This window comes from Yoonia vestfoldensis DSM 16212, from assembly GCF_000382265.1.
GTDB classification, from domain to species: domain Bacteria; phylum Pseudomonadota; class Alphaproteobacteria; order Rhodobacterales; family Rhodobacteraceae; genus Yoonia; species Yoonia vestfoldensis.
Genome location: NZ_KB907987.1, coordinates 56,968 through 98,320 on the forward strand (window position 1 = coordinate 56,968; position 41,353 = coordinate 98,320).

40 protein-coding genes and 1 tRNA gene (1 of these 41 cut by a window edge) are annotated in these 41,353 nt (G+C 61.7%); 24 read left to right on the forward strand and 17 right to left on the reverse strand.

The window, feature by feature from the left end; all coding sequences use genetic code 11:
- The 5 genes from H147_RS0114695 to H147_RS0114715 form a co-directional block, all read left to right on the forward strand.
- Positions 1–759, forward strand: the 3' portion of a protein-coding gene (locus H147_RS0114695; RefSeq protein ID WP_019956146.1) for a CheR family methyltransferase. 144 nt of this gene lie to the left of the window's left edge; 759 of the gene's 903 nt are visible here — the last part of the coding sequence; its start codon lies beyond the left edge, outside the window; it ends in the stop codon at positions 757–759.
- Between the two features lie 3 nt (positions 760–762).
- Positions 763–1,149, forward strand: a complete 387-nt coding sequence (locus H147_RS0114700; protein WP_019956147.1) for a response regulator — start codon at positions 763–765, stop codon at positions 1,147–1,149.
- Positions 1,146–1,505 carry a hypothetical protein gene (locus H147_RS0114705; RefSeq protein WP_019956148.1) on the forward strand — a complete coding sequence of 120 codons (360 nt, stop codon included), beginning with the start codon at positions 1,146–1,148 and terminating at the stop codon, positions 1,503–1,505. The genes H147_RS0114700 and H147_RS0114705 overlap by 4 nt, the downstream gene beginning before the upstream one ends.
- Before the next feature lie 130 nt (positions 1,506–1,635).
- Positions 1,636–2,622: a chemotaxis protein CheB gene (locus H147_RS0114710; protein WP_019956149.1), complete on the forward strand. Its 987-nt coding sequence runs from the start codon at positions 1,636–1,638 to the stop codon at positions 2,620–2,622.
- A gap of 26 nt (positions 2,623–2,648) precedes the next feature.
- On the forward strand, positions 2,649–3,149 hold the full coding sequence (locus H147_RS0114715; RefSeq protein WP_019956150.1) for a chemotaxis protein CheD: 501 nt from the start codon (positions 2,649–2,651) through the stop codon (positions 3,147–3,149).
- 32 nt (positions 3,150–3,181) lie between these two features.
- Here the strand turns inward: H147_RS0114715 and H147_RS0114720 are convergent, their stop codons facing one another.
- The 4 genes from H147_RS0114720 to H147_RS0114735 all read right to left on the reverse strand — a co-directional run bounded on the left by H147_RS0114720 (position 3,182) and on the right by H147_RS0114735 (position 8,840).
- Positions 3,182–5,050, reverse strand: a complete 1,869-nt coding sequence (locus tag H147_RS0114720) for an acyl-CoA synthetase (RefSeq protein WP_019956151.1) — start codon at positions 5,048–5,050, stop codon at positions 3,182–3,184.
- A gap of 110 nt (positions 5,051–5,160) precedes the next feature.
- Entirely contained in the window at positions 5,161–6,951 is a 1,791-nt protein-coding gene (locus tag H147_RS0114725; protein ID WP_019956152.1) for an ABC transporter transmembrane domain-containing protein, read from the reverse strand.
- 92 nt (positions 6,952–7,043) lie between these two features.
- Positions 7,044–7,117, reverse strand: a tRNA-Gly gene (locus tag H147_RS0114730).
- A gap of 160 nt (positions 7,118–7,277) precedes the next feature.
- Positions 7,278–8,840: a bifunctional metallophosphatase/5'-nucleotidase gene (locus H147_RS0114735; RefSeq protein ID WP_026352571.1), complete on the reverse strand. Its 1,563-nt coding sequence runs from the start codon at positions 8,838–8,840 to the stop codon at positions 7,278–7,280.
- A gap of 152 nt (positions 8,841–8,992) precedes the next feature.
- Between H147_RS0114735 and H147_RS0114740 the strand changes: the two genes are divergently transcribed.
- Both H147_RS0114740 and H147_RS0114745 read left to right on the forward strand, forming a co-directional pair.
- A complete protein-coding gene (locus H147_RS0114740) occupies positions 8,993–9,325 on the forward strand; it encodes a DUF952 domain-containing protein (RefSeq protein WP_019956154.1) in 333 nt (110 codons plus the stop codon).
- Positions 9,322–10,374 (forward strand): quinone-dependent dihydroorotate dehydrogenase, encoded by a 1,053-nt coding sequence (locus H147_RS0114745; RefSeq protein ID WP_019956155.1) that lies wholly within the window; start codon positions 9,322–9,324, stop codon positions 10,372–10,374. The genes H147_RS0114740 and H147_RS0114745 overlap by 4 nt, the downstream gene beginning before the upstream one ends.
- Here H147_RS0114745 and H147_RS0114750 read toward each other — a convergent pair.
- From H147_RS0114750 to H147_RS0114760, 3 genes are read right to left on the reverse strand one after another with little or no spacing between them, the layout of a single operon-like run.
- Positions 10,351–11,676, reverse strand: a complete 1,326-nt coding sequence (locus H147_RS0114750; protein ID WP_019956156.1) for an MATE family efflux transporter — start codon at positions 11,674–11,676, stop codon at positions 10,351–10,353. The two genes, H147_RS0114745 and H147_RS0114750, sit on opposite strands and share 24 nt — an antisense overlap.
- Positions 11,669–12,163 carry a PaaI family thioesterase gene (locus H147_RS0114755; RefSeq protein ID WP_019956157.1) on the reverse strand — a complete coding sequence of 165 codons (495 nt, stop codon included), beginning with the start codon at positions 12,161–12,163 and terminating at the stop codon, positions 11,669–11,671. Before H147_RS0114755 ends, H147_RS0114750 begins: the two co-directional genes overlap by 8 nt.
- Positions 12,160–12,600 carry a PaaI family thioesterase gene (locus tag H147_RS0114760; protein WP_019956158.1) on the reverse strand — a complete coding sequence of 147 codons (441 nt, stop codon included), beginning with the start codon at positions 12,598–12,600 and terminating at the stop codon, positions 12,160–12,162. Before H147_RS0114760 ends, H147_RS0114755 begins: the two co-directional genes overlap by 4 nt.
- Before the next feature lie 126 nt (positions 12,601–12,726).
- Here H147_RS0114760 and H147_RS0114765 point away from each other — a divergent pair, with 126 nt between their 5' ends.
- From H147_RS0114765 to H147_RS0114795, 7 genes are all read left to right on the forward strand, one after another.
- A complete protein-coding gene (locus tag H147_RS0114765) occupies positions 12,727–13,095 on the forward strand; it encodes a MerR family transcriptional regulator (RefSeq protein WP_019956159.1) in 369 nt (122 codons plus the stop codon).
- A gap of 181 nt (positions 13,096–13,276) precedes the next feature.
- Positions 13,277–13,675, forward strand: coding sequence for a MerR family transcriptional regulator (locus H147_RS0114770; protein WP_019956160.1), 399 nt, complete (start codon positions 13,277–13,279; stop codon positions 13,673–13,675).
- A 41-nt stretch (positions 13,676–13,716) separates the two neighbouring features.
- Positions 13,717–15,495, forward strand: a complete 1,779-nt coding sequence (locus tag H147_RS0114775) for an acyl-CoA dehydrogenase C-terminal domain-containing protein (RefSeq protein WP_019956161.1) — start codon at positions 13,717–13,719, stop codon at positions 15,493–15,495.
- An 87-nt stretch (positions 15,496–15,582) separates the two neighbouring features.
- On the forward strand, positions 15,583–16,212 hold the full coding sequence (locus H147_RS0114780) for a glutathione S-transferase family protein (RefSeq protein ID WP_019956162.1): 630 nt from the start codon (positions 15,583–15,585) through the stop codon (positions 16,210–16,212).
- A 12-nt stretch (positions 16,213–16,224) separates the two neighbouring features.
- On the forward strand, positions 16,225–17,436 hold the full coding sequence (locus H147_RS0114785; protein ID WP_019956163.1) for an acetyl-CoA C-acetyltransferase: 1,212 nt from the start codon (positions 16,225–16,227) through the stop codon (positions 17,434–17,436).
- Positions 17,437–17,451: 15 nt separating this feature from the next.
- Positions 17,452–17,865, forward strand: a complete 414-nt coding sequence (locus tag H147_RS0114790) for a hypothetical protein (RefSeq protein ID WP_019956164.1) — start codon at positions 17,452–17,454, stop codon at positions 17,863–17,865.
- A gap of 58 nt (positions 17,866–17,923) precedes the next feature.
- Positions 17,924–20,116, forward strand: a complete 2,193-nt coding sequence (locus H147_RS0114795; protein ID WP_019956165.1) for a 3-hydroxyacyl-CoA dehydrogenase NAD-binding domain-containing protein — start codon at positions 17,924–17,926, stop codon at positions 20,114–20,116.
- 37 nt (positions 20,117–20,153) lie between these two features.
- Here H147_RS0114795 and H147_RS0114800 read toward each other — a convergent pair whose 3' ends face one another.
- The gene (locus tag H147_RS0114800) at positions 20,154–21,065 is read right to left on the reverse strand and encodes a DMT family transporter (RefSeq protein WP_019956166.1); all 912 of its coding nucleotides are present in this window, start codon (positions 21,063–21,065) and stop codon (positions 20,154–20,156) included.
- 90 nt (positions 21,066–21,155) lie between these two features.
- On the opposite strand from H147_RS0114800, the gene H147_RS0114805 reads away from it, so the two are divergent.
- The gene (locus H147_RS0114805; RefSeq protein ID WP_019956167.1) at positions 21,156–22,781 is read left to right on the forward strand and encodes an AMP-binding protein; all 1,626 of its coding nucleotides are present in this window, start codon (positions 21,156–21,158) and stop codon (positions 22,779–22,781) included.
- Positions 22,782–22,862: 81 nt separating this feature from the next.
- Positions 22,863–23,879, forward strand: coding sequence for a serine/threonine-protein kinase (locus tag H147_RS0114810; protein ID WP_019956168.1), 1,017 nt, complete (start codon positions 22,863–22,865; stop codon positions 23,877–23,879).
- A 3-nt stretch (positions 23,880–23,882) separates the two neighbouring features.
- On the opposite strand, the gene upp is transcribed toward H147_RS0114810, so the two are convergent.
- The 6 genes from upp to H147_RS0114840 are packed head-to-tail and all read right to left on the reverse strand — an operon-like array spanning position 23,883 to position 29,508.
- Positions 23,883–24,515, reverse strand: a complete 633-nt coding sequence (gene upp, locus H147_RS0114815; protein ID WP_019956169.1) for a uracil phosphoribosyltransferase — start codon at positions 24,513–24,515, stop codon at positions 23,883–23,885.
- Positions 24,512–25,501, reverse strand: coding sequence for an adenosine deaminase (locus tag H147_RS0114820; protein ID WP_019956170.1), 990 nt, complete (start codon positions 25,499–25,501; stop codon positions 24,512–24,514). Before H147_RS0114820 ends, upp begins: the two co-directional genes overlap by 4 nt.
- Positions 25,498–26,673 carry a phosphopentomutase gene (locus H147_RS0114825; RefSeq protein ID WP_019956171.1) on the reverse strand — a complete coding sequence of 392 codons (1,176 nt, stop codon included), beginning with the start codon at positions 26,671–26,673 and terminating at the stop codon, positions 25,498–25,500. Before H147_RS0114825 ends, H147_RS0114820 begins: the two co-directional genes overlap by 4 nt.
- A complete protein-coding gene (locus H147_RS0114830; RefSeq protein WP_019956172.1) occupies positions 26,673–27,974 on the reverse strand; it encodes a thymidine phosphorylase in 1,302 nt (433 codons plus the stop codon). Before H147_RS0114830 ends, H147_RS0114825 begins: the two co-directional genes overlap by 1 nt.
- Before the next feature lie 3 nt (positions 27,975–27,977).
- Positions 27,978–28,418, reverse strand: coding sequence for a cytidine deaminase (locus tag H147_RS0114835; protein ID WP_081625875.1), 441 nt, complete (start codon positions 28,416–28,418; stop codon positions 27,978–27,980).
- 22 nt (positions 28,419–28,440) lie between these two features.
- Positions 28,441–29,508 (reverse strand): cupin domain-containing protein, encoded by a 1,068-nt coding sequence (locus H147_RS0114840; RefSeq protein ID WP_019956174.1) that lies wholly within the window; start codon positions 29,506–29,508, stop codon positions 28,441–28,443.
- A 126-nt stretch (positions 29,509–29,634) separates the two neighbouring features.
- Between H147_RS0114840 and H147_RS0114845 the strand changes: the two genes are divergently transcribed.
- The 5 genes from H147_RS0114845 to H147_RS19865 all read left to right on the forward strand — a co-directional run bounded on the left by H147_RS0114845 (position 29,635) and on the right by H147_RS19865 (position 36,946).
- The gene (locus tag H147_RS0114845) at positions 29,635–31,914 is read left to right on the forward strand and encodes an NADP-dependent malic enzyme (RefSeq protein ID WP_019956175.1); all 2,280 of its coding nucleotides are present in this window, start codon (positions 29,635–29,637) and stop codon (positions 31,912–31,914) included.
- Positions 31,907–32,710: a hypothetical protein gene (locus H147_RS19860; RefSeq protein ID WP_043700068.1), complete on the forward strand. Its 804-nt coding sequence runs from the start codon at positions 31,907–31,909 to the stop codon at positions 32,708–32,710. The genes H147_RS0114845 and H147_RS19860 overlap by 8 nt, the downstream gene beginning before the upstream one ends.
- Positions 32,711–32,883: 173 nt before the next feature.
- Entirely contained in the window at positions 32,884–34,776 is a 1,893-nt protein-coding gene (locus tag H147_RS0114855; RefSeq protein ID WP_019956177.1) for a propionyl-CoA synthetase, read from the forward strand.
- Between the two features lie 91 nt (positions 34,777–34,867).
- Positions 34,868–36,175: an NAD(P)/FAD-dependent oxidoreductase gene (locus H147_RS0114860; protein ID WP_019956178.1), complete on the forward strand. Its 1,308-nt coding sequence runs from the start codon at positions 34,868–34,870 to the stop codon at positions 36,173–36,175.
- A gap of 96 nt (positions 36,176–36,271) precedes the next feature.
- Positions 36,272–36,946: a hypothetical protein gene (locus H147_RS19865; protein ID WP_019956179.1), complete on the forward strand. Its 675-nt coding sequence runs from the start codon at positions 36,272–36,274 to the stop codon at positions 36,944–36,946.
- Positions 36,947–37,027: 81 nt separating this feature from the next.
- On the opposite strand, the gene H147_RS0114870 is transcribed toward H147_RS19865, so the two are convergent.
- Complete coding sequence (locus H147_RS0114870) at positions 37,028–37,792, reverse strand: NAD kinase (protein WP_019956180.1); 765 nt, start codon at positions 37,790–37,792, stop codon at positions 37,028–37,030.
- A gap of 184 nt (positions 37,793–37,976) precedes the next feature.
- Between H147_RS0114870 and glyA the strand changes: the two genes are divergently transcribed.
- Entirely contained in the window at positions 37,977–39,272 is a 1,296-nt protein-coding gene (glyA, locus tag H147_RS0114875) for a serine hydroxymethyltransferase (protein WP_019956181.1), read from the forward strand.
- A gap of 41 nt (positions 39,273–39,313) precedes the next feature.
- Here the strand turns inward: glyA and H147_RS0114880 are convergent, their stop codons facing one another.
- On the reverse strand, positions 39,314–39,682 hold the full coding sequence (locus H147_RS0114880) for a hypothetical protein (RefSeq protein ID WP_019956182.1): 369 nt from the start codon (positions 39,680–39,682) through the stop codon (positions 39,314–39,316).
- Positions 39,683–39,760: 78 nt separating this feature from the next.
- Here H147_RS0114880 and H147_RS0114885 point away from each other — a divergent pair, with 78 nt between their 5' ends.
- Both H147_RS0114885 and H147_RS0114890 read left to right on the forward strand, forming a co-directional pair.
- Positions 39,761–40,498 carry an alpha/beta fold hydrolase gene (locus tag H147_RS0114885; protein WP_019956183.1) on the forward strand — a complete coding sequence of 246 codons (738 nt, stop codon included), beginning with the start codon at positions 39,761–39,763 and terminating at the stop codon, positions 40,496–40,498.
- 66 nt (positions 40,499–40,564) lie between these two features.
- Entirely contained in the window at positions 40,565–40,678 is a 114-nt protein-coding gene (locus H147_RS0114890; protein WP_019956184.1) for an entericidin A/B family lipoprotein, read from the forward strand.
- A gap of 146 nt (positions 40,679–40,824) precedes the next feature.
- On the opposite strand, the gene H147_RS0114900 is transcribed toward H147_RS0114890, so the two are convergent.
- Positions 40,825–41,013 (reverse strand): hypothetical protein, encoded by a 189-nt coding sequence (locus H147_RS0114900; RefSeq protein WP_019956186.1) that lies wholly within the window; start codon positions 41,011–41,013, stop codon positions 40,825–40,827.
- Between the last annotated feature and the right edge of the window lie 340 nt (positions 41,014–41,353).

The window sequence follows — 41,353 nt, forward strand, 5'->3', positions numbered from 1 at the left end:
TCGCGGCTGACGAAAAGATTGCGGGCGCTTGCCCTGCCAGACTTCGAAAGTTACTGCGCTTTGCTGTCGGATCCCCGCAGTCAAGACGAGCAGTCGCATCTCCTTTCTGCCCTCACGACGAATGTGACCCACTTTTTCCGCGAGCGGCACCATTTTACCTTTCTGCGGGAACATATCCTTCCGGAACTCTTCGAAAAAGCAAAAAAAGGCACACCTATCCGGATCTGGTCGTCGGCCTGCTCGGCAGGACAAGAAGCCTATTCCATCGCCGCGATGATCCGTGATGCTTGCCCCGATGCATCGCGGCTGGACATCAAGGTGCTGGCAACCGATGTCGACCCGCAAATGATCCGCAAAGCGCGGCAGGCGGAATATGATCGCGATCAGGCCGATGCAATTCCGACCGAATACAAACGTCTGATGATCGACGATGGCGGCGGTGCGGCGCAATTTCGGATTAGGCCAGATCTGATGTCGCTGGTGACATTTGGCGAATTGAACCTGATCGCAGAATGGCCGATGCGGCGGCGATTCGATGTCATCTTCTGCCGAAATGCGGCGATCTACTTCGACAAGGAAACACAGGTTCGTCTGTGGCAACGCTTTGCGGATGTGTTGCATGATGACGGCCATCTCATGATCGGCCATTCGGAACGCCTGACCGGGCACGCCCAGGTCGATTTCCGCAGCGTCGCCATTACCACCTATCGACGATTGCCCCGCGACGCAGGCCCGATAAGTCCCCAAAGGAAAGACTGAACCATGAGCTTGAAAGACACATTGCGCGTGATGATCGTCGACGACATGGGCGTCAGCCGTGGCCTGCTCGTCCAAGCCATCGAAGAGATGGGCATCTGGAAAAACCAGGCAGAAAACGATGGGCTGGCCGCTCTCAACAAACTGATCGCGGATCCGGTTCACCTGGTGCTTTCCGACTACAACATGCCCGGTATGGACGGGCTCGAACTCTTGCGCGCTCTGCGACAACACAAGGCGACAGCACGGATCGGATTCATTCTTGTTACCGGGAATCCGACCCACGACTTGGTCGCCAAAGGCAAAGCCCTTGGGCTGAACAACATCATCAAAAAACCTTTTTCGACGGCGAGCATGAAGCAATGCATCGAAAGCGTGGTGGGTCGGCTATGATCATGCATTCGGGGGCCTCATCGGCTCGACCTGACCGGACGTTCGACAACATCGGCACCGCCTTGCGCGAGGTTGCGACGATCGTCTCGCGCCTTGAAGAAGCGGCTTTGCAAATGTGTGTATGCGCGACCGATTTACCCCAAAAGACAAAGTCGTTGCAGGATTTCGACCTTGTTTTACAATCGCTTGCTGATCTCGCAACCTTGATGGAAGGACTGGGTGAACACGGCCCCGTCCAAACGGCGTCGCACCGAACGGCGATAATTGCACGAATGCGGCTGGCGTGGCTCCGGGACCTGATCGGTGACGACGCCCCACAAAGCGATCATGACCAGACAAGAATAGCAATCTTCTGATGCAGTGGGAGATCGCCAGCCGGACGATGACATTCGCACGGCCAAGCGGCAGTCTTGGCTGTCGATGGGTGGGGTGCAATGCGTTTCACAGCGTCCTATCTCTGACAGCAACCATGACTGGAGGCAGAACATGCGGATCCTGATCGCGCACAGGTCAGCAATCATGCTGGGCCAGTTGCAGCGACGCCTGGAGCGTCTCGAGATCGAGGTGGTTCGGGCCGCGACCGGACTGACGGAAGTCTACGATTTCGCGGAACATCATGAACCTGATTGTGTCGTGCTGACCACCGACATCGCGGATTGTCCCGAATTCGAACTCCTCGCGACGCTTTTCAGCATCATGGGCATTGGCTGCGTGGTGCTGGGTACGCCGCAGCAGGCGAACGTGACAGATGCCGCCCTGCGGGCCAATCCCGCTATCCGGGTGCTGCCGGGCACGGCTTCCGACAGCGACCTGATAGCTGCGCTTGGGCCCAGCAGGCGCAGGCGCCGCCCCGAAGTGATCGTCGCAGCGCCTGCATCAAACGGGCGGGTCGACCCGCGCAGCACCATCCTGATAGGTTCGTCGACTGGCGGCATTGATGCCCTGATGCAGATCCTGCGCCATTTTCACGCCGCGACCCCGCCGGCCGTGATCGTACAGCACACGGGCGGTAACTTTGCGGGCAGCCTGATCCGCCTGTTGGACGGCGTCACCTCAGCAAAAGTGCTGGCCGCAACGCATGACGCCAGCTTACAGCCCGGTCATATCTATCTGGCTGCGGGCGATACCCATCATGTACGCCTCAGGAATGCGGCACCGGCCCGCATCAAACTGGACGAGGCCCCGCGTCAATCCGGCCACCGACCGTCCGTCGATGCCCTTTTTCATTCGGCGGTCCCATTTGCCCCGCATGTCACCGCGGCCATTCTGACCGGGATGGGCCGGGACGGCGCAGAAGGCATCACCGCGCTTCGCGCAGCTGGGGCCCGCACCTTTGGCCAGGATGAAGCAACATCCGTCGTCTACGGAATGCCCCGCGTTGCGAACGCATTGGGGGGGATCGAAACCGAACTTCCTATTCAGCAGATCGGCCCGAGCTTGCTGCGCGCCGCCCTGCACAGGCAACGCGCATGACGGACGTTAACACCACGCCGTCGAAGATGGTCACGATCGTGCAGGGGGATTTTGCCGTATCGAACGATGTCCATGTCGTGATGTCCACCATTCTGGGTTCCTGCGTTGCAGTCTGCCTGTTTGACCGGCAGGCGAAGGTCGGCGGAATGAACCATTTTCTGCTGGCGACCGGAGGCGATGCCAATACCGCAGATTTAAAATATGGCGTGAACGCGATGGAGTTGCTGATCAACAAGATATTGCGGGCCGGCGGTGACCGGCGCAGGTTACAGGCCAAAATATTCGGCGGTGCCCGCATGACGGTTCACGCCCGCGACATCGGCCAGTCCAACGGCGACTTTGCCCAGTCTTTTCTGGAGAGAGAGGGCATCCCCTGCTTGTCGCAGAGTCTTGGCGGCACGCTGGCCCGCCGTGTCCAATTCACCCCGACGACAGGCGCCGCGCGGCAGATGCAGATCACCGGTTCGCCCCCGCCCGAGACTCAGGTTACGCGCCCGAGACAGGCCGCAGATATCACGCTGTTCTGATGCAGTTTACATGTCATGGCCATCACCGCGGGTTACTTTTTCACGATCTCCCAGGGAATCGTGTAAACGCCAAGCGCTGTGCCGATCTGGTCGGCAAGATGTGGATCGGCGGTGATCTGCGCCACAAGACCACGCCTTTTGTCCTCCATGACGCTATCGACATGGGCCGGAACATCGGCAAGCGCGGCATTGTAGATTCGCGTGATCGCGCGTTTTCTCAGATCAGGCTTGAATATCTTGCCGACGGCGGTTTTTGGAAGCTCGGCCAGCACCTCAAGATGTTTCGGATGCGCCGCGCGTTCGTGAATATGTTCTTTCGCGTAATCAAGCAGCGCCGCGTCGGTCACATCGGCACCGGCAACCAGTTCCACGTAAACGCAAGGGACCTCACCGGCATGCGCATCGGGCTGGCCGATGGCCCCGGCAAAAGCGACCGCAGGGTGACCCGCCATCGCTTCTTCGATCTCGGCGGGGTCGATGTTGTGCCCACCGCGGATGATCAGATCCTTGGCCCGCCCGGTGATCCAAAGATACCCATCCGCATCGATCCGGCCCAGATCGCCGGTACGCAAATGGTCGTTGTAAAACATGTCGCGGTTCTTGTCGGCCTCGGTATAGGTTTGCCCGCTGAACACACCCGGACTGGCGACGCAGATTTCGCCTATTTCATCGACACCGCATTCCATGCCGGTCGCCGCCGAAACGATCTTGACGTCGGTATACGGGAACGGCATGCCGATCGACCCGACGCGTTTTTCCCCGTCTGGCGGGTTGATCGACACAAGACATGTCGCCTCAGTCAGGCCGTAGCCTTCGCAAATGGTAACACCCGCCGCCGCCTCGAATTTCTTGTAAAGTTCGAGCGGCAAGGGCGCGGACCCGCAAAACGCCAGGCGCAGCGACGAGATATCGGCATCGACCTTGCGCTGCATCAGCGCCGACATCGCTGTCGGCACGGTGATCATGAAGGTGACCTTGTGCTTGGCGACCAGTTTCCAGAAATTGTCGAACACACCTTCACCCCGATACCCCTGCGGTGTGGGAAACACGACCTGCGCCCCCGACCCCAGCGATGCGCCCAGCGACACGATCGTCGCAAAAACGTGGAACAGCGGCAGCGGGCAGATCTGCACGTCTTGTTCGGTGAACAACAACCGCGCGCCCAGCCAGGCGTTATAGACGATCCCGGAATAGCGGTGCTGCACGACCTTGGGCATGCCCGTGGTGCCACCGGTGTGGAAATAGGCCGCAACCCGGTCCCTGTCGGAATCCGCAAAGGCCAGCGTTGTGGGCCGCTTGGCCAGTTCTGCGTTGAAATCCAGCACCTTGGCGTTGTGCGCGACAGGGTTCTTGGGCCGGATCAGCGGCACGATCAGCCGTTTGAGCCCGGTCAGGTACCGGTGCAGATCCACTTCGAGCACGGTGGTGACATTGGGCGCAAGGCGCACGGCCTCGGCGGTTTTCTGGGCGACGTCGGTCTTGGGAAAGGCGCGCAGGGTCACGACGACCTTGGCCTTGGTTTCACGCAGGATCGCGCCGATCTGTTCGGCGTCCAGCAGCGGGTTGATAGGGTTGACGATCCCCGCGACCTGCCCGCCCAAGTAGGTCAAGATCGTTTCTGTCGCATTGGGCAGCACGAAGGCCACGACATCTTTTTCCCCGATTCCAAGGTCACGGAACAGGTTGGCCGCCTGGGCGGTCTTGGCCTGCAATTCCGACCAGGTGAGCGTTTCGCAGAATGCGTCGGGGTCGGACAACAGGCTGAAACTGACGGCCTTGCGCGCGCCATGCGCGGCAGCGGTTTGCGACAGAAGCGCAAAGGTCGTCACCGGCAAGCGGCGGTCGGCCCACGGCATTTCGTTATGAATCGCGTCGCGATCCGCCATCGTTGCAAATGCCATGCCGCATTCCTCCCCTTTTGGTTCTTTCCGCAGCCTTGCGGCGCGTCCCTCAGGGCGGCACGTTGGTCAAAGTCGGCCATGGGTGCAAGACTGACGCTACGAAAGTCGTGCTATTCGGCGGCGACGCCTTCGGTAAACTGCAACCGCGCCAGACGGGCATAAAGACCGCCCTGCGCGACCAGCGCGTCATGTGTGCCCTGCGCGACGATCCGGCCCGCGTCGAAAACGACGATCCGGTCGGCCTTTTTCACTGTGGCCAGACGATGCGCGACGATCAGCGTCGTGCGTGTCTTGGCCAGATCCTCGACCGCACGCTGGACCGCATATTCGCTTTCGGCGTCAAGCGCGCTTGTCGCTTCGTCCAGCAACAGGACCGGGGCATCGCGCAAGATGGCGCGGGCGATGGCGATGCGCTGCTTTTGCCCGCCCGACAGCATGACGCCGCGTTCGCCGACATAGCTTTCGTAGCCGTCAGGCAATGCGGTCAGGAAATCATGCGCAGCCGCGGCCTTGGCGGCCGCTTCGACCTCTGCGTCGGTGGCATCGGGGCGACCGAAACGGATATTTTCGCGCGCGGTATCGGCAAAGATCACCGGGTCTTGCGGCACAAGCGCGATATGCTTGCGGAATTCGGCACGGTTCAGGTCGCGCAGGTCGATCCCGTCGAGCTTCACGGCCCCTTCCTGCGGATCATAGAACCGCTGGACCAGCTGGATGATCGTGCTTTTGCCCGCGCCGGACGGGCCGACAAGGGCGACAGTCTCACCCGGTGCGATGTGCAGGTCGATCCCGTCAAGCGCGGAAATCGACATGCGCGACGGATAGCTGAAGCGCAGGTTTTCAAAGTGCAACTCGCCCCGGACAGGTGCCGGAAGCTGGCGAGGCTGCGCGGGGTCGGTCACGCTGTCCTCGATGGTCAGCAATTCGATCAGCCGTTCGGTGGCGCCTGCCGCGCGCTGCAATTCGCCCCAGACCTCGGACAGGGCGGCGACGGCACCGCCGACCATGATCGTGTAGATCATGAACTGCACCAGCCCGCCTTCGGTAATCTCGCCCGCGACGACATCTTCCGACCCCATCTGCAGGAACAGCACGATGGCGGCAAAGACCATGAAGATCACGATGGCCGTCAGAAAGGCGCGCGTCAGGATGCGCCGCCGGGCCGACCGGTAACTTTGCTCGGTCACTTCGTCGAACTTGGCGCGGCTCAGATCCTCGTGGGTAAAGGCCTGCACAGTCTGCGCCGAGGTCAAAAGCTCGGACGCGTCACCGCTTGATTCCGCGATCAGGTCCTGGTTTTCGCGCGACAGGCTGCGCACGCGGCGGCCCAGAAACATGATCGGAAACAGCACGACGGGGATCGGCCAAAGCACCATGATGCTCATCTTGACCGAGGTCAGCAGCATGAGGACAACGCCGCCGATAAAGATCAGGATATTGCGCAGTGCGATCGATGCGGAACTGCCGATCACCGACAGGATCAGCGTGGTATCGGTGGTGATCCGGCTCAAGACCTCGCCCGTCATGATCTTTTCATAGAACGCGGGGCTCATGCTGATCATGCGGTTGAACACGGCTTTGCGGATATCGGCCACGACCCGTTCACCCAGACGCGTGACCAGATAATACCGCAGCGCCGTCCCGAAGGCGAGAAGCACAGCCACGGCCAGAAGCGCCACGAAATAGCGGCTGATCTCGACGCTGTCCAAACCAAAGTTGTCAACGACCAGACGCGCGACCAGCGGCAGGCTCAGCGCGGCCATCGCGGTGAAAACCAGCGCAAATCCTGCGCCGATCAGGTTCCACTTGTAAGGTCTGATAAAAGGCCAGAGCGCCTGCAAGGCACCGATCTTTTTGCCGACGGGCCGGTCTTCTGCTTTGGTCTGCACAGGTTCGGCCATCGGGCGTCCTTTGTCTGTCAGGGCCTGATGTAAAGCTGGGCCATCGTTTGCACAAGGCGGGACCGGTTCATGGTCCGCAATTGTCGCAGGAGTGGAGCGGGCGGCGGGAATCGAACCCGCGTCTCTTGCTTGGAAGGCAAGGGTCTTACCATTACACAACGCCCGCGCAGAAGTTGGATTAAGTCACGCGGCCCGCCCCGTCAAGGAACAGCCCGCATCTTCCGAGCATAAATATCCCCCGCGCGGAGCGCATCTGACATCACATCGCGCGCCGCCGTTTGCAGCGGCGCGCGCCGCCGTTTGCAGCGGCGCGCAACGTGTTCGCATCAGTTCACAGTGATGCGCCCATCGGTATAGGGCGTTACGGGACCATTGGCCGCCATGTATTCGGCCAGCACATCGGCCAGATCGGGGCCGAAGTCATAGGCGTTTGCCGCATCCTCGAACATGGAATAGCCGTCACCGCCGTTGCGGACATAGTTGTTGGACACGACGCCATAAACCGCATCAGGATCAAGCGGCGCATCGCCAACCATCACGTCAGAGATACGTTCGCCTGCCGGGGCCGTGCTGTTGACGACAAAGCTCATGCCAGCGACCTGCGGGAAACGGCCTGCGCCTTCCTCGATCTGGCCTACACCGTTTTCAAGGGCGGCAACGATGTCAGCCCCTGTCACCTCGAAGGTGGACAGCGTGTTCTGGAACGGCAGCACGCTGAGGACTTCGCCCATCGTCACTTCGCCTGCATCGATCGAGGCGCGGATACCGCCCCCGTTCTGGATCGCGATCTGGATGCCCTGATCACGCACGCGGTCCAGCATCGCATCGGCGATCAGCGACCCCATCGGACATTCCACCGCCCGGCAGACCGTGCGGTCGCCTTCGATTGCGTCGGTTGTTTCGGCGACAAGGCGGGTTTTCATCTCTTCGATCGGCCCGGCCAGTTCGGCGATCCGCGCAAGGGCGGCTTCATCCTCGGCGACGCTGGCATCCAGAAGGATCGTGTCACCGGTGGCCGAGGTCACGTTGCCTTCGTCATCGAACACGATCGTCAGGTGGCCGACATATTTGGAATAGGCGTAGGCCTGCACGACCGGCACGTCACCGACCATCTGCGGATAGGCCAGCGCACCTTCTTCGGTATTGGACATCAGCGTGTGCGAATGGCCGCCCACAATCGCGTCGATCCCGTCAACGGCGGCGGCAATGTCCATATCCTTGGGCAGGCCGACATGGGTCAGCGCGATGATCTTGGTGACACCTTCATCCTGCAAGGTCGCGACATCCGCGCTCAGGCTTTCAATCTCGGGGGTGAAGATCACGGCATCCGACGGGCTGGAGGTTTCGACCGTGTCACTCGCCAAGGCCGAGATGATGCCGATCCGTTCGCCGCCGATTTCAAGGACGATGTGGTTTTCGACCTGTCCGGCCAGCACGTTGGAGCTGGACACGTCAATGTTGCCGGAAATGACCGGGAAAGACACCAGATCAGTCAGCTTGCGCAGACCGTCGTCGCCATCGTCGAATTCATGATTGCCCACGGCCATGACGTCATAGCCGATGATATTCATGAATTCGGCTTCGACCTCGCCCTTGTAGGTCGTGTACATCAGGCTGCCCTGATATTGGTCGCCCGCATCGACGACGATCACGTTCTCGCCTGCCAGTTCCTCGCGCAGGGCGTTGATCTGGGTGATGACGCGCGCCACGCCGCCAAAGCACTCACCAGCGGCATTCGCCTCTGCGCCGCAGGTCGAATCGGACCCGCTGATCGATTCGATACGGCTGTGCAGATCGTTGGTGTGGATGATGTGCAGGGTGTAATCGGCATAGGCCGATCCCGCGATCAGCGCCAGCGCGCAGCTTGTCGTCAATAGTCGCATTGTCATGGCAATGTCCTTTCTGGTTTCGCTGCGCAAACTTGGCCGCGACACGGCCCCGGAGTCAAACATAACGACCAGACATTGACAGGTTGCCGCAACGTTAACCAACGCACCCAACAGACTTGACCATTTTTTGCGCAGGCCTCATGACGCGGTGCATGTTGATCTACAAGATTTTCCGCGCGGACGAATGGGCCACCTTGCAACGCGACGGGGCAACTTCGGGTGCGCCCGTCGATCTGGCCGATGGCTATATCCATTTTTCAACGGCCGTGACGGTGGCCGAGACTGTGGCAAAGTATTTCGCCGGCGAAACCGGCCTTGTCGTTGTCGGCGTCGAGGCGGACCATCTCGACCCGCTGAAATGGGAACCGGCGCGCGGTGGCGTGCTGTTTCCACATCTTTACCGTGACTTGACCATCGCTGATGTCGTCTGGGTCCGTGACCTGCCGCTGTCGGATGGCGCGCATGTCATGCCGGACCTCACATGAAGACGCTGGAACAGATCGGTTTGAAGGCGCTCCGCCGGATCGATCCGGAAACCGCGCATGGGCTGGCCATCACGGCCTTGCGCGCAGGCCTTGGCCCAAAGATCGCGCCTTTCACATCGCCCCGTCTGCGCTGCGATCTGGCGGGGCTGGACCTGCCTAACCCGATCGGCCTTGCCGCCGGTTTCGACAAGAACGCGACTGCGCTTGCGCCACTGGCGCGCAGCGGTTTCGGCTTTGTCGAGGTCGGCGCCGCCACACCACGCCCCCAGCCCGGCAACCCCAAGCCGCGCCTCTTCCGGCTGGCACAGGATCGTGCCGCGATCAACCGGTTCGGGTTCAACAATGACGGGATGCAGGTGATCGCGGGCAGGCTCGCGCAGCGCCCTGCGGGTTCGGTGATCGGCCTGAACCTTGGCGCGAACAAGGACAGCACCGACAAGGCCGCAGATTTTGCGACCGTGCTGGCCCATTGCGGCCCGCATGTGGATTTCGCGACGGTCAATGTGTCCTCGCCCAACACCGAAAAACTGCGCGACCTGCAAGGCAAGGCGGCACTCGCGGCCTTGCTCGCCGGTGTGATGGAGACCCGCGCAGGCATGGCGCTTCCCATTCCCATATTCCTCAAGATCGCACCCGATCTGACGGTGGAGGAAATCGCCGAGATTGCCGAGGTCGCGCAGGCGGCGGGGATTGCGGGCATCATCGCCACCAACACCACTCTGGACCGCACCGGATTGCATGGCCCCCATGCGCAGGAAAAAGGCGGGCTGTCCGGCCAGCCTCTGTTCGAGAAATCGACACGCGTGCTGGCGCAGTTGTCGGCCTTGACCGATCTGCCGCTGATCGGGGTCGGCGGTGTCAGCACGGCAGAACAGGCCTATCAAAAGATCCGCGCAGGGGCGTCTGCCGTCCAGCTTTACACCGCGCTGGTCTATGGTGGTTTGTCTCTGGTTGATGAGCTAGCGCGCGGTTTGGATGCGCTGTTGCTGCGTGACGGGTTTGCCACCCTTGCCGCTGCCGTCGGATCAGGCCGCGCGGACTGGACCTGAGGCCGCGGCCTCGAGTGCCGGGTATTTCAGCCCCAACGTCACACCGCGCGCCACAAAGCTGATCAGCATCCCCATCCACAGCCCGTGATTCCCGAATGTCGCCATCAGGGGAATGACGCTCGCGAAATAGACCGCTGCCGACACGATCATCATGTTGCGCATATCCGCCGTGCGGGTCGCGCCGATGAAAATGCCGTCCAGCATCCATGCGGCGACGCCCACCAAGGGGGCCGCGACCATATAGGGCAGATAGATGCGGGCGGCATCGCGCACCTCGGGCGCGGTGGTCATGATGTCGATCACGACCCCGCCGAACAGCGCGAAACAGACCGCCATCAGCGCGCAGGCGCCAAAGCCCCACAGGCTGGTGAGGATCGCCGCACGGCGCAAGGCGGCGCGGGCGCGGGCGCCCATCGCCTTGCCGACCAACGCCTCGGCGGCAAAGGCGAATCCGTCCAGCGCATAGGCGGTCAGGCTCAGGAACTGGATCAGGATCTGGTTGGCGGCCAAAGGCACATCGCCAAAGCCCGCGCCGTAGAACAGGAAACTGACAAAGATCGCTTGCAACAGCACCGACCGGATCATGATGTCGCTGTTCACGATCGCCATGTGTTTCAGACGGATCAGGTCGAACACCCGCGCCGCCGTCCGCCATGCCGCCCCCGCAAAAGCATCGCGGCAATACCACAGCCCCAACGCGAGCCCCGCCCATTCCGCGATGAACGTGGCCCAGGCCACGCCTGCGACGCCCCAGCCGAACGAGAGCACGAACAAAAGGTCCAGCCCGATGTTGAGCCCGTTCATCAACAGCTGGATCGCAAAAACCCCGCCCGTGCGTTCCTGTGCGATCAGCCAGCCGGTGATTCCATAAAGGGCGATGGTTGCAGGGGCCGACCAGATGCGGATCGCCATATAGTCGCGGGCCAGGCTTTCGACCTCGTCACTGGCAGGGGCGATGCGGAACGCGCCGGTGAAAATCAGCCATTGCGCCGCGATCATCACCGCCCCCGCGCCGAAACCGATCAGCAGCGCGCGCGACAACAGGGCCGCAACCTCGTCACTATCGCCAGCACCGCTCGCCTGTGCGGCAAGACCCGTGGTGCCCATCCGCAGAAAGCCGAAAACCCAATAGACCGCGGACAGGATCACAGCGCCAAGGCCGACCGCGCCGATCGGTGCCGCCTCGCCCAGTTGCCCGACGACGCCGGTGTCGACCAAGCCCAGGAGCGGCACCGTCGCATTGGCCAGCACGATCGGCAGCGCGATCCGCAGCACGCGCCGGTGCGACAGTGCGTCAGCCATTGCGCGGGGGCATCAGGAAGTGCCCCGTCGCCTGCGCGAACAGCCGTGCGCGGTTATCCTGCCAAGTCTCCACATGCACCGAGGCATAGCGTCGGCCCGACCGATTGACCCGCGCGCGCGCATATGCGTCGCGCGGCAGGCCGCTGCGCAGGTAATCGACGGTAAAGTCGATGGTCTTGGGCAAGGCGATGGCGGGGGCATCATCGGTGATGCGTCCTGCCTCCATGTCCTCCCAGATCATGGCCCATGTCAGTTCCATGATCGCCGTCACCTCAAGAAACGCCGCCGTCGCACCGCCATGCAGCGCGGGCAGTGCAGGGTTTCCGATCAGCCTGTCGGCATAGGGCAGCACGGCGGTCAGCTCGTCCCCGCGCCGGTCGATCTGAATTCCGAGGAATTGCATGTACGGGACCCGCGCCACCAGTTTCTGCAACATCGCATCGCGGCGTTGCTTGATCACCTGCACGGGTTCGGGACGGCTGTTCATGCCTTTGCCCTTTCGATGGTAAAGGCCCCGGTGGCCGATGCGACGGGCCGGTCAGGGTCGCTGTCCACCGCCGTCGCCCGCACAAAGGCCACTGACCGCGTGACGTGATAACATTCCGCCACAGCCGTGATCCGGTCGCCGGGCGTCGCGGGGCGCATATAATCGATCCGCAGATCAAGCGTCGCCGTGGCGATCGCCGCCGCCGGATGCGACATGACCGCAGCCCCGGCGCAGGTGTCCATCAGCGCGGATACGGCACCACCGTGGATGACACCTGTCTCGGGGTCGCCGATAAAGCGTGCGTCATATTCCATCGCGATGGTCGCCCGCCCGTCGCCCACTTCGGTCAGCATCATGCCCAGCGCCTGCGCATGCGGGATCGACGCAATGAACTTTGCTGCGATCTTTTCGCGGCGGGTGGCCTGATCGTCAGACATGGCGACTCCTTGGCGGATGGAACTCCCCAACCGGAGTAGCGTTACCGGATAGTCATTGCAAACGCGATTGATCCATCTGTTGCCCCGCCATAGCGTTGGCGATAGGTTGGTAACGAGGAGAGACTGATGACCGAAAAGCGCCTGTCGTTCAAAGAGATGTGTGCGAAATTCGACGTCACTCCGCGGACGTTGCGCTATTACGAATATATCGAACTGCTGACACCCGAAAAAGAAGGACGATCGCGGTTCTATGGCCCGCGCGAACTTGCGCGGATGACACTGATCCTGCGCGGGCGGCGGTTTGGGTTTGCGCTGGAAGACATCCGGCAATGGCTGTTGATCTATGAAAAGGAAGGCACCCATGCGCAGATGCGCGAATGGGTGGCGCTGGCCGACCGGCAAATGGAAGAGCTGCGCCAGCAGCGTGCGCAGCTGGATGAAACGATGGCCGAACTGCAACGGCTACGCGACGATACGGCTAAAACGCTGGCCTGACGCCGGCGCGCGGCGCGTCCCGACGCGTTAGAAAATTACACCAAATTCACCGAAAATTTGCTGACCTTTCGTCACCCAGATTGTGACGCCACGTTCCGTTTACGTTAACGTCACCTTTGCTTGTAAGCTGGCATCGTGATCCGCAATTGCGTGGCAACCGCCATCCGCATGAGGAAAAGCCATGACGACCGACACAATGAACATCCGCGATATGTGCGAGGCTTTCGATGTCACGCCGCGCACGTTGCGTTTCTATGAGGCCAAGGAACTGCTGTTCCCGATCCGGCAGGGCCAAAAGCGCCTGTTCACCAAGCGCGACCGCGCCCGGCTCAAGTTGATCCTGCGCGGCAAGCGCTTTGGCTTCTCGCTCGAGGAAATCCGGCAGTTGCTGGACCTGTATCACATGGACGACGGGCAAGAGACCCAGCTGTCCAAGACCTATGAACTGGCCGAACGCCATCTGGCCGACATGGAAGCCCAGAAGGCCGAGCTTGATGAAGCGATCGGCGAATTGAAGGCCCAGATGGCCTGGGGTGCCGAAAAGCTCGCCACCCTCGCCAAAAAGAAATCCGCCGCCTGAGGCGGCACCATCCACGACACGACCCCAGGGAGAGAGACCACATGCCGATTTACAACGCACCCGTCAAAGACATCCAGTTCGTGCTGCACGGCCTGCTGCACGTCAGCGAACAGGACATTCCGGGGTTCGAGGACCTTGACCGCGATTTCACCGGCGCCGTGGTCGAAGAGGCTGGCAAGGTCGCGACCGCCGTGCTGCACCCGCTGAACGCTGTGGGCGACCGTGAAGGCTGTGTGCTGGAAAACGGTGTCGTGCGCACGCCCACCGGGTTCAAGGACGCGTTCGAGCAGATGAAAGACGGCGGCTGGACCGCGATGGATTGTGACCCTGCATACGGCGGTCAGGGCCTTCCTTACGTCATGCACACCGCCGCACAGGAACCTTTCGTGTCCGCCAACATGGCGTTCAATATGTATCAGGGCCTGACCCATGGCGCCTATTCCGCGATCTATGCGCACGGGTCCGAAGAGCAAAAGCAGAAATACTTGCCAAAGTTGACGACCTGCGAATGGACCGGCACGATGAACCTGACGGAACCGCATTGCGGCACCGATCTGGGCCTGATGCGCACCAAGGCCGTCCCGCAGGATGATGGCAGCTACAAGATCAGCGGCCAGAAAATCTTTATCTCGGCAGGCGATCACGATCTGGCCGACAATATCATTCATCTGGTCCTGGCGAAAATCCAGGGCGGGCCCGAAGGCATCAAGGGCGTGTCTTTGTTCATCGTCCCCAAATTCATGGTTAATGACGACGGCAGCCTTGGCGCGCGCAACGGCGTCAGCGTCGGCAAGATCGAAGAAAAGATGGGCATCCACGGCAATTCGACCTGCGTGATGAACTATGACGACGCGACAGGTTTCCTTGTGGGCGAAGCCCACAAAGGCATGCGCGCCATGTTCACCATGATGAACGAGGCCCGTCTGGGTGTCGGCTTGCAAGGTTACGCCCAAGCCGAAAGCGCCTATCAGAACGCTGTCGCCTATGCCAACGACCGCCTGCAAGGGCGCGCTGTCACTGGTGCGGAAAACCCGAACGGCCCCGCCGACCCGCTGATCGTGCATCCCGATATCCGCCGCAACCTGATGGATCAGAAGTCGTTCGTCGAAGGGGCGCGCGCCTTTACCTATTGGGGCGCCTACCTGATCGACCGCGCACATCGCAACAACGACAAGGACGCCGACGGTCTGATCTCGCTGATGACCCCGGTCATCAAGGGGTTCCTGACCGACAAGGGCTTTGAATATGCCACTGCCGCGCAGCAGGTTTACGGCGGGCATGGCTATATCGAAGAATGGGGCATGTCCCAATATGCCCGCGACGCCCGCATCGCGATGATCTACGAAGGGGCCAACGGTATTCAGGCGCTGGACCTCGTGGGTCGCAAGCTCGCGCTCGACGGCGGCAAGCATGTCATGGCGTTTTTCGAGATGATCAAGACCTTCATCAACGAAAACGAAGGGAACGAGGCGCTGAACAAGGATTTCCTTGTGCCGCTGAAAGCCGCCAGCAAGGACCTGCAGGCGGCGGGGATGTATTTCATGCAGAACGGCATGAAGAACCCCAACAATGCTTTGTCCGGTTCGTACGATTTCATGCACATGATGGGCCATGTCTGTCTGGGTCTGATGTGGGCGCGCATGGCCAAAGCCGCGATGGAAGCCCTGGAAAGCGGTGCATCCGACACCGAATTCTACGAAACCAAGATCGCGACTGGTCGCTATTACATGGCGCGCCAACTGCCCGCGACCGCGATGCATCTGGCGCGGATCAACACCGGGGCAGATACGGTCATGGCGCTGAAGGCCGCGAACTTCTAGGGTGCCGGTGGGCACGGCAACCCCGCCGTGCCCCCAGTCGATTCCCTCAAGAATGCGACCCTAGGTTGGGAGGCCTGCACCATGCCCATGAAACTGCACTGCTTCGGCGAAAGCGGAAACGCCTACAAGGCGGCATTGACCTTGACTCTGACCGATCAGGACTGGGACCCCGTCTATGTCGATTTCTTCAACGGCGCGACACGCAGCGCGGAATTCCGCGCGCTCAACGTCATGGGCGAAGTGCCGGTGCTGGAAGACGGCGACCTGATCCTGACCCAATCGGCCGTCATTCAGGACTATATCAGTTCCAAATCAGGCAAGCTGGGCGGCCGGTCCGCCGCCGAGCGCCGCGATGTTTTGCGTTGGATGTTCTTTGACAACCACAAGGTCAGCGGCATTGCCGGGCCTTTGCGGTTCAACATGAATTTCCTGCCCGCCGACAAGCGCAACGCCGATGTGAACGCCTTTCTGGCGATGCGGTTGGCCTCTGCGCTGAAGATCATGGAAACCCACCTGACGGGCCGCAACTGGCTGGCGGGCGAGGATATGACCATCGCCGATATCGCCTGTGCCGGTTACCTGTTCTACACCGAACCCTTTACCTTTGCGCGGGCCGATTACCCGCAGATCGACCGCTGGCTGGACAGGATCGCCGCCCGCCCCGGTTGGAAACACCCTTATGACTTGATGCCGCGCGGCCTGTCCGACGCGGCCTGAACGGAGGAAACGATGACCGAAGCCTATATCTATGACGCGATCCGCACACCGCGCGGCAAGGGCCGCGCCGACGGCAGCCTGCACGAAGTGACATCCGCCCGCCTGTCCGCCGGTGTGCTGAACGCGCTGAAAGAGCGCAACAACCTTGAAGGTCACGCGGTCGAGGATGTGATCTGGGGCAACGTCACCCAGGTCGGCGAACAGGGCGGTTGTCTTGCACGCACGGCGGTGCTGGCGTCCGATCTGGATCAATCCATTCCGGGTCTTGCGATCAACCGTTTCTGCGCATCCGGCATGGAAGCTGTGAACCTTGCCGCCAATCAGGTGCGCGGCGGGGCCGGTCAGGCCTATATCGCGGGCGGTGTGGAAATGATGGGCCGTGTCACGATGGGCTCGGACGGTGCGGCGATTGCCGTTGATCCGTCAATCGCGATGGACAGCTATTTCGTCCCGCAGGGCATTTCCGCAGATATCATCGCCACCGAATACGGGTTCACCCGTGATGATGCCGACCAGTTGGCCGTAGAAAGCCAGAAACGCGCCAAGACCGCATGGGACGAAGGCCGTTTTGCCAAATCCGTCGTCACCGTGCGTGACGTCAACGGCCTGCCGATCCTTGCGCATGACGAATACATGCGGCCAGAGACGAACATGCAGACGCTGGGGTCGCTGAACCCCGCGTTTCAAGCCATGGGCGAGGTGATGCCCGGCTTCGACAAGATCGCGCTGATGAAATATCCCCATCTGGAGCGGATCAACCACATCCACCATGCGGGCAATTCGTCGGGTATCGTCGATGGTGCCGCTGGCGTTCTGGTCGCGTCGAAAGAATGGGGCGAGGCGATGGGCCTGAAACCCCGCGCCGTGATCCGCGCGACCGCGAAAATCGGCACCGATCCAACGATCATGCTGACCGGCCCCGTGCCTGTGACCGAGAAAATCCTGCGCGACAGCGGCATGGCGATCAGCGATATCGACCTGTTTGAGGTGAACGAGGCTTTTGCATCCGTCGTGCTGCGTTTCATGCAAGCGTTCAACGTCGACCATGACAAGGTCAACGTGAACGGCGGGTCTATCGCGATGGGTCATCCGCTGGGTGCCACGGGGGCCATCATCATCGGTACCTTGCTGGACGAGCTGGAACGCACCGGCAAATCCACCGGACTTGCGACGCTGTGCATCGCATCGGGCATGGGTGCCGCGACGATCATCGAACGCGTCTGATACGGGGCTGCGCTGGTGGCGGGTTTCATCTTTCAAAGCTGGCTGGACAAGGTGGGCGATGCGTTCTTTGACGGACGTTTCGACATCTACCAGTCGGCGGTGGCTCTCCCGCTCGAGATTTTCAGCAAAGAAGGGATCAAGCGGATCGAGACCACCGAAGACCTGCGCGCCAAGTTCGATGGCTGGGTCCACTTGCTGCAATCGCAACAGGCGACCCACATGATCCGCACCGCCAGCAATGTCGAATGGATCGACAAGGCGACGATCTGGGGCGACTACTACACCGATATCCTGTCGAACGGGCATCGGGTCATGCCGCGGTTTTCGTCCTCGATGGTCCTGTCGGTCGATGGCGACCATGCGCAGGCCACCCGCGTGATGACCGGCCTGACCCGCGATCAATGGCCCCATATCCTGCCATCCAGTTAACCAAGGGCCCCGCCGCGACTGACCGGCCCTGCACCATATCTGTCAAGGAGACTGACACATGACCGATTTCACGATGACCACGGACAAAGACGGCGTTGCGACCATCGTCTGGGACACGGTCGGCAAATCCATGAACGTGATGAACCAGCAAGGGTTCACCGATCTGGATGCGCTGATCGATCAGGCGCTGGCCGATGAGGCCGTCAAGGGCGTCATCATCACATCCGGCAAGGACGGGTCCTTTGCCGGGGGCATGGACCTGAACATCATCGCCAAGATGAAGGACAGCGCCGGCGACGATCCCGCGCGCGGGTTGTTCGAAGGCGTGATGGCGATGCACGGTGTGCTGCGCAAGATCGAACGCGCGGGCATGGACCCCAAGACCAACAAAGGCGGCAAACCCATCGCCGCCGCCCTGCCCGGCACGGCGCTGGGGATCGGGCTGGAAATCCCGCTCGCCTGTCACCGCATCTTTGCCGCCGATAACCCCAAGGCGAAAATCGGCCTGCCCGAAATCATGGTCGGCATTTTCCCCGGTGCCGGTGGCACCACGCGTCTGGTGCGCAAGCTGGGTGCCATGGCCGCATCGCCGCTGCTGCTGGAAGGCAAGTTGAACGATCCGCAGGCCGCCAAGCGCGCGGGCGTGATCGACGAGGTTGTGGCCGACCCTGTCGCCGCCGCCAAGGACTGGATTCTGTCGAACCCTGCCATCGTCAAACCATGGGACGAAAAAGGCTATAAAATGCCCGGTGGCGCGCCGTATCACCCTGCCGGATTCATGACTTTCGTCGGCGCATCCGCCATGGTCAACGGCAAGACGATGGGCGTCTATCCTGCCGCCAAAGCCTTGCTGTCGGCGGTCTATGAAGGGGCGCTGGTGCCTTTTGATACCGCGCTCAAGATTGAGGCGCGCTGGTTCACCAATGTGCTGATGAACCCCAGCTCCTCGGCCATGATCCGCAGCCTGTTCATCAACAAGGAAGCCTTGGAAAAAGGCGCCAACCGCCCCGACGCGCCTGACCAGAAGGTTAAACAGGTCGGCGTCATCGGCGCGGGCATGATGGGGGCTGGCATCGCGCTGGTGTCCGCGCTTGCAGGCATCAAGGTCGTGCTGATCGACGCGAAACAGGAGGCCGCCGACAAAGGCAAATCCTATACCGCCGATTACATGGACAAAGGCATCGCCCGCAAAAAAGCGACCGAGGACGAGAAAACCGCCGTGCTGGGGCTGATCAACGCCACGACTGATTACGCCGCGTTGAAAGACTGCGACCTGATCGTCGAGGCGGTGTTCGAAGATGTAGGCGTGAAGGCCGAGGTCACCAAGAAGGTGCAGGCCGTGACGGGCCCCGACTGCATCTTTGCCACCAACACATCGACCCTGCCGATCACGGAACTGGCCAAAGCCAGCAACGATCCGGCGAAATTCATCGGCATCCACTTCTTTTCCCCCGTGGACAAGATGATGCTGGTGGAAATCATCAAGGGCGAAAAGACAGGTGATGTCGCCGTGGCCAAAGCGCTCGATTTCGTGCGCCAGATCCGCAAGACGCCGATTGTCGTCAATGACGCTCGGTTCTTCTACGCCAACCGCTGCATCATCCCCTACATCAACGAAGGCATCCGTATGGTGAAGGAAGGGGTCGAACCCGCCCTGATCGAAAATGCCGCCAAGCTGGTCGGCATGCCGCTGGGTCCGCTGCAACTGGTCGATGAGACCAGTATCGATCTGGGCGTGAAAATCGCCAAGGCCACCCGCGCCGCGATGGGCGAGGCCTATCCCGATGGTGCCGTGGACGAGGTGCTGTTCTGGATGGCCGACCAGAACCGTCTGGGCCGCAAATCCAATTCCGGTTTCTATGCCTACGATGACAAGGGCAAGCGCCTTGGTCTCTGGGACGGTCTGGCCGCGCAATACCCTGCTGCGAACGAACAGCCCGATCTGGTCACCGTCCAGCACCGCCTGCTGTTCGCCCAAGTACTCGAAGCCGTGCGCGCGCTGGAAGACGGCGTGCTGACCGACATCCGCGAAGGCGACGTGGGCGCCATCCTTGGCTGGGGCTTTGCGCCATGGTCGGGCGGGCCGTTCAGCTGGCTCGACATCATCGGGGCGCCCTATGCCGCCGAACGCTGTGACCAGTTGACCGCACAGTTCGGGGACCGGTTCAAAACGCCTGACCTTTTGCGCGACATGGCCGATAAGGGGCAGGAGTTCTACAAACGCTTCGGCACAGGCGCGAAAGCCGCCTGAACCATCCGGCGCATCCCTGCACAGGGGTGCGCCACCCCTACACCCTGCGGCGTGATACGATGATGATGCCCGCAAGCGCGATCAGCGCCATGCCCGCCATCGCCACGGGGCTGACAAGGTCCCCCCACAGATACCACGCCCAGCCGCTGGCGAAGATCAGCAGCGAATATTCATAGACCGCGACCTGACTGGCCTCTCCAATCTGATAGCCGCGAAACAGGCAGAAGATGCCGACGAGCGCCAAGGCGGTCTGCACCGATATCCAGAACATCAGATCAGCGGTCAGCGGCATCCAGCCGCGCTGCGCAAAGCCTTCTGCCCCTGTCGCGGCGGCGGGCAGCAGCAGGCAACCCACGGCGCCACAGACTGCCAGCATCGCAAAGAACCCCGCGCTCAGCGTCAGGGTGGTTTCGCCTTCGCACCACGCGCGGGTGGCGATGGCCCCAATGGCATAAAGCAACCCCGCAAGGATCGGCAGGAACACGACCCAATCCAGCGCCGCCGGATCAGGCCGGATCACCAGCAGCGCACCTGCAAAGCCTGTGACGATGGCAAGACTGCGAAGCCAACCGACACGCTTGCCCTGGAAAATCACGGCGATCAGCAGCACGAAGATCGGCGATGTGAACAACCCTGCCACGACGATCCCGATAGGCAGGATGGCCAAACAGCCGAAATAGATCAGCATCGACGCTGCCTGAAAAAAGCTGCGCCCGAACACTGCCCAGGGGCGTTTCGGCCGCAACGTCCCCCAGCACAGCAGCGCGATCAGGCCCAAAGCACCCAGCGCCAGCGTGCCGCGCAGCAGATGGAACTGCCACAGCGATCCGTCCGGCGCGATATGGGGGATGAAATTGTCGTTCAGCCCCAACGTCGCCATCCCCGCGACGATATAAAGCGCGGCGCGCGGCGACGCGATCTGGCCGGGCAAGGCGATCTGGGATGTCATCGGGCGGCTTTCGTCAGGATTCCGCTTTCAAAGTCACTGATGCACCGCAATACTCTGTCCAGATAGCGACCCAGAAAGCGGGAGGGCGACATGGGCTGGATGCGCGACGAGACGGGCCTTGGCAAACGGGCGGCCAATCATGTGCCGCTGACGCCTTTGTCCCACCTGCAACGCGCGGCGCTGGTCTTTGCCAACCGCGACGCGCTGGTCTATGGCAGCCACCGGCTGACCTATGCCCAATACTACCGCCGTGTCACGCGGCTGGCCTCGGCGCTGGTCAAGGCAGGCGTGCAGCCCGGCGATGTGGTCGCCACGATCCTGCCTAATATCCCCGCCCAATCCGAGGCGGCCTTCGGCGTTCCCGCCTGTGGCGCGGTGCTGAACACGATCAACATCCGGCTCGATGTCGACACCATCGCCTATATCCTCGACCACGGCGAGGCCAGGGTCTTGCTGGTGGACAGCCAGTTCCTGCCGCAGGCGATGGCCGCCATCGACCAGATGCAGGGCGCCGCTCCGCTGGTCATCGAAGTGCCCGACGATCAGGCGGGCGTGCATGCCATCGGCACCCAGCAGAATTACGAGGATTTTCTGGCCACGGGCGATCCCGATTTCGCGTGGATCCTGCCGCTGGATGAATGGGAAAGCCTTGCGCTGAATTATACCTCCGGCACGACCGGGCGGCCCAAAGGCGTGGTCTATCACCATCGTGGATCGTATCTGATCACGTTGGGAAACGCGATCAAGTGGAACATGCCGCTCTTCGCGCGCTATCTGCAGATCGTCCCGCTGTTTCACTGCAACGGCTGGAACCATACATGGATGCTGCCCGCTCTTGGCGGCACCGCGATCTGCTGCCGCGATATCACGGCACGCGCGATCTATGCCGCCATCGCCGATCACGGGGCCACGCATTTCGGCGGTGCGCCCATCGTGTTGAACCTGCTGATCAATGCCAAATCCGAGGACAGGCGCAGCTTTGACCACATCGTGCATGTCTTCACCGCAGGCGCACCCCCTGCCCCTGCCACGCTGTCGGCAATCGGCAAACTGGGCTTTGATGTCAAACAGGTCTATGGCCTGACGGAAACTTATGGCCATGTCACCGAATGCATCTGGGATACGGCATGGGACGACCTGCCCGAAGACCAGCAAGCCGCGATCAAAGCCCGGCAAGGTGTGGGATCGCCGATCATGGAGGACGTGACCGTCGTCAACGAACACATGACCCCCGTACCTTGGGACGGCAAAACGCAGGGCGAGATTGTCATGCGCGGCAATGCGGTGATGAAAGGCTATCTGAAAAACCCCGAGGCCACCGAAAAGGCCTTTGCAGGCGGCTATTTCCATTCCGAGGACCTTGCGATCCAGCATCCGGACGGGGCGATCCAGATTTCGGACCGCGCCAAGGACATCATCATTTCGGGCGGTGAAAACATCAGTTCGGTCGAGGTGGAGGCAGCGCTGATGAACCATCCCGCCGTCAACCTCTGCGCAGTTGTGGCGCAACCGGATGAAAAATGGGGCGAGACGCCTTGCGCCTTTGTGGAATTGAAGGATGGTGCCACCGCAACCGAGGCCGAAATCATCGCCTTTGCGCGCGAACGACTTGCAGGCTTCAAATGCCCCAAGCGCGTGGTGTTTCAGGACCTCCCCAAGACATCGACCGGCAAGATCCAGAAATTCGAATTGCGCCTGATCGCCAGGTCCGTGTGATCGCGGCACCCGCTGTCCTTTCGGGCATGACAACTTCGTCCTGCCAGCGTAGGATATCCGCAAAAAAGGCAGTGGAGGCAGATGACAGCGCTTGACCGATATGTGCGACTGGAAAGTGAGGGGCTCTGGCGGCCCGGACCGGACCAGCAACGTCGGCAGGTCACGATCTCTTTCGGCGATGCGACGCTTGTGATCGCCGATGCGGCTGCCCGGCCGCTTGCGCATTGGTCACTGCCTGCCGTGATGCGGCTGAACCCCGGCGAACGTCCCGCACTTTACAGCCCCGACATGGAGGCCAGCGAAGACCTGGAAATCGCCGACGAGACGATGATCGATGCGATCGAAGAAGTCCGCAAGGCGCTGGCCAAGGCGGGCCCACAGCCCGGCAAGCTGCGCCACTGGATTACGGCGGGGATCGTGGCCGCGACACTGGCGCTGGCCGTATTCTGGTTACCGGGCGCGCTGATGCGCCAGACGCTGGCGGTCGTGCCTTTGGCCAAGCGGGTGGAAATCGGCGCGATCATTCTGGCGCAAGTGCAGACCCGGACCGGGCCGGTTTGCCGCGATGCGACCGCACAAGCCGCGGCCGGCAAGCTCGCCACACGGGTATTCGGGGCCGGAACACCGCTGAATATCGTCGTCGTGCCAGCGCTTGAGCAGGGCGCACTGGCGATGCCCGGCGGTCTGATCGTTCTGGACGCCAGACTGCTGCAGGCGGCGGATGATCCCGTTGCCGTTGCGGGTTTTGTGCTGGCCAGCCGTGTCGCGGTCGCCGGTCACGACACCCTTGAACCCGTACTGCGAGAGGCAGGGCTTGCCGCGACCTTTGGCCTGCTCACCACAGGCGACATCCCGCGCGAGGTTTTGCAGCGCCATGCCGACGACCGGCTGGCCCAACCGGCCCCACAGGCAAACGCAAACGATCTGCGCCGCGCGTTCGAGACCGCAAACCTGCCGCACCGCCCCTATCAGGTGCTGGCGGATGCCCGCACCGGCACGATGCCGGACTTGGGCCGCGATCTGCTGGACGGGCAACCCACGGCGCCTGTGATGACCGACAGCGAGTGGATCGGTCTACAGAACATCTGTAACCGCTAGGGGTTACTTTGTGCCGAACATCCGGTCGCCAGCATCGCCCAGACCGGGCACGATATAGCCGTGATCGTTCAGGTGGCTGTCGATCGCCGCAGTCACGATCGGCACATCTGGATGGGCTTCCTTCATTCGCGCGATGCCTTCGGGGGCCGCCAGCAGGCAGAGAAAGCGAATGTTCGTTGCACCAGCCTTTTTCAGCAGATCAATCGCCGCCACCGATGAATTGCCGGTCGCCAGCATCGGATCGACGGCGATGACCAGCCGGTCCTCAAGCTCAGTCGGGACCTTGAAATAGTATTGCACGGGTTGCAGCGTTTTCTCATCCCGGTAAAGCCCGACAAAGCCCACCCGCGCGGACGGGATCAGTTCCAGCACGCCATCGAGCAACCCGTTGCCTGCGCGCAGGATCGACACCAGCGCCAGTTTCTTGCCGTCGATCACCGGCGCATCCATCGGTTCCAGCGGCGTGTCGATCCGACGGGTCGTCATCGGCAGACCGCGCGTCACCTCATAGGCAAGCAGTTGGCTGATCTCGCGGAGCAACTGGCGGAAGAGGGCTGTGGAGGTCTCCTTTTGCCGCATCAGCGTCAGTTTGTGCTGCACCAGCGGATGGGTGACATGTGTGACGTGGTCATTCATCGGGCAGGCTCCAGTCGTTTGGCCACGCGGGCGCGGGTCGCATCATCGCAGAAAGCGGCGGCAAGGGCGGTCTGGTTCAGCGCCGCGAAATCGGCCTCGTCCCAGCCAAAGGTCTTGTGCAGCATGTCGCATTCGGCGGTCATCGTGGTGTGAAAGAACGGCGGATCATCGGTGGATACCGTGACCTTGACGCCCGCGTCGCGCAGGCGGGCGATGGGGTGGCTGGCCCAGTCGGTCACCGCCTTGAGCACGACGTTGGACCCGGGGCAGACCTCCAGCACGATGTCTTTTTCCACGATCTCGCGCAGCAAGGCGGGATCATCGATGGCCCCGATCCCGTGGCCGATGCGGGACACCTTCAGATCGCGGATGGTTTCGGCCACCATCGCGGCCCCGCCCCATTCACCGGCATGACAGGTCAGCGGAATGCCCGCCTCGCGCGCGATGTCGAAGGAATAGGCATAATCCGCAGGCCGCCCTGCCATCTCGCCCCCTGCCATGCCGTAGCCCACGACAAAGCCGCCAAATGTTTCCGCCGCACAGCGCGCGACGGGTTTACTGGCCTCGGGGCCGAAATGGCGGATGCCGGTCACGATCCCGCGCATGGTGATGCCGAACCGCGCCTCGCCTTCGTCGGCGGCGTCGGACATGGCGGCAAGGTAATCCTTCCACGCCGCCAGATCACCGCCCCCGCAGAAATCGGGCGAGACGAAAGTTTCCATATAGACCACGCCATGCGCGGCGGTTTCTTCCAGCACCGCCAGCGTCAGACGGCGGAAATCATCGGGCGTTTGCAGGGTCGTGCAGGCGGCCTCGTAGACCTTCAGGAAATGGTCGAAATCGCGGAAATCATAGCCGCCTTCGGGCGTGAAGATGCCGCTGATGTCGATCTTTTTCTCGGACGCCAGCATGCGGATGAAATCGGGCGGCGCGCAGCCTTCCAAATGGGTGTGCAGTTCGACCTTGGGAAGTGACCCGAAATTCATAGAAAGCTCTTTCCTGCGCCGCGATAGGGCACTGACAAATGATCCGCGATGCTGGCCGCGACATCCGAAAACGCCAGATGCCCCAAGGGTCCATCCCCGATCCCGTGCACCAGCACCGGCACCCGTTCGCGGGTATGGTCGGTGCCGGGCCATGTCGGGTCATTGCCATGGTCGGCGGTGACGATCAACAGGTCATCGGCGTCCAGACGCGGCAAAAGCGCGCCAAGTGCTGCATCGAACCACGCCAGATGCGCGGCATAGCCAGCGGCATCGCGCCGGTGGCCGTAGTCGCTGTCAAATTCGACAAGGTTCGCAAAGATGAAATCGCCATCCTTGGCCTCGGCCAGCAGGGCGCCGACATGCTCCACCAGCACGGCATCCTTGCCTTTGCGCAGGGTGTCGATGCCTTGCATCGAAAAGATATCCCCGATCTTGCCCACGGCATGCACCCTGCCGCCCGCCGCCTGCACATCGTCGCAGATCGACGGGCCGGGCAGCGGGATCGCGTAATCCTTGCGATTGGCGGTGCGGGTAAAGGCCCCCACCCCGCCCACGAATGGCCGCGCGATGACACGCCCGACCTTCATCGCATGCAGCATGGGCGCAAGATCAGCGCAAAGCTTGTAAAGTCGGTCCAGCCCGAAATGATCCTCATGGGCCGCGATCTGCAAGACGCTGTCGGCAGAGGTATAGCAGATGGGCCAGCCAGAGCGGATATGCGCCGCGCCCTCGCGGTCGATGATTGCGGTGCCCGAGGCGTGGCAATTGCCCAAGATGCCGTCCGTGCCTGCCGCCTTGCAGATGGCAGCGGTCAGATCGGCAGGAAAGGCAGGGGTCGTGTCGGGAAAATGGTGCCAGTCCCACGGCACCGGCACGCCCGCCAGTTCCCAATGGCCGGACGGCGTGTCCTTGCCGCGCGACACTTCGGTCGCGGCCCCCCATGCGCCGGTCGGCACGGCACCCAACCCCGGCGCCTCCAGCCCCGAGGCCAGTTGCACCGCCGCCCCCAGCCCCAGCGCATCCAGATATGGCAGATGTAGCGGCACGGCCTGTGCGATATGGCCCACGGTATTTGCGCCGGTATCGGGCAGATCACCGTTGAAATATTGCGCGGCATCCGGCGCGCCGCCGATACCGACGCTGTCGATCACGATGAGGATTGCGCGCGGCATCAGCCGATCCTTTCCAGAACAAGCGGGCCGGGCACGGCCGCATCGCCAATGGTGATCGCCGCCCGTACGGCGCGCGCGGCCTCGCCCGCGGCTTCTTCGGTTGTGGCATGAAGCGTGCACAGTGGCTGGCCGCGCGTCACGGGCGCACCCAGCCCGATCATGTCGGTCAGCCCGACGGATGGGTCGATCCGGTCGGTTTCAACCCGCCGCCCGCCGCCCAAGCCCACGACGACCAGCCCCAGCGCTTCGCCATCAATGGCGGCGATATGGCCGCTGTCAGCGGCCATGACCTCGCCCACCACGGGGGCTGCGGGCAGATGCGTGCGCCAGTCCTCGGCCATGTCGGGCGGTCCGCCCATCGCGGCGATCATGCTGGCGAAGCGTTCCATCGCTTCGCCCGAGGACAGGGCAAGGGCGACCTGCGCGCTGGCCTCGGGCGCGCTGCGGCCTTGCAAGGTCAGCAGATGCACGCACAGCGCCTTGGACAAATCCGCAAGGCGGGGGGCGGCGGCGCTGTTGCCTTCCAGCACTTCCATGCAGACCGCGACCTCGACCGCGTTGCCCAGCGCGGGGGCAAGAGGCGCGTTCATGTCGGTGATCAGCGCCGCCGTTCGGCACCCTGCCCCATTGGCCGCACTGACCAGCGCCTGTGCCAATGCCCGCGCGTCGTCCTGCGTTTTCATAAATGCGCCCGACCCGCATTTAACGTCGAGCATCAGACCATCCAGCCCCGCCGCCAGTTTCTTGGACAGGATCGACGCGGTAATCAGGTCGATGGATTCGACCGTCGCCGTCACATCGCGGATCGCGTAAAGCCTACAGTCGGCGGGTGCGATCTGGCCTGTCGCGCTGACGATGGCGCAGCCCACCTCGCGCGTGATCTGGCGCAGGCGCGATTCCGTGACTTGCGTGGACAGGCCGGGGATCGCCTCGAGCTTGTCGAGCGTGCCGCCCGTATGCCCCAAGCCCCGCCCCGAGATCATCGGCACATAGGCCCCGCAAGCCGCGAGCACGGGTGCCGCGATCAGCGACACGCAATCGCCCACGCCGCCTGTGGAATGTTTGTCCAAGACCGGCCCCGGCAGGTCCCATGCCAAAACGTCGCCGCTGTCGCGCATCGCCTCGGTCAGCGCGACGCGGCCCTGATCGGACAGACCATTCAGACAGACCGCCATCGCAAAGGCCCCCGCCTGCGCGTCGCTGACGGCACCGCTGGCCAAGCCTTGCGCGAACCATGCAAGCGCCGCCGGATCAGGCGTCTGGCGGTTGCGGATCGCGGCTATGATCGCGCGGGCGTCCAAGGGTCAGACGCGGCTCATGTAATCGGCGTCGAAACTGCCGGGCAGCAGGTCCGCGACCGTGGTGTGCTGCACGATCCCGTCCATCGTGGCGAGCGTCACGGCCACATCGCCATCCGCGAATTCCGCGATCTTCTGGCGGCAGCCGCCGCAGGGGCTGACAGGCTTGGGGCTGTCGGCGATCACAGCGACCTCGGCGATGCGGGTATCCCCGCCCGCGATCATCGCGGCGATGGCCCCTGCCTCGGCGCAGGTGCCTTCGGGATAGGCCACATTTTCGACGTTGCAGCCGGTATAGATCGTGCCGGAGGCGGACCGGATTGCCGCGCCCACCTTGAACTTGGAATAAGGGGCATAGGCGTTTTCGCGCACGGCGCGGGCATCGTCGATCAGCGACATGGAAACCTCCGTTTGGGTCCGGTCAGATTGGTGCGGCCAGCGGCGCAATGCAAGACCCGCAGGCCGGGCGTCAGCCCGGCAGCCGCACCTCGAGCAATTCAAGATCGTCGCTTGGCTTGGTGTAACGTGTCCGCATGCCGGGCGGGATCACAAAGGCATCGCCTGCGGTCAGGATGAACGGCTCTTTGCCCTCGCCTTCAAGCAGCATTTCGCCCGCCATGACAAAGGTGAAGTGGATATCCGCGTCATGCGTGGCCCATTCCGGATCACCCGTCCCGCGCCGGATCACCTGCACACCGGCGACGCCTTTGGTATTGGCGGCAATCGTGGTGTCGCGCGCGATATAGCCGGGCAGACGCGAGGGCTGCCAGTCTGCATCCGCCGCCTTGTTGTAGACGAACCGTTGGCCCTGCCATTCGCGGTCAGGGCGCAGATGCGGTGTGGGCAAGGTCATGTCATGGTCGATCTCGGTCACATGTTCGGCGGGCACGCCAATCTCGATCACCTCGATCCCGTCAGAGGCTTCCAGCACGCGGTGCCGGATTTCAGGCGGCTGGATGAAACAATCGCCTGCTGTCAGGCGGATCGGGCCGCCCTGATCCTCGTACACCACATCGACCCAGCCCTTGATGCAAAAGATCAGCTGGAACCCGACCTTGTGGAAATGCACCATGTCGGGGACCGGCCCGCCGTCGGGGATACGGATGTGGCTGGCGATGATCGACCCGCCCAGCCGTGTCGGGATCAGGTCGCGATACTGCATCCCCGCCCGCCCGATCACCCACGGGGCCTGATCCGCCAGACGGCGCACGACGAAGGCGTGATCGGTCTGCGGCAGCACCAAGGGCGGGTTCAGCGGATGGACGCTGACGGGCGTGCCACCGGGGGATGTCATCGCGGTCTGCCCATCCGCAAAGGCGGGATCATCGGTCAGTATCCGCAGGCCGGGGTTCACCCCGGCACCCTGCTCCAACCGCACCCGCAGCCCGTGGCCGGAATAAACCGCGACACTTGGGTCATCCGCCGGATAGATCATGTCCAGCCGCATCCCCAGCACCTTGCCGAAGAACGCCAGATCGGCGCGCAGGTCCGTTGTCGGCAGGCAGATTTCGGCGCGGATTTCATGTGTCTGTGTCATGGATCGCACATTGTGCCCGGCGCGAAAGATTTGCAAGATTGCGCAAAGCGTGATTAACCGCGCGACAGGCTTTCCCTTGCGGCAGGAAAATGGTTTAACATTAAACCATATTGAGTGGAGACTTCGATGGTCGATGAAACAGCGAATAGCCAGCGTCAGGCTGCCCTTGATTACCACAAGTTTCCCAAGCCCGGAAAACTCGAAATCCGCGCGACCAAGCCGCTGGCCAACGGCCGCGATCTGGCCCTCGCCTATTCGCCGGGCGTGGCCGAAGCCTGTCTCGAGATCAAAGCAGACCCCGACACCGCGCGCGACTACACAGCAAGGGGCAATCTGGTGGCTGTGGTCACCAACGGCACGGCGGTGCTGGGTCTTGGAAATATCGGCGCGCTGGCGTCAAAGCCGGTTATGGAAGGCAAGGCCGTCCTGTTCAAGAAATTCGCCAATATCGACTGTTTCGACATCGAGTTGAACGAGGCCGACCCCTACAAGCTCGCCGATATCGTTTGTGCGCTGGAACCAACATTTGGCGCGATCAACCTCGAAGACATCAAGGCCCCCGATTGTTTTATCGTCGAAAAGCTCTGCCGCGAGCGGATGAATATCCCCGTCTTCCACGACGACCAGCACGGCACGGCGATCGTCGTGGGTGCAGCGGCGGTGAATGCGCTGCACGTCGCGGGCAAACGCTTCGAGGACATCAAGATCATCAGCACCGGCGGCGGTGCTGCAGGCATCGCCTGTCTCAATATGTTGCTGAAGCTGGGCGTAAAGCGCGAAAATGTGTGGCTATGTGATATCGAAGGGCTGGTCCATCACGGCCGCGAAAAGGACATGAGCCCGCAAAAGGCGGAATATGCCCAAGGCAGCACACCCGCGACACTGGCCGATGTGATCGAAGGGGCGGACCTGTTTCTGGGTCTGTCCGGTCCGGGCGTGCTGAAACCCGACATGGTCGCGCGCATGGCGCCGCGCCCGATCATCTTTGCGCTGGCCAATCCCAACCCAGAGATCGACCCCGACGCCGCCCGTGCCGTGACGCCTGATGCGATCATCGCGACAGGGCGCAGCGATTACCCCAATCAGGTCAACAACGTTTTGTGCTTTCCGTTCATCTTTCGCGGTGCGCTGGATGCGGGCGCGACCGAGATCAACGACGAGATGAAGATCGCCTGTATCGAAGGCATCGCCGCCCTTGCCCGCGCGACCACCAGCGCCGAAGCGGCGGCCGCCTATAGCGGGGAGAAACTGACCTTCGGGGCGGATTACCTGATCCCCAAACCATTCGATCCGCGCCTGATGGGTGTCGTGGCCTGCGCCGTGGCCAAGGCCGCGATGGAAACGGGCGTCGCCAAGCGCCCGATTGCGGACCTCAAAGCCTATAAGGAAAAACTCGACGGATCGGTGTTCAAATCCGCGATGATCATGCGCCCGGTGTTCGAGGCGGCGCGGACGGCCTCGCGTCGCGTCGTCTTTGCCGAGGGCGAGGATGAACGCGTGCTGCGCGCGGCACAGGCGATCATGGAGGAAACGACCGAAACCCCGATCCTGATCGGGCGACCCGATGTGATCGAAAGCCGCTGCGAACGCGCGGGCCTGAAAATCCGCCCCGGTGTGGACTTCAACATCGTGAACCCCGAGAACGACCCCCGCTATCGCGATTATTGGGAAACCTATCACGGCCTTATGGCGCGGCGCGGTGTGACCCCCGACCTTGCCAAGGCGATCATGCGCACCAACACGACCGCCATCGGCGCGGTGATGGTCCAGCGCGACGAGGCCGACAGCCTGATCTGCGGTACGTTCGGGCAGTTCCTGTGGCACCTGAAATACGTGACCGAGATTTTGGGGACGCCCGCCTTGCATCCGGTGGGTGCGCTATCACTGATGATCCTCGAGGATGGGCCCTTGTTCATCGCCGACACGCAGGTGCATCCCGAACCCACACCGGAACAGATTGCCGAAACGGTGATCGGGGCCGCGCGCCATGTGCGCCGTTTCGGGCTGGAGCCAAAGATTGCGCTGTGTTCGCACAGCCAGTTCGGCAATCTGGATTGCGACACAGGCCGCCGGATGCGCGGCGCGATGGCGATCCTTGACAGCGCGCCGCGCGATTTCGCCTATGAAGGCGAGATGCATGTCGATGCCGCGCTGGATGTGGACTTGCGCAGCCGGATTTTCCCCGCAGCCCATCTGCCAGGACCGGCCAATACGCTGATCTTTGCCAATACCGATGCGGCATCAGGGGTGCGAAATATCCTCAAGATGAAGGGCGGCGGGCTCGAAGTCGGGCCGGTCCTGATGGGGATGGGCAACCGCTGCCATATCGTCACCCCTTCGATCACCGCGCGCGGATTGCTGAACATGTCGGCCATCGCAGGCACGCCGGTGGCTCATTATGGCTGATGTGACGCCGGTTATCGCATGTCTCAAATGGGGGAAAGGATATCCAACGATCTATACGAATACGCTCTACCGCGCGATTACGGACACAACCTCGGTGGCCGTCAGATTTGTGTGCATTACCGACGATGCATCGGGGCTAGCAGACGGCATCGAAACGCGCGACTTGCCTTTCTTTGCACTAGATCGACCACTATGGACCAGGGGCATGTGGCCGAAATTTGCGATCTGCGCCAAGGACATGTTCCCTGCGGGTACGACCGTGCTTTATATGGACGTTGATGTGCAGGTAACTGGCGATCTGGCGCCGATGCTCCAACACATCACCGATCACGGCGGACTGCACGTACCACAAGACTGGCACGATACCCATGAACGCTGGTTTCCGAAGCTGTTTGCGAACGAGCGCATTACGCATGGCGCTGTTATCGGCTTGATCGCGGGAGAGCAGGATCACCTTTACGACATGGTCAAGAATCGAGGTGCAGACATGATAAAGGAATTCGGCAATGATCAGGTCGTCTTTCACAATCATGGCTACAAGCGTCAGTATCTGCCCAAAGGCTGGGTCCTCAGCTTCAAAAAATCACTCGCATGGCATTTTCCGACGAGTCTGTTCTTGCAACCGTCCCGGCCTCCTAGTGACTGCATGATTGTTTCCTTCCACGGCCAGCCAAATCCGCAGGACCTGATCCAAGCCCCGTTCAAAAAATGGGGATCACCCGAAAAGTTCGGCTATTTTCCTGTGCGCTGGATCAAGGATTACTGGGCACGTTATTCCTGTGATACTGATCGCTGAGGACGGTGCAAAAGACTTTATGCCTCCGGCGGGGATATTTGGGCTCGGAAGATGGATATTTGATGGCCTGTCAATTGATTGACTCGTTGCCGCGCGGGATTGCCTGCCGTGTTGCCTGACAGGTAGCCCACGCGTAACAAGACCGTGTCATCGGTTTTGGGAGGAACACGCGGATGGGCTACGCAGAGGTTTACGCAAGCTGGCAAAACGACCCCGAGGGGTTCTGGCTGGAACAGGCGAAGGCGATCGACTGGGTGGCTCCGCCGCAAAGGGCGCTCGATGGCAGCCGCGCACCGCTTTATAAGTGGTTTGCCGACACACAGGTCAACACCTGCTACAATGCGGTCGACCGCCATGTCGCCGCTGGCCGTGGCGATCAGGCGGCGATCATCTACGACAGCCCCGTCACCGACACCAAGCGCACAATCACCTATGCCGAACTGCTGGACAACGTGGCGCGGCTGGCGGGTGCCTTGCGTGCCAAGGGGATCGCAAAGGGCGACCGTGTCATCATCTATATGCCAATGATCCCCGAAGCCCTGATGGCGATGCTGGCCTGCGCCCGTCTGGGGGCGGTTCATTCTGTCGTCTTCGGCGGGTTCGCCGCGCATGAACTGGCTGTGCGGATCAATGACGCGACACCCAAGGCGATCATCGCTGGGTCTTGCGGGATCGAACCGGGTCGGGTGGTGAAATACAAACCCCTGCTGGATACCGCCATCGCGGAAGCTACGCACAAACCGGATTTCTGTGTCATCCTGCAACGCGACCAAGGCCGCGCCGACATGACGCCGGGCCGTGATTATGATTGGCACGATGTGCAGAAAGACGCGGTTCCCACGGAATGCGTCCCCGTTGCTGGCGATCATCCGGCCTATATCCTTTATACCTCGGGCACCACGGGCGCGCCCAAGGGCGTCGTGCGCGCGACGGCAGGCCATCTGGTGGCGCTGAACTGGACGATGAAGGCAATCTACAATGTCGATCCGGGCGATGTGTTCTGGGCCGCGTCCGATGTCGGCTGGGTCGTGGGCCATTCCTATATCTGCTATGCGCCGCTGATCCACGGCAACACCACCGTCGTGTTCGAAGGCAAGCCCATCGGCACACCCGATGCGGGCACGTTCTGGCGGGTGATCCAGGAACATAACGTCCGGTCGTTCTTTACCGCGCCCACCGCGTTCCGCGCGATCAAACGCGAAGACCCCAAGGGCGAGATGATCAAGACCTATGATATCTCTTGCCTGCGCGCGCTGTATCTCGCGGGCGAACGCGCGGACCCGGATACGATCCTCTGGGCGCAGAACGTGATGAAGGTGCCGGTCTACGACCATTGGTGGCAAACCGAAACCGGCTGGACAATCGCGGGCAATCCCGCCGGGATCGAGGCGCTGCCGGTCAAGATCGGATCGCCCACTGTGCCAATGCCCGGCTATGACGTGCGGGTGCTGGACGAGGCGGGGCATCCTGTCGCCCCAGGCACTCTCGGGGCCATCGCGGTGAAATTGCCCTTGCCGCCCGGCACGTTGCCGACGCTCTGGAACGCCGAGGGCCGGTTCGTGAAGGCCTATCTGACCACCTTCCCCGGTTACTACGAAACGGGTGACGCGGGCATGATCGACGACGACGGCTATCTTTACATCATGGCGCGCACGGATGACGTCATCAACGTGGCGGGGCATCGGTTGTCCACGGGTGCTATGGAGGAAATCCTCGCCAACCATCCCGATGTGGGCGAATGCGCCGTGATCGGCGTGGCGGATGAACTCAAAGGGCAATTGCCGCTGGGGTTCGTTTGCCTGAACAAGGGCTGCGACAAACCCCATGCCGAAATCGTCAGGGAAGTCATTGCTGCAGTGCGCGAAACGATCGGTCCGGTCGCCGCGTTCAAGCTGGTCGCCGTGGTGGACCGCCTGCCGAAAACGCGGTCGGGAAAGATTCTGCGCGCGACGATGTGCAAGATCGCGGACGGGCAGGAGTTCAAGATGCCCGCCACCATCGACGACCCCGCGATCCTCGACGAGATCAGGGCGGCACTGCAACCTTTGGGGTACGCCAAAGCCTGACGCGGCTGCGACGGAACGGACCCTTGCCAATCCGGCGCGGCGCGGCCCATAACGGGGCGCGCCGCCAAACGGTGTGAAACCGGAGCCTGTGATGCCTATCGAAACATTCGCCAACTCGGGCGAGACCAAACACACGACCAGCTATTACGCCGCCAGCGCCAATCCGTCACCGGAACGGCCTAGGCTGAAAGGCGACCACTTGATCGACATCTGCGTGGTCGGCGCGGGCTACAGCGGGCTGTCGGCGGCGCTGCATCTGGCGGAAAAAGGCTTCAAGGTCGCGATCATCGAAGGCGCGCGCGTCGGCTGGGGGGCATCGGGGCGCAATGGCGGCCAGATCGTCAACGGGCTGAACGCCAGCCTGCAGACGATCAAACGCCGCTACGGGCAGGACACGGCGAATTTCGTGGCCGGTCTGGTGCAGGAAGGCGGCGAGATCATCCGCGAACGTGTCGCCACCTATGACATCAAATGCGATCTCAAACATGGCAACATCTTCACCGGCCTGACGGCGGCGCATATGCGCGAGCTGGACGAGCGCCGCGCGCTCTGGGCCAGCTACGGGCTGCACAATCAGGACATGCTGAGCAAATCCGAACTGCGCGACCATATCGGGTCGGACGTCTATGCTGGCGGCATGATCGACCACACCGGCGGGCATATGCACCCGCTGAACCTGTGTCTGGGCGAGGCTGCGGCGTTCGAGAAACTGGGCGGCGTGATCTACGAACAATCCCCCGTCATCAGCGCCGATACCGAAGCTGACAAGCCCGTGGTCCGCACCCGCGAAGGCACGATGACCTGCAACACGCTGCTGCTGTGCGGCAATGCCTATCTGGGCCATGTGGTCCCCGCCCTGACCGCGCGGGTGATGCCGGTGTCGACACAGATGATGGCGACCGTCCCCTTGGGCGACAAGGCGGATGAACTGCTGCCGACCGACAAATGTGTGGAGGATGTCCGCTATATCCTCGACTATTTCCGGCTGTCCGCCGACAAACGGCTGATCTTTGGCGGCGGCACCGTCTATGGCGGCACTGATCCCGCGGATGTGGTCGCCAAACTGCGGCCCGCGATGGAAAAGGTCTATCCGCAGCTCAAAGGCGTGAAGATCGACCACGCATGGAGCGGGAATTTCGCCCTGTCCTTCAGCCGCGTCCCGCAGATGGGGCGGCTGGGCAACAACACCTATTTCGCGCATGGCTATAGCGGGCATGGGGTGACGGGGTCGCACACCTTCGGGCGCATCCTGTCCGAAGCCGTCGCCGGCGACCGCGCCCGTTTCGACGTCTTCGCCAAAGTGCCGTGGTATCCGTTCCCCGGTGGCCGGATGTTCCGCGTGCCCTATTCGATTATGGGATCGTGGTATTATGCGTTGAGGGATCGGTTGGGGGTTTGAAAACCAACATTATTTGAACGATAACAGTACCTATGGAAGCAACTATCGACAGTCCCACTTTTATCCGAAACGACAAAATTCGGTGATGATCCGACAATGAACTATAGACACATTGGTACCGCAGCGATGATCGCTTATCATGGCTTGCATACTGCTCATAACGCTGCAAACCAATTGGGAAAGGGTGAAGATAAGCCAGATATGGCTCGTGCAGCTGAACTACTAAGCATGAGGTTCTTGTTTTTCCGACACATTATGCTTGAGATCGCAAATATTGCAGATTTAGCTGGCATCTCTCGTGCGCTATACAAGGACCATCCCGATCTGGGAAAAATGAACATTGAACTAAAAGAATCCTTCAGCTTTTTTAAGTATATCCGCAATAAGTATATTGGCCACTTAGACTCAGACTTAACGGACAAAACTTTTGAGTGGGAACCGACAGCTAACGTTACTTTTGGGAAGCTTGATGCTGGCAAACAGTTTATGTTGTCTTGGTTCATTCTCGAGACTGTGATAAACACATATAGCGATCCCAAAACTGGTCATAAAATATTTGAAACTGAGACAGCCCTCAGCTATCCACCTGATGAAAAGAGATTTTTTGACTATTTGGGCAATACAGCAGAAAAATCTCTTAAATACTCTAAGCGTTTGATTGAGGTATCTGCAAGCTATGTAGATTTACCTGACATGAAGAATGAGTGGGTGGAGCTTTCTATAAAAGCAGGGCAAACGGAGTTTAGTTATCTAAATAGCAAAAAAAGATAGATATCTTAGGCATCATTTATATCTAACTCGTCATTTTTTTTGATATAGCTTTTATTGTAATAACTATTTTCGTGGTTCCCCTCACGCAAACTGCTCCCTAATCAATCTCTCCTCCAACCCATGCCCCGGATCGAACAGGATCCGGTGCCGGATCCCCGGTTCCGACCGGATCTCCACGCTGACCACATCGCGCACGGACTTCCCGTCGGCATCCGCCATCACGGGTCGTTTCGCGGGGTCGATCACATCGAACCGCACCACCGCCTTTTTCGGCAGCAATGCCCCCCGCCAGCGGCGCGGGCGGAAGGCGGCCATCGCGGTCAGGGTCAGCACGTCGGACCCGATGGGCAGGATCGGGCCGTGGGCGGAATAGTTGTACGCCGTGGACCCCGCCGGTGTCGCCAGCAGCGCGCCGTCGCAGACCAGTTCGGGCATCCGCAGCTTGCCGTCCACGGTGATGCGCAGCTTGGCGGCTTGCGGGCCTGCGCGCAGCAGGCTGACCTCGTTGATCGCCAAAGCCTCGTGCATCTTGCCGTCCACGGTCAGGGCGGTCATGTGCAGGGGGTTGATGACCTCTTCCTCGGCCACGGCCAGACGCGCCAGCAGGTCGGTGTCGTGGTATTCGTTCATCAGGAACCCCACCGTGCCACGGTTCATCCCGTAGACCGGCACGTCAAGGCCTTGGGTCGCGTGCAGCGTCTGCAACATGAACCCGTCACCGCCCAAGGCCACGATCACATCGGCCTTGGCCTGCGGCACATCGCCATAAGCCTGCGCCAGCGCCCGCAAGGCGGATTGCGCGATGGGCACGGAACTGGCGACAAAGGCGATCTTGACGGCTGGCATGGTGAATTCCCCTGCGTTTCCTTAAACTTGTGGGGCGATCACACCCGAAACGCAAGCCGCCGATACGAAACATGCATGACGCGCTCATAAAGATCATGGTCGTTTTGATGCTTCTGATGCTGGGGTTTCTGGGGTAAACGGGGCGCAATCAACCTGTCTGGCGCCTGCAAAGAGGATGCACCCCATGAATATCACGATCCGCGACCAAGGCTTTTTCACCGAACCCCTCGCCACGCGCGACCCTGTGCTGCACGCTGCGATGCAGGCCGAACTCAAGCGCCAGCGCAAGGAGATCGAGCTGATCGCGTCGGAAAACATCGTCTCTGCCGCCGTGATGGAGGCCCAAGGCGGCGTGATGACCAACAAATACGCCGAAGGCTATCCGGGCCGCCGCTATTACGGTGGCTGCGAGCATGTGGATGTGGCCGAGAACCTTGCCATCGAACGCGCCTGCCAGCTGTTCGATTGCGCCTATGCCAACGTGCAGCCCAATTCGGGAAGCCAGGCGAACCAGGGCGTGTTCCAGGCGCTGCTGCAGCCCGGCGATACGATCCTTGGCATGTCGCTGGATGCGGGCGGTCACCTGACCCACGGGGCCAAGCCCAACCAGTCCGGCAAATGGTTCAACGCCATCCAGTATGGCGTGCGCCGTCAGGACAACCTGCTGGATTATGACGAGGTCGCGCGTCTGGCCACCGAACACCAGCCCAAGATGATCATCGCGGGCGGGTCCGCCATCCCCCGCATCATCGACTTCGCCAAGATGCGCGAGATTGCGGATAGCGTCGGGGCCTATCTGCTGGTCGATATGGCGCATTTCGCGGGTCTGGTCGCGGCAGGGCTGTATCCATCCCCCTTCCCCCATGCGCATGTCGCCACGACCACCACACACAAAACCCTGCGCGGTCCGCGCGGTGGCATGATCCTGACCAATGACGAGGATCTGGCGAAGAAATTCAATTCCGCCATTTTCCCCGGCATTCAGGGCGGCCCGCTGATGCATGTGATCGCAGGCAAGGCCGTGGCCTTCGGCGAGGCGCTGCGGCCAGAATTCAAGACCTATCAGGCGCAGGTGATCAAGAACGCACAGGCGCTGGCGGATCAGTTGATGAAAGGCGGTCTGGATATCGTCACCGGCGGCACCGATACCCATGTGATGCTGGTCGACCTGCGCCCCAAGGGCGTCAAGGGCAACGCGACCGAAAAGGCATTGGGCCGCGCCCATATCACCTGCAACAAGAACGGCATCCCCTTCGATCCCGAAAAACCGATGGTCACGTCGGGCATCCGTCTGGGCACGCCCGCAGGCACGACGCGTGGTTTCGGCGAGGCCGAGTTCCGCCAGATCGCGGACTGGATCGTGGAAGTGACCGAAGGTCTGGCCGCCAATGGCGAGGACGGCAATGGCGCGGTCGAGGCGAAGGTCCGCGCCGAGGTCGAGGCGCTTTGCGACCGGTTCCCGATCTACACGAACCTCTAAACCGTCGCGTAGGGTGGGTCATTCTACCCACCTTGCCCGCGTCAGACCAGCCCGCGCTGCACCAGAACGAAGATCACCACGATTGCGGTGACCAGTATGCCGAAGGCGATCGAGGCGACAACATTCAGCGCCGCCGTGCGCCGCTTTTGCTTGACGTCGATCCGGTCCAGATAGGCCAGCGCATTGCGATGCGCCGCGTCCAGCCGGGGCCGGTCGATCATGCGGTGCAGCTTGGGATTATCGGCCAGCGCCTCGGCCTGCGCCAGATAGATCAACTCGCGCCGCAGCGCCCGCGGCAGGAAGCGGCGGGCCTTGCGGACCTGTGCCTCGAACGTGCGCGCGCGCAGGCCAAGCTTCTGATCCAGAAGCGTGCCGATCTCGTCCACCTGCGTGTGTATGTCTGATGCCATGACCGCTGCGGTAAATCGTTAACGCGGCGGCCTCAATCCCTCTGGCCAGCGCGGGCAAGGAAGGTTAGCAACAGATGCATGTTGAACACGGTCCTGCATGACGGCCCCGGTGCCACGCCCCTTCTGATCGCCCACGGGTTGTTCGGGTCTGCCCGCAACTGGGGGGTCATCGCGAAAAAGCTGTCGGAAACGCGCCCCGTGATCACGGTGGACATGCGCAACCACGCCGACAGTCCGTGGTATGACAGCCATACCTATCCCGACATGGCCGCCGATCTGGCGCAGGTGATGGACCGGCCCATGGACGTTCTGGGCCATTCGATGGGGGGCAAGGCCGCGATGGTGCTGGCGGTGCAGCACCCGGAACTGGTCCGCAAGCTGGTCGTCGCGGATATCGCGCCTGTCAGCTACACCCACGACCAGCACGGGCCCATCGCGGCGATGCGGCGTGTCGATCCGGCGGCGGTCGCGACAAGGGCCGAGGCCAAGGCGCAGCTGGGCGACCTTGGGCCGGGGGTTGCGGATTTCCTGCTGCAAAGCCTCGATATGAAGGACAGGTGCTGGCGGCTGAACCTCGATGTCCTTCAGGCGGAGATGGACACGATCATCGGCTTTCCACAGCTTGAAGGGCAGTTCGACGGGTCGGCCTTCTTTCTTTCGGGGGGCAAGTCGGACTACGTCACCGCCGCCCATCGCGCGCCGATCAAGGCGCTGTTTCCCAATGCGGTTTTCGCCAAAATCCCCGATGCGGGGCACTGGCTGCATGCGGAAAAACCGCGCGAATTCGTGGGCGCGGTCGCGGCGTTTCTGGGCTAGGGCGAAATCTTGCGCGGGGCGGAGCGGTCCAGTAGGATCGGGCCATCAACAGCGAAAGAGTTTCCGATGATCCGTCTGCTTGTCCTCGTCGCCATCCTTGGCCTGACCGCCTGCAACACCGTGCAAGGCGTCGGGCGCGATATCACCAGCGCCGGACAAGCCGTCGAAAACGCCTTTTGATCTACCAGAGCTGGGCCGAGGTCCAGATCACGGCCAGACAGGCCCCGCCGAGGAACACCAGAAAGCCGTGGGGCAGGTAATGCATCGTCACCTCCATCAGGTTGATGCATCCTTAACGCGCGAGGGTGACATTTTGATCGCGACGCTCAGCGAATATTTTGCGTGATTGCGCGGGCAACCGCCCAACTGGCGGGAATCCCCAGGATCGCCCCCGCCGCCGCCGCGATGATGATCGGCCCCAGCGTGTCATATCCGGTCGCCAGCGCCGCGATCACGAAACTGCCCGCGAAACTGGTCCCGATGATGCTGTAGAGCATGGCTGCAAGACGAAACATGTCTGACCCCTCTGGAATGCACTGTCGCGCAAGGCGTAGCGGAGGCGGCAGGGGCGTGCCTTGATGTGGGTCAAGTGGGGTGTGGGGTGTGCCGCCTAGGGTGTGCCTTTGGCGCACCTATGTGTGCGGTGCGCAGCGAGTACGCACCTTACGTCCGCGTGCAATGGTTGCATTCTGATTAGTTTAGTGCTGTCATTGACATGACAATTAGAGGTGGTTCGGTTTGATTGAACAGGTTCCTGGCGTTTTCTAAGTGGTTTTCCGCCTTGGTTATGCCGCTACCGCTTCGGGCATCGGCTGGTTGAAGTAGGCCTGATCGGGGGTTCTGCCGTCAAGCGAT

Coding starts and splice junctions, on each gene's coding strand:
- H147_RS0114725 (WP_019956152.1), bottom strand. CDS start 6,951: ATGGCCGAACCTGTGCAGACCAAAGCAGAAGACCGGCCCGTCGGCAAA.
- H147_RS0114710 (WP_019956149.1), top strand. CDS start 1,636: ATGCGGATCCTGATCGCGCACAGGTCAGCAATCATGCTGGGCCAGTTG.
- H147_RS0114890 (WP_019956184.1), top strand. CDS start 40,565: ATGATCCGTCTGCTTGTCCTCGTCGCCATCCTTGGCCTGACCGCCTGC.
- H147_RS0114755 (WP_019956157.1), bottom strand. CDS start 12,163: ATGAACAGCCGTCCCGAACCCGTGCAGGTGATCAAGCAACGCCGCGAT.
- H147_RS0114825 (WP_019956171.1), bottom strand. CDS start 26,673: ATGCCGCGCGCAATCCTCATCGTGATCGACAGCGTCGGTATCGGCGGC.
- H147_RS0114820 (WP_019956170.1), bottom strand. CDS start 25,501: ATGAATTTCGGGTCACTTCCCAAGGTCGAACTGCACACCCATTTGGAA.
- H147_RS0114775 (WP_019956161.1), top strand. CDS start 13,717: ATGCCGATTTACAACGCACCCGTCAAAGACATCCAGTTCGTGCTGCAC.
- H147_RS0114700 (WP_019956147.1), top strand. CDS start 763: ATGAGCTTGAAAGACACATTGCGCGTGATGATCGTCGACGACATGGGC.
- H147_RS0114800 (WP_019956166.1), bottom strand. CDS start 21,065: ATGACATCCCAGATCGCCTTGCCCGGCCAGATCGCGTCGCCGCGCGCC.
- H147_RS0114715 (WP_019956150.1), top strand. CDS start 2,649: ATGGTCACGATCGTGCAGGGGGATTTTGCCGTATCGAACGATGTCCAT.
- H147_RS0114880 (WP_019956182.1), bottom strand. CDS start 39,682: ATGGCATCAGACATACACACGCAGGTGGACGAGATCGGCACGCTTCTG.
- H147_RS0114900 (WP_019956186.1), bottom strand. CDS start 41,013: ATGTTTCGTCTTGCAGCCATGCTCTACAGCATCATCGGGACCAGTTTC.
- H147_RS0114750 (WP_019956156.1), bottom strand. CDS start 11,676: ATGGCTGACGCACTGTCGCACCGGCGCGTGCTGCGGATCGCGCTGCCG.
- H147_RS0114735 (WP_026352571.1), bottom strand. CDS start 8,840: ATGACAATGCGACTATTGACGACAAGCTGCGCGCTGGCGCTGATCGCG.
- H147_RS0114720 (WP_019956151.1), bottom strand. CDS start 5,050: ATGGCATTTGCAACGATGGCGGATCGCGACGCGATTCATAACGAAATG.
- H147_RS0114870 (WP_019956180.1), bottom strand. CDS start 37,792: ATGCCAGCCGTCAAGATCGCCTTTGTCGCCAGTTCCGTGCCCATCGCG.
- H147_RS0114795 (WP_019956165.1), top strand. CDS start 17,924: ATGACCGATTTCACGATGACCACGGACAAAGACGGCGTTGCGACCATC.
- H147_RS0114780 (WP_019956162.1), top strand. CDS start 15,583: ATGAAACTGCACTGCTTCGGCGAAAGCGGAAACGCCTACAAGGCGGCA.
- H147_RS0114855 (WP_019956177.1), top strand. CDS start 32,884: ATGGGCTACGCAGAGGTTTACGCAAGCTGGCAAAACGACCCCGAGGGG.
- H147_RS0114705 (WP_019956148.1), top strand. CDS start 1,146: ATGATCATGCATTCGGGGGCCTCATCGGCTCGACCTGACCGGACGTTC.
- H147_RS0114810 (WP_019956168.1), top strand. CDS start 22,863: ATGACAGCGCTTGACCGATATGTGCGACTGGAAAGTGAGGGGCTCTGG.
- H147_RS0114885 (WP_019956183.1), top strand. CDS start 39,761: ATGTTGAACACGGTCCTGCATGACGGCCCCGGTGCCACGCCCCTTCTG.
- H147_RS0114765 (WP_019956159.1), top strand. CDS start 12,727: ATGACCGAAAAGCGCCTGTCGTTCAAAGAGATGTGTGCGAAATTCGAC.
- H147_RS0114745 (WP_019956155.1), top strand. CDS start 9,322: ATGAAGACGCTGGAACAGATCGGTTTGAAGGCGCTCCGCCGGATCGAT.
- H147_RS0114840 (WP_019956174.1), bottom strand. CDS start 29,508: ATGACACAGACACATGAAATCCGCGCCGAAATCTGCCTGCCGACAACG.
- H147_RS0114845 (WP_019956175.1), top strand. CDS start 29,635: ATGGTCGATGAAACAGCGAATAGCCAGCGTCAGGCTGCCCTTGATTAC.
- H147_RS0114740 (WP_019956154.1), top strand. CDS start 8,993: ATGTTGATCTACAAGATTTTCCGCGCGGACGAATGGGCCACCTTGCAA.
- H147_RS0114760 (WP_019956158.1), bottom strand. CDS start 12,600: ATGTCTGACGATCAGGCCACCCGCCGCGAAAAGATCGCAGCAAAGTTC.
- H147_RS0114770 (WP_019956160.1), top strand. CDS start 13,277: ATGACGACCGACACAATGAACATCCGCGATATGTGCGAGGCTTTCGAT.
- upp (WP_019956169.1), bottom strand. CDS start 24,515: ATGAATGACCACGTCACACATGTCACCCATCCGCTGGTGCAGCACAAA.
- H147_RS0114805 (WP_019956167.1), top strand. CDS start 21,156: ATGGGCTGGATGCGCGACGAGACGGGCCTTGGCAAACGGGCGGCCAAT.
- H147_RS0114785 (WP_019956163.1), top strand. CDS start 16,225: ATGACCGAAGCCTATATCTATGACGCGATCCGCACACCGCGCGGCAAG.
- H147_RS0114860 (WP_019956178.1), top strand. CDS start 34,868: ATGCCTATCGAAACATTCGCCAACTCGGGCGAGACCAAACACACGACC.
- glyA (WP_019956181.1), top strand. CDS start 37,977: ATGAATATCACGATCCGCGACCAAGGCTTTTTCACCGAACCCCTCGCC.
- H147_RS19865 (WP_019956179.1), top strand. CDS start 36,272: ATGAACTATAGACACATTGGTACCGCAGCGATGATCGCTTATCATGGC.
- H147_RS19860 (WP_043700068.1), top strand. CDS start 31,907: ATGGCTGATGTGACGCCGGTTATCGCATGTCTCAAATGGGGGAAAGGA.